Below are 57,671 nucleotides of genomic sequence, written 5' to 3' on the forward strand. Positions count from 1 at the left end.
CGCGGGCGGGGTGGGTTGTGCCGGGGCACGGCCCACTCCTCGTGTCCGGCGGGCGGGGGGGCGCGGGGGGGGGGGGGGGGGCCCGGGGCGGCCCGCCGCGCCCCCCCCCCCACGACCGTGTCGCGTCGCATCGACCGGCTCGAAAAGCAGTTGGGCATCCGGCTTTTCGACCGAGCATCGACGGGCTGGCAACTCACCGAGGCGGGTAAACGGCTGCTGCCGTACGCGAAGTCGGTGGAGTCGACGTTGCACGCCGCCATGGAGGCCACCCAGGAGGCCTCCGGTGGAGAGATCGCCGGCACCGCGCGGATCGTCACCCCGGACGGTTTCGGATCCTTCGTTCTCGTACCGGGTTTGGCGGATCTGCGGCGCGCACACCCCGGTCTCGCGGTCGAACTGGTCACCTCGACCACGCACGGTCTCATCGCCGCCAGGGACTACGACGTCGCCGTCACCCTGGAGGCCCCGTCGCCGCGTGCGGTCGACGTCGAGCGCCTCGCCGACTACCGACTGAAGCTATATGCGTCACGGGAGTATCTGGCCGGTGTGGCACCGCTGGAATCGACACAGGATCTCCGTCGCTGCACCCTGATCTGGTACGTCGACGCGTTCCTCGACGTCGAACCGCTGCGCGAGCTCTATTCGTTGTTCCCGCGCGTCGACGCGCAGATCCAGACCAACAACATCACCGGTCAATACCTCGCCGCCAGAAGCGGTCTGGGCATCGCACCGCTGCCGAGCTACATCGCCGAGGGGGACGAGAACCTGGTCGTCGTGCTTCCCGACGACTTCGTCGTCGAGCGCACGTACTGGCTGGTGGTGCCGCGCGAACTCGCCCGGCTCGCGCGGGTGCAGGCGGTCACCGGTCTACTTCGGGCGATCGCCGCACGGCATCCCGAACTGAGCCGCCCGGCCTAGCCGCCGCAGCGCGGGTTCGGACCCTTCATCGCCGCGACCCGCAGCACCGACTGGTCGACCCGCGGCATCGTCAGCTCGCCGGAGTCCAGCGCCTGCTCCAGCCGGTCGAGCACGGCGGGCACCTCGCCCGTCGACACCCACAGCGCGGTGTCGGCGCCGGCCTGCAGCGCGCGCAGCGCGGCGTCGGCCACCCCGTAGCGGTCGGTGATCGCCCGCATGCTGGAGATGTCGTCGGTGAACACCGGCCCGCCGAAGCCGGGACCGCCGTAGCCGCCCGACCGCAGCAGCTGGTACGCCGCCGGGCTCAGGCTCGCCGGATCGCTGCCGGTCAGCCCGGGTACCTCCATGTGGCCGACCATCACGCCGACCGGCGCCTGCGTGGTGAGCGTGCGGTACGGCACGAGGTCGGAGTTCTGCAGCTCGGACAGCGGCGGGGTGACGACGCCCTGGGTGTGTGAGTCGCCGGAGGCGCTGCCGTGGCCGGGGAAGTGTTTGAGCACCGGGAGCACCCCGGCGTCCCGCAGGCCGCGGGCATAGGCGCCGGCGTATTCGGTGACCGTCGCCGGGTCGTCCCCGAAAGACCGGTCACCGATGGCGGCGCTGGCCCCGGTGACGTCGACGACGGGGGCGAAGTCGATCGTGACGCCCAGTCCGCGCATCGCCCGGCCGCGCTCGAGCGCGATGCCGTACACCTGCTCGGGCGTGGAGCTCTGCGCCAGCGCACGCGCCGAGGGCTGGCTGCCGATCAGCGAGGACAGCCGCGACACCCGCCCGCCTTCCTCGTCGACGCTGACCGCCAGCGGCAGCGGCGCCGCGGCGGCCGCGATCTCGGCCAGCGGGGCGCCCATCATCGACAGGTCCGTCCAGCTGCCGATCATGATCCCGCCGACGTGGTGGGTGTCGACGACGGCGCGGGCGTCGTCGGCGCCGGTGACGCCGACCATCAGCAGCTGCGCCAGCTTGTCGCGCGTGGACATCTCCGACAGCACCGCCGCGCCCTGCCCGCACGCCGGGGCACCGGGCGCCAACGGCATGGGCGCCTTGAGCGGGACAGCGGGGGCGGTGACGGCGGGCGCCTGCGGCGCGGGTGGTTCGGCCGGTGCCGCGGCGGGCTCCTGCGCCGGTGCCGAGCATGCGAGCAGCATTCCCGACGTCGCGACCAGTGCGCACAGTCCTCGGGTCCAAGCCATGGGCCCTGACAGTAACCGCTCCGGCAGCGCAGGTCGATGTCCTAGGGTCAGGAGGGCAGCTGCGGAGAGGACGGTGACGGTGCGATGACCGCCGAGGAGATCGTGGTGATCGCCTACGACGGCACCGACAATTCCCGCCGCGCCGTGCACTACGCCGGCCGGTTCCTGTCGACGAGCCGCGCGGTCGTCTTGACCGTGTGGACCCCGGTGTTCCGCGCCTCCGAAGCCCCGCAGCTCGACCTCGACGGCCCGCCGGATCCGGAACCGGACGACGAAGAGGACATGGCCTACACCGACGCCCAGCGCACCAACGCCGAGGGCACCGCGCTCGCCCATCAGGCCGGCCTGACCGCCGAGCCGATGTGCGTACCGACCACCAGCACGGTGTGGAACACGATCATCGAGACCGCCGACACCCTCGACGCCGACCTGATCGTCACCGGAACCCGCGGTACGACCGGCCTCCGGTCGCTGTTGCAGTCCAGCGTCGCCGACCGGGTGCTCCGGCACGGGCACCGTCCGGTGCTCATCGTGCCCCCCGGCCGCTGAGCGGCCACATGCTAGTTTTGGCGCCATGGATCGGTTCATCGTCCCCGCCGCGGCCAGCATCGTCGTCGGCCTGCTGCTCGGGGCGGCGGCCGTGTTCGGGGTGACGCTGATGGTGCAGGAGGACACGAAGCCTCCGCTCCAAGCGGGCGATCCGGCGTCATCGGTGCTCAACAGGGTCGAGTACGGCGACCGGACCTGACCTGACCACGCCGCTGTCGCGGCGGTGGATGTGGGTGGCCGCCCTCGCGGCGCTCGTCCTGACTTTCGCCCAGTCGCCAGGACAGATCTCCCCCGATACCAAACTCGACCTCACCGCGAATCCGCTGCGGTTCCTCGCGCGTGCGGCGAACCTGTGGAACAGCGACCTGCCGTTCGGTCAGGCGCAGAATCAGGCCTACGGCTACCTCTTCCCCCACGGCACGTTCTTCCTCGCCGGTGATCTCCTCGGCATCCCGGGCTGGGTGACGCAGCGGCTGTGGTGGGCGCTGCTGCTGGTCCTCGGCTTCTGGGGGGTGGTGCGGGTCGCTGAGGCGCTCGGCCTCGGCAGCCCGGCGTCGCGGGTGATCGGCGCGCTCGCCTACGCGCTGTCCCCCCGGGTGCTGACCACGCTGGGCGCGCTGTCGTCGGAGACGCTGCCGATGATGCTCGCGCCGTGGGTGCTGCTGCCGGTGATCCTGGCGCTCCAGGGCCGGGGTTCGGTGCGCGTGCTGGCCGCCCGTTCGGCGGGGGCCATCGCCCTGATGGGCGCGGTCAACGCGGTGGCCACGCTGACCGGCTGTCTGGCCGCGGTGCTGTGGTGGGCCTGTCACCGGCCCAACCGGCTGTGGCTGCGGTTCACCGCCTGGTGGTTCGGGTGCGCCGCGCTCGCGGTGCTGTGGTGGGTCATCCCGCTGCTGCTGCTCGGCCGGATCAGCCCGCCATTCCTGGACTTCATCGAAGCCTCCGGTGTCACGACGCAGTGGATGTCGCTGACCGAGATGCTGCGCGGCACCGGCAGCTGGACCCCGTTCGTCGCCCCGACCGCGACGGCCGGGTCACCGCTGGTGACCGGGACGCTCGCGGTGCTGGCGACGACGTTGGTGGCCGCCGCCGGGCTGGCCGGGCTGGCACTGCGCTCGATGCCCGCGCGCGGCCGGTTGATCACCATGCTGTTGGTGGGGGTGGCGCTGCTGGCCGCCGGTTACGGGGGCGGGCTGGGGTCCCCGGTCGCCGCGGCGGTGCAGGCCTTCCTCGACGGGGACGGCACCCCGCTGCGCAACCTGCAGAAGCTCGACCCGGTGTTGCGGCTGCCGCTGGCGCTCGGCGTGATCCACCTGCTGGCCCACATCCCGCTGCCGGGCAGCGCACCGCGGCCGGTGTGGATCGACGCGTTCGCCCATCCCGAACGCGACCGGCGGGTGGCGGTCGGGATCGTCGTGCTGGCCGCGCTGCTCGCGGGCACGTCGCTGGCGTGGACGGGCCGACTGACCCCGCCGGGCGCGTTCACCGCGATCCCCGACTACTGGCACGAGACCGCGCAGTGGCTCGACGAACACAACACCGGCGAGCCGACGGCGGGGCGGGTGCTGGTGGCGCCCGGCGCGCCGTTCGCCACCCAGGTCTGGGGCAGCAGCCACGACGAACCGCTGCAGGTGCTCGGCTCCAGCCCATGGGGGGTGCGCGACTCCATCCCGCTGACCCCGCCGGAGACGATCCGCGCCCTCGACTCGGTGCAGCGCCTCTTCGCCGCCGGGCGACCCTCCGCCGGACTCGCGGACACCCTTGCGCGGCAGGGCATTTCGTACGTCGTGGTGCGCAACGACCTGGACCCCGAATCGTCGCGGTCGGCGCGACCGGTGTTGGTGCACCGCGCGATCGACGGCTCCCCCGGGTTGACCAGGGTCGCGCAGTTCGGTGACCCCGTCGGCGCGGGCACCCTCGACGGGTTCGTCTCCGACAGCGGGTTGCGCCCACGCTATCCCGCCGTCGAGATCTATCGCGTTGACACCCAACGGAATCCGTCGACGCCGTATCTGGTCGACGCGGGCGCGATGGCGCGCGTCGACGGTGCACCCGAGGCGTTGCTGCGGCTCGACGAACGCCGCCGCCTGCTCGACCAGCCGCCCCTGGGCCCGATGCTGCTCACCGCCGACGCCGAACGCGCCGGGCTGCCCGCACCGTTGGTCACCGTCACCGACACCCCCACCGCCCGGGAGACCGACTACGGCCGCGTCGACGACCACTCCTCGGCGATCCGCACCCCCGACGATCCGCGGCACACGTTCAACCGGGTGCCCGACTATCCGTCCGAGGGCGCCGACGTCGTCTACGGCCGGTGGAGCGGCGGACGGCTGTCGGTGTCGAGTTCGGCCGCCGATTCGACCGCACTGCCCAACGTCGCCCCGGCGACCGGACCGACGGCGGCGATCGACGCCGACTCCTCGACGAGCTGGGTGTCCAACGCGCTGCAGGCCGCGCTCGGGCAGTGGCTGCAGGTCGACTTCGACAAACCCGTCACCAACGCCACGATCACCATCACGCCGAGCGCGACCGCCGTCGGCGCGCAGGTGCGGCGGATGGAGGTGGCGACCGTCAACGGCACCGCCACGTTGCGGTTCGAGGAGGCCGGGAAACCGTTGACCGTCGCGCTGCCCTACGGCGAGACGCCGTGGGTGCGCATCACCGCGACCGGAACCGACGACGGTTCGGCCGGTGTGCAGTTCGGGATCACCGATCTGTCGGTGACCCAGTACGACGCCAACGGGTTCGCCACCCCGATCCAGCTGCGGCACACCGTCGACGTGCCCGGCCCGCCCGCGGGTTCGACGGTCGGGCTGTGGGACCTCGGCTCCGAACTGCTGGGCCGCCCCGGCTGCGTGGACAGTCCCGACGGCGTCAAGTGCGCGGCGGCGATGGCCCTGTCGCCGGAGGAGCCGGTGAACCTGAGCCGCACATTGACCGTGCCCGAGGCGACCTCGGTGGAGCCGACGGTGTGGGTGCGCGCGCGGCAGGGCCCCCGGCTGGCCGAGCTGATCCGCCAGCCCGGCACCACCGTCGTCTCCGGTGACGCCGACGCGATCGACGTGCTGGGATCGGCGTTCGCGGCGGGCGACGGGGACCCGCGCACCGCGTGGACCGCGCCCCAGCGGATCGTCGCGCACCGCACCCCGCCGACGCTGACGCTGACGCTGCCGGCCGCCACCGAAGTCGCCGCGCTGCGGATCACGCCGAGCCGGACCGAACCGCCCGCGCATCCGACGATGGTGGCGGTCGACCTCGGCAACGGTCCGCAGGCCCGTCGACTCGACCCGGACGGCGGTGCGCAGACCATCGACCTGGCCCCGCACCGCACCGACACGATCGCGGTATCGCTGCTGGACTGGAACGACATCATCGACCGCACCTCGCTGGGCTTCGACCAGCTCAAACCGCCCGGAGTCGCCGAGGTGACCGCGCTGGACCGGCGCGGCAACCCGATCGGCGCCCCCGACGCCGGGGAGAACCGGGCCCGCACCATCTCCGTCCCGTGCGGCGACGGGCCGATCATCGGTGTCGCCGGCCGGTTCCTGCAGACCTCGGTGGACACCACCGTCGGCGCCCTGCTCAACGGGGATCCGGTGCCCGCGCGGCCCTGCGAACCCGGCCCGCTCGACCTGCCCGCCGGTGAGCAGGAACTGCTCGTCAGCCCCGGCGCCACGTTCGTCGTCGACGGGGTGCAACTGGCCGCCCCCGCGGCATCCGACATCACCCCGGCCCCGACGTTCCCCGCCGACACCGGCACGTGGAGCCCGGACCGGCGCGAGGTGACGGTGCGGCCCGCCGAGCGGGACCGGGTGCTGGTGGTGCCGGAGAGCGTGAACCCCGGCTGGCGGGCGCACGGGCCGGACGGTCAGCCACTGACGTCCATCACGGTGAACGGCTGGCAGCAGGGCTGGGTGGTGCCCGCCGACGCCGACGGCACCGTCACGCTGACGTTCGCCTCCAACGCGCTCTACCGGACCGGGCTGATCGCTGGACTGGCGTTGCTACCGCTGCTGGCGCTGCTGGTCTGGCTGCCGGTCCGCCGCCGCCGCGACGACGACCCCGCCCGGCCGTGGCGGGTGCCCGCCTCGGTGGCCGCGGTGGGTGCGCTGGCCGTCGGGGCCGTGATCTCCGGGTGGGCGGGCGCGCTGGTGGTCGGCGCCGCACTCGGCACCCGATATCTGCTACGCGGGCGGCCGCGGCTCCTCGACCGGCTCACCCTCGGCATTACCGCGGGCGGGCTCACACTGGCCGGGTTCGTGCTGTCGCAGCACCCCTGGCGTTCGGTGGACGGTTACGTCGGCTTCGAACCCTGGGTGCAGTTCCTGGCACTGCTGTCGGTGGCGATGCTCGCCGCGTCGGCGGTCACGTTCACCGATCGGACCGCACCGCGATGAAGTGGCGCAGCGTCGACTCACCGTGCACGTACTTGCTCAGCTCCTGCTCGACCGCATGGTCCAGCCCGGTCTGACGGACCAGGTGCTGGCGCAGGTGCTCGTCCCACGACCGCACCACGAACAGTTCGACGAAGGTGTCGGCGGACTCCCCGCTGCGGAACAGCCCCCACTGCATGGCGCCGGTCCGCTGCCGGGACCGCCGCACGCGGTCCATGAGCGCGAGGAATCCGGGTTCGTCCTCCGGCGCCACCAGATAGGACTGCAGCACCACGACCGGCCCGTCCTGGGGATCGGGTTCGAAGACCAGCGCCGGCTCACCCCAGTGCGCCGACGGGGTGACGTCCAGGGTGCCGGTCAGCGGGTGCAGCGGCCACCACCAGACCGACACCGCGCACCCGAGCAGTAGCGCGGCACTGATCAGCAGCGCGGTGACCCCGCTGGTCGCGCCCGCGACGAGGCCCCACACCAGCGAACCGATGGCCTGACCGCCCATGAAGACCAGCTGGTAGACCGACAACCCGCGCGCCCGCACCCACGCGGGCAGGCTCAGCTGCATCGAGGCGTTCAGCGTCGACAGCGTCAACAGCCACGCCAGCCCACCCAGCACCAGCGCGGCCAGCACGACCGCCAGCACGTGCACCGTCGCCAGCACCGCGGTCGCCAGCGCGAACCCGAGCGCGGCGACCGTCAGCAGCTGGTTGTAGCCGAACCGGGCCTGCAGCCGCGACAGCACGACCGCGCCCAGCACCGCGCCCACCCCCAGCGCGCCGAGCAGCAGCCCGTATCCCGACGACGACAGGTTCAGCTGGTTGGCCGCGATCACCGCCAGCAGCCCCCACAGCGCACTGCCCGGCGCGATGAACAGCACCGTCCGCAGCAGGATGCGCCGGATCACCGGCGAACTGCGGATGAACCGGCCGCCCGCGCTCAGCGCGGACAGCGGCCGCTCGACGGGCATCATCGATTCGGCCGACGGCCGCCGCCACCACAGCAGCACCATGACGATGCCGATGAACGACAGCGCGTTGAGCGCGAACACCGTGGTGGGGCCGGACAGCGACACCAGGACGCCTGCGATCGCGGGGCCGATCGCCCGCGCCCCGTTCATGCTCATGCTGGTCAGCGCCGCGGCGGCCGGGATCTGTTCGCGGGGAACGAGTTCGGGTTGGATGGCCTGCCACGCCGGGGCCGTCAGCGCCTGCCCGCACCCGATCAGGAACAGCAGGAGCAGCAGCACCGTCGGGGTCGCGAGGCCGGTCCCGCTCAACAGGGCGAGCGCGGCGACCCCCGAGGCCATCGCCCCCTGGGTCGCGATCAGCAGCCTGCGCCGGTCGACCAGGTCGGCGAGCACCCCCGACGGCAGCGCCAACAACATGACCGGCAGGGTCGTCGCGGTCTGCACCAGCGGGACCAGCACCGCCGCACCCGGGTCGCCGACCAGCATCCACTGCGCACCCACGGTCTGCATCCACGTGCCGAGGTTCGACACGAACTGCGCGATCCACAGCGCCCGGTAGACCGGGGACTGCAGCGGCGCCCACGAGGACACCACGGGTCGTGGTTGCGATATCGCCATGCGGTGCGCCTCCCTGGATCGGGTAGCGGGTACCCACTGCGGCGGCCGGTAAGAGCCGCACCTGCTGGAATCAGCAAACACCGACAGGCCACGTGCCCGCAGCCCTAGCATCGGGCTTGTGCCACAGTTGAATACCGCAGCGGGTACCGTCGACACCGCGAACCTCGGGGTCACGCTCATGCACGAGCACGTGTTCATCCTGAGCACCGAGATCCTGCTCAACTATCCGGAGGCGTGGGGTGACGAGGTTGAGCGCGAGGCCGAAGCGATCGCCCGGCTCGACGAGCTGAAGTCGCGCGGGGTGGACACCATCGTCGACCTGACGGTGCTCGGACTGGGCCGCTACATCCCGCGCATCGCCCGCGTCGCGGCGGCCACCGACCTCAACATCGTCGTCGCGACGGGGTTGTACACCTACAACGACGTGCCGATGTTCTTCCACTTCACCGGCCCGGGCACCGCGTTGGGTGGACCCGAGATCATGGCGGAGATGTTCGTCCGCGACATCGAACACGGTATCGCCGACACGGGCGTGAAGGCCGCGATCCTCAAGTGCGCGACCGACGAACCCGGCGTCACCCCGGGAGTGGAGCGGGTGCTGCGCGCGGTCGCGCAGGCGCACCGGGAGACCGGGGTGCCGATCTCCACCCACACCCACGCCGCCAGCAGGCGCGGCCTCGAACAGCAGCGCGTCTTCGCCGAGGAGGGGGTCGACCTGTCGCGGGTGGTGATCGGACACTGCGGCGACACCACCGACCTCGACTACCTCGAGGAACTGATGGCGGCGGGCTCCTACATCGGCATGGACCGGTTCGGCCTCGACGCGTTCCTGTCGACCGAGGAGCGGGTCGCGACCGTCGCGGCGCTGTGCGAACGCGGCCACGCCGATCAGATGGTGCTCTCCCACGACGCGTCCTGCTACTTCGATTCGATCCCGGCGGAGACACAGGCGGCCGTGATGCCCAACTGGCACTACCTGCACATCCACAACGACGTGCTGCCCGCGCTGCGCGACCGCGGCGTCACCGAGGAGCAGATCACCACGATGCTCGTCGACAACCCGCGCCGCATCTTCGAACACACGGGCGGGTACTGACATGGTCGCCGGCGTCCCCCCGATCAGCACCCAGTTCTCCGCGCTGGCCGCCCGTGACCCCGATGCCCCCGCGGTCACCTGTGCCGGGCGCACCGTCACCCGCGGCGACCTCGACGCCGCGACCAACCGGCTGGCCCGCGCGTACGCCGAACTCGGTGTCCGACAGGGCGATTACGTGACGCTGCTGCTCCCCAACTCGATCGAGTGGGTGCAGGCGGTGATCGCGACGTGGAAACTCGGCGCCGTCCCGCAGCCGCTGTCGGCGCGGCTCCCCGACGCCGAACTGAGCGGGCTGCTGGCGCTGCGGCCACCGGCCCTGATCGTCGGACGTTCCGACCCCAACGGTGTATCACCCCATGTCGCACCGGAATTCGAACCGGACCCAGCGCTGTCGGACGACCCGCTGCCCGAGAGGGTCTCGCCGGTGTGGAAATCGATGGCCTCCGGCGGTAGTACCGGGCGGCCGAAGCTCATCGAAGCGGGCGGGGACAGCCGGGTGCCGTCGGCGATCGGCCTGCCGCTGGGCGCCGAGGACGGCGACGTGAACCTGATCTCGGTGCCGATGAGCCACAACACCGGGTTCACCACGTTCGCGATCGGGCTGCTGATGGGCCACCACCTGGTGCTCATGCCGCGCTTCGACCCACACGAATTCCTGTGTCTGGCAACCGAACACCGCGTCACGTTCCTGTTCACGGTGCCCACGATCATGCAGCGGCTGCTCCCGGTGTACCGCGCCGACCCGAACGCCTACGACCTGTCGTCGATCCGGCGGTTCTGGCACGTCGGCGCGCCGTGCCCGCCTGCGGTCAAGGAGGCGTGGATCGGCATCCTGGGCCCGCACGCGTTGTGGGAACTCTACGGCGGCACCGAGTTACAGGCGCTCACGTTCATCGACGGTGAGCAGTGGCTGGCCCACCGCGGATCGGTCGGCACCGTGGTGGCCGGGGAGATGACCGTCCTCGACGACGACGGCCACCCCTGCCCGCCCGGAGTCGTCGGCGAGATCTACATGCGCCGCTCCCCCGGTTCCGCACCCACCTACCGCTACATCGGCAGCACGGCCAAGAGCCGCGACGGCTGGGAATCCCTCGGCGATCTCGGCTATTTCGATGCGGACGGTTTCCTCTACCTCAACGACCGCCGCGTCGACATGTTCACCGTCGGTGGGCGCAACGTCTACCCCGCCGAGATCGAATCCGCGCTGTCGGCGCATCCGGAGGTGCTGTCGTGCCTCGTCGTCGGCGTCCCCGACGACGACCTCGGCCAGGTGCCCTACGCGCTCGTGCAACCGGCACCCGGGTCGGCGCTCGACGAGGCGGCGGTGACGGCGTTCGTCGCCGAGCGGTTGGCCGGCTACAAGGTGCCGCGCACCGTCGAGTTCAGCGACCATCCGCTGCGCGACGACGCGGGCAAGGCGCGCCGCTCGGCGGTGCGCGCCGAGATCATCGCGAGATCGGCTCGGGCACGTCGGTGACCGAGCTGTCCAGCGGCGGCGCCGTGCGCGCCGGTGTCGCGCGGCGGAACTCCCACCGCCGCAACGCCTCGCGGCACGGACTCTCCACCAGCGCGTAGCTGACCGCAGCCAGCGCGAAGCCGAACAGCAGCGTCAGCACGAGCACCAGCGGCATGTGCCCGTTGAACGCGAACTCGCCGACCATAGGGAACACCATGGCCAGCGCGGCGAGATGCCAGACGAACAGGCCGTAGGACCACCGGCCGAGCGTGACCATCACCCGGCTGCCCAGGATGCGGTGCGGGGTGTCCGGACGGTCGAGCACCAGCGGCGCCAGCAGCGCCCCCGCCACGACCGCACCCATCGCGGTCTTGAGGATGACCTGCCCGATGGTGCCCGGCTGCAGACCCTCACGCCCGGCCAGCGGGGACGCCGCGATCGCGAACGCCGCCACGGCGATCCCGGCCATCAGGAACCGGCGGCGCGCCAACCGGTGGGCCCATCCGACCGGCACCACGGTCAGCTCCGCGAGCACCATTCCTGCGGCGAACCACGAGAAGAAGGCGGGCGGCCAGTTCCACAGGTTGTGGCCGGAGTCGGCGTCCGAGGGGATGTACACCCAGAACAGGCTCACCACCGCCACGGCGATGATCACCGGGATGCGCGCCGTGACCGGTAGCCGTCGGGCCAACAACGCCAGCAGCGGCAGCGCCAGATAGAAGGTGACCTCGACCGAGAGGCTCCACATCTGGGTGAGCCCCGCGGTCAGCGTCAGCGGGACGTAGATCTGGGTGAGGGTCAGGTTCGCCAGCCACACCGTGAAGTCGGGTTCGGTGTCCGGGAACAGCGCCAGGATGATCACGACCGCGACGAGGTAGCCCGGCATGATGCGCACGATCCGGGACCGCAGGTAGTGCGCGGTGGGCGGTCGGTGGCGCAGGCGGTGCGCGGCGGCGGCGTGGCCCCGCCACAGCAGGAACCCCGACAGCGCGAAGAACACCGCGACCGCCAGATCGAAGCGGCCGAAGAACCGGCCGTCGGCGCCGCTGGTGTGTCCGGTCTGGAACGCGACGTGTGTGACGACGACGCCGATGGCCGCGCAGGCGCGCATGCCCTCGACGGCGGGCAGGAACGACCGCGTCCCGCCGATCTCCTCGGTGCTCGTCACGGCGACCAGTGTGCCAGCGCCGCAGGTGGGGTCCCCGGTTCCGTACTAAGTTCCGGCCTTAATGTCTGCTGTTAGGGTCAAACGGGTTTTGCCGTCCCGAGCCGAAGGAGGCACGGTTTGAACCGCGCAGTGGCGCTGCGGATCGCGGCGTGCGGACTCATGGGGCTCGGTGCTGCCCTGTTGATCGCCGCGCTGTTGCTGTCCACATATACCAAGGGGAAGATCTCCAAGGTTCCGCTCGACATCGACACGACGTTGGTCAGCGACGGGACGGGAACCGCCTTCGACCCGGCGTCGCTACTGGGCGAGCGGTTCGTCGTGGACCGTGACGTCCCGATCGCCTTCCAGCAGCAGATCAGTGTGGAGTCGCCGTCGAACGCCGACGTGGTGACCCTGCAGGTCGGCAGCACGCTGCGGCGGACCGACAAGCAGCAGGACAACGGCCTGCTGCTGGCGATGGTCGACACCGTGACGATGGACCGCAGCACCGCGATGGCGGTGTCCAGCGAGAGCAACCCCGGTGGCGCGGTCCAGAAGCCGCGGGCCATCGAGGACGAGCAGCCGCCGACGAACATCGCGCTGCCCCACGACGGGCTGACCTACCGCTTCCCGTTCGACACGGAGAAGAAGACCTACCCGCTGTTCGACCCCATCGCGCAGAAGGCCTACGACGCCAACTACGACGGTGAAGAGGACGTCAACGGGTTGACCACCTACAAGTTCACCCAGAACGTCGGCTACGACGCCGAGGGCGAACTGGTCGAACCGGTGAAGTACTCCTCGCTCTACGAGGACGACGCCGATGCGCAGGTCACCGCCCGCGCAGGGCTGTGGGGTATCGAGGGTGACCCCGAAGAGCCGATCACGATGAGCCGGTTCTACGCCGCCGAGCGCACGCTGTGGGTGGATCCGGTGTCGGGCACGATCGTCAAGGCCGACGAGCACGCCTACCACTACTACGCCCGCGACGCGCTGCGGCCCGAGGTGACCTTCGCCGACTACACGGTCACGACCACCGACGAGACGGTCGAAGCGCAGGTGGCCGACGCCCGCAGCGAGCGCGACCGGGTCGCGCTGTGGGGCCGGATCCTGCCGATCACGTTCACCGCGGTCGGACTTGTGCTGCTGGTCGGCGGCGCGCTGCTCGGCTCGTTCAGCCTCCGCGCGGAGTCCGCGCTGATCGATCCGGGTCTCGACGAGGCCGACCACGGCTTCTTCCAGCGCGACGACGCCGGTGAACCGGTGCCGGGCGCCGAGGCCAAGACCGAGAAGCTGCCCGCGCAGCGACCGACCGATCTACCACCCGACCGACCGGTCTGATCGCCCGCCACCTCCCGCCGGTCTACGCGCTGGCGCTGTCGCTGATCGTGACCGCGCCGCTGCTGCCACCCGGTTACCTGCTGCTGCGCGATGCGGTGTCGACGCCGCGGTCGTATCTGACCGATGCGGCGCTCGGGCTGTCCGAAGCCGCGCCCCGCGCGCTGCCTCAGGACTTCTTCATCGCGCTGGCGTCGCATGTCGTCGACGGCGGTGTGGTGGTCAAGGCGCTGCTGGTGGTTGGGCTGTGGCTGGCCGGGTGGGGTGCGGCGCGGCTGGTCGCGGTTGTATTGCCCGACGCCGGTGTGGCCGGTCAGTGCGTGGCCGTGACAGTCGCGGTGTGGAATCCGTATGTCGCCGAACGGCTGGTGCAGGGGCACTGGAGTCTGCTGGTCGGATACGGGTGCCTGCCGTGGGTCGCTCGTGCGGTACTGGGCTTGCGGGACGGTTCGGGGCGGTGGTGGCCGCTGCCGTTCTGGATCGCGGTGGCCGGGCTGACGCCGACGGGTCTGTTGTTGGCCGCGGTGGTGGCGCTGGTCTGTGTGTGCGCACCGGGCGGTGGGCGCCGGCTGCCAATGGTGGGGGTGGCGCTCGGGGCGTCGGTGGTGAGTGCGTTGCCGTGGCTGGTCGCGGCGGCGGTGTCGGGGTCACTGTCGGTGTCGCCGGCCGCGGGGTTGTCGGAGTTCGCGGCCAGGGCGGAGCCGGGCCTGGGGACGTTGGGCAGCCTGGCGGGGCTGGGCGGGATCTGGAACGCCGCGGCGGTGCCGGGTTCACGGACGACGGCGTTCGCGGTGGTGGCGACGCTGGTGCTGGTGGGCATCGTGGTTGCGGGCGGTTGGGTGGCGCGGCGACGCGCCGCGGCGGTCCCGCTGCTGATCCTCGCGGTGGTGGCGGTGGTGCTGCCCGCCCTGGCGGCGACGGGTCCGGGGCTGGCGATGCTCGAGTCGGCGGTGCGGGCGTTGCCGGGGCTGGGCGTGCTGCGCGACGGGCAGAAGTGGGTGGCGTTGGCGCTTCCGGGTTATGCGGTCGCGGCGGCCGGTGCGGTGCTGGTGGTGCGGCGGGTGTCGCCGGTGGCGACGGCGGCGGTGTGCTGCGCGGCGCTGATCGCGGTGCTGCCGGACCTGGCGTTCGGGGTGGGCGGGCAGGTGCGGTCGGTGCAGTATCCGCCCGCGTGGGCGCGGGCGGCGGCGACGATCAACGCCGATCCGCGGCCGGTGGCGGTGTTGCCGCCGGACAGCATGCGTGACTTCGATTGGGCGGGTTCGGCTCCGGTGCTCGATCCGTTGCCGCGCTGGGTACGCGCGGACGTGTTGAGCACGGGCGATCTGGTGATCGGTGGGACGACCGTTCCGGGTGAGGGCGTGCGCGCGCGGGCCGTGCAGGACATGGTGCTGCGCGGTGCGTCGGCGGACTCGTTGGCGGCTGCCGGTGTCGGGTGGGTGGTGGTCGAGGGCGGTGACGCGGCGCTCGGGCTGCCGGTCGCGTACCGCGATGAGTCGTTGACGGTGTACCGGGTCGGCGGGGATGCGCCCCGGTCGCCGCACCGGGGGTTGTTGATCGGGGCGCATGTGGCGTGGCTGGGGTTGTTGATCGGGGCGGCGGCCGTCGGGGTAATCGGCCGGGTGCGCCGGCGCTCCTGAGGCTGGGGTCGGCCGCGCCGCGCCGGCGGTCCGATTCGCGTAACGCTGTGGCGGTTTTTCGAGCCGTTTTCCGCCATGGCGTTACGCAAATGCCCGGTGCGCGCCGCTGGAGCCCGACCGATATCGCCGGCGATATCGAAACGCCCAAGCACATAGCGCCCGGGATTTGGGGCAGATGTGACAGTCGAGGTCAGACGACGCCGCTGACGAACCGCCCCCGCAGCATCGCCTCGAAGACCGACCGCATCGCCGAAGCGCTCTGCCGCCACGAGAACTCGACGCTGCGCGCCTGCGCTTTCGCCCCGAGCTCCTCCCGCAGTACATGGTCGCCGAGCAGCCGTTCCAGCGCCGAGACCAGCTCGACGCGGTCGTCCACCAGCAGCCCGGTCACCTCGTCGACGATCGAATCGGTCAACCCACCCGAGGAGCGGTAGCCGATCGTCGGCACCCCATGCTGACCCGCCTCCGTCACCGCGAGGCCCCAGCCCTCTTTGCGCGAAGGCAGGACATGCACCCAACTCCGTTGCAGCACACGATGTTTCGTCACGTCATCGACATGGCCGTGGAATGTCACCGCGTCCGAGATCCCCGCCAGCCGGGCGTGGTCGACGAGCTTCTGCTGCCACCACCCACCCCCGAGCACATCGAGGTGCAGATCTGGGACGGTCGTCCGCAGCGCGGCCACCGCATCCAACGCGTCCTCGATCTGCTTGTGCGGCACCAGCCGCGACAGCACCGCGATCCGCGGTGTCGCCGAACGCGGTTCGACCAACGTCGACGCCGGCGCCTCGTCCAGCCCGTTGCGCACCACCGCGATCCGCTCGGCGTCCACTCCGAGGTCCGTCAGATCCCGCGCCGACGGCAACGACACCGTCACGTACTGCGCGCCACGGTGCGCCCGCGGCGACACCGTCGACTCCACGAACCAGCCGAGCCGCCCGAGCAGCCGTCCGGCCACCGGCCACTGCTCCCGATGGCAGTGGTGCACCAGCACCGCCACCCGCCTGCCGTACACCAGCCGCGCCAGGAACGGCACCCCGTTCTGGGTGTCGACGACGACGTCGGGGCGCACTCCGCGCAGCGGACCGAGACCGATCCGCGCCAGGGCCATCGCCAGCAGCGCCCACGGATACACCGAGTACCGGCCGCCGCCGCGGCTGATGTGGACCCCGTCGACCACCGAGCGGCGCGCGGCCCCGTGGTAGCGGGCGGTCCGCAGCGTCACCCGCACCCCGGACGCGGCCAGCTGTTCACCGATCCGCTGGAGGTACATCTCGCTGCCGCCGCCTTGCGGATGCCCCGTGTCCCGCCAACACAGCAGCAGGACGGAACGAAGCGGGCGCGCAGACATCGCCCGCCAGCCTAACCGGCCTACCCGGCGGCGAACGCCTCGAGCTTTTGCGTGACGACGACGTCGTCCGGGTCGCCGTAGATCTTGCGGTCGCCGCTGCCGAAGTACTCGACGACCGGGCAGCTCGTCGCCGGTCCCTTGACCGTGCCCAGGCTCGTGACGAGCCGGCCCGATCTGGCCTCGTGCACCCGCAGCTCGTACTCCACGGCATAGCGGTCGACCTCGACGTCGCGGCCGTTGGATCGGAACTCACACGATCCCGACCGCACCTCGCTGCCCGGCTTCACCGCCAGACAGGCCACCAAGTTCACCGAGGTCGGCACTGGTGACGCGTTCTGGTCCAACTTCATGAGCGACATCTCATGCCACATCCCGGTTCCGCTCTCGGAGAACGTCACGAACGTGTAGGGCTTCCGGTAGGCGGCGGCGTTGGCGATCGAACCCCGTTCGCACACCGTCTCGAACTCCGAGGTGGTCTGCGCGACCTTGGCGTTGGCCGCCCGCTGCTCGTCGGTGACGGGCCCGGGGTCCTCCGAGACGGTCGTGGTGACGATCGCCACGAAGACCACGACGATGACGAGCGCGACGGCACCCGCGACCAGCCCGATGACGAGGTTGGTCTTCGACCCCCGCTTGGGCGGTGGTTGCGGCGGCCAGCCGGGCGGAGGTCCGGGCTGCCAGCCCGGTGGCGGTCCCGGCGGCGGCCAACCCGGCGGCATCGTCATGCACAGCATCCTATTTGCTGTCGACGACGGTCTCGTGCGGTGATTTCGGTCGGCTGCGTAGGGTCGATCCCGTGTCCGCCACCACGCTGTTCGCGCGACGGGCGACGCTGTCGCGGTCGCTGCGGTTGCTCAGCGAGTTCCGCTACGAGCAGTCCGATCCGGCCCGCTTCTACGGCGCGCTGGCCGACGACACCGCCGCCATGGTCGCCGACCTGTGGCGCGGCGCCACCGAACAGCCCGCCGACGGCCGCACGGTGCTCGACGTCGGCGGCGGTCCCGGCTTCTTCGCGCGAGCATTCGCCCACCGGGGACTGGAGTACATCGGCGTCGAACCGGATCCCCGCGAGGCGCACGCCGGAGCCGCTCGGGCGGCGACATCCAGCGGGAGTTCGGCGGCCACCGACCGCTCGGGCCGTTACGTCCGCGCCTCGGGCATGTCATTGCCATTTGCCGATGGCAGTGTCGACGTCTGCCTGTCGTCCAACGTCGCCGAACACGTGCCGCAGCCGTGGCGGCTCGGCAACGAGATGCTGCGCGTCACGCGTCCGGGTGGGCTCGTCGTCTTCTCCTACACGGTCTGGCTCGGCCCGTTCGGCGGCCACGAGATGGGCATGACCCACTACCTGGGGGGAGCCAGGGCCGCCGCGCGTTACACCCGCAGACACGGCCACCGCCCGAAGAACGACTACGGTGCGTCATTGTTCGCGGTCTCCGCCGGTGCGGGCCTGGACTGGGCCGCGAGTACCGGCGCCCTGATCGCCGCATTCCCCCGCTACCACCCGCGATGGGCGTGGTGGACCAACGCGGTCCCGGGTCTGCGCGAGTTCCTGGTGAGCAATCAGGTGCTCGTCCTGCGGCCCGGAACTGCAACAGGTTCTCGTTTGGGCGCGCAGTCGGTAATGTGACCCCCATGACACAGACCGTGCAGACAGCTCACAAGACGACGTGGGACAAGCTCTTCATCGGCGGCCAGTGGGTCCAGCCGTCGACCGACGACGTCATCGAGGTCTTCTCCCCCGCCACGGGCGAGAAGGTCGGTCAGGTGCCGCTCGCCGCGGAGGCCGACGTGAACGCGGCGTGCGCCGCCGCCCGCAAGGCGTTCGACGAGGGCCCGTGGCCGCAGAAGTCGCCCGAGGAGCGCGCCGCGGTCCTCGGCGCCGCGGTCAAGCTGATGGAGGAGCGCAACGCCGAGCTGAAGTACCTGCTCGCCGCCGAGACCGGTCAGCCCCAGACGATCGTCGACATCATGCAGTACGGCGCCGCGATGTCGGCGTTCACGTACTACGCGGGCGCGGCCGACAAGTTCGGATGGACCGAGATCCGCGACGGCATCTACGGCCAGACCCTGGTCAGCCGGGAACCGATCGGCGTCGTCGGCGCGATCACCGCGTGGAACGTCCCGTTCTTCCTGGCCGCCAACAAGTTGGGCCCCGCCCTGCTGGCCGGCTGCACCGTCGTCCTCAAACCCGCCGCGGAGACGCCGCTCTCGGTGTTCGCGATGGCGCAGATGTTCGCCGAGGCCGGGCTCCCCGAGGGTGTGCTGTCGATCGTGCCGGGCGGTCCGGAGACCGGGCGCGCGCTGACCGCCAGCCCGGAGATCGACAAGTACACGTTCACCGGCAGCTCCGCCGTCGGCAAGGAGATCGGCAAGCTGGCCGCCGAGAAGCTCAAGCCGTGCACGCTGGAACTGGGCGGTAAGTCCGCGGCGATCGTGCTGGAGGACGCCGACCTGGACTCCACGCTGCCGATGCTGGCGTTCTCCGGCGTGATGAACTCGGGCCAGGCGTGTGTCGCCCAGACCCGCATCCTCGCGCCGCGGTCGCGCTACGACGAGGTGGTGGAGAAGCTCGGCAACTTCGTCGCCGCGATGCCCGTCGGCACCCCGGACGATCCGAACGCCGCGATCGGCCCGCTGATCAGCGAGAAACAGCGCGAACGGGTCGAGAGCTACATCAAGAAGGGCATCGAGGAAGGCGCCCGCGTGGTCACCGGCGGCGGCCGCCCCGAGGGTCTCGACGGCGGCTGGTTCGTGCAGCCGACGGTGTTCGCCGACGTCGACAACTCGATGACGATCGCGCAGGAGGAGATCTTCGGGCCGGTCCTGGCGGTGATCCCCTACGACACCGAAGAGGATGCGGTCCGCATCGCCAACGACTCGGTCTACGGGCTGGCCGGCAGCGTGTGGACGACCGACAACAAGAAGGCGCTCGAGATCGCGTCGAAGATCCGCACGGGCACCTACGCGGTGAACATGTACGCCTTCGACCCGGGTGCGCCGTTCGGCGGGTACAAGAACTCCGGCATCGGCCGGGAGAACGGGCCCGAGGGCATCGAGCAGTACACGCAGGCCAAGAGCACGCTGCTGCCGTTCGGTTACACCCCGGAGTAGTACGACCCGACGAAAAAGGCTCCCACCGCTGGTGGGAGCCTTTTTTGCATCAGCTGCAAAGTTGGTGTGACGCTCGCCCCGGGGCCGCCGGGGCGGGCGCCGGAGATCATTATGCACATACCCATATTCGGATACAAAACATCGGTCGAATCGTGGCAGATTGTGCCACATTGCCACGTGTTCTATGCTCTATGTCATAGAGGAAGAGGCACGTCATGTGGTTGGTCGAAGTGAACATCGCCGGGCTCCGGTTCGACGTCCGCGTCGGTCCCCGACGGCGCCTCCGGATCCCACCGCGTGGTGTCGTCTGGCGACCGGCGCCACCGCGGCCGTCTCACGTCGCCTGACCGAATACCGATGACCCGAACCCCCACCAAGCGCGGATCCACGCGCACCAACATGCTCATCGGGGCCGCCGAGGTCCTGCGTGAACGCGGCGCCGCGGGCGTCACGATCGACGAAGTGCTCCAACGCAGCGGCGCCCCGCGCGGCAGCGTGTACTACCACTTCCCCGAGGGCCGCAACCAGATCGTCGCCGAAGCACTCGAGTACGCCGGCGAGTCCATCACGTCGCTGATCGACGAAGCCGCCACCAACGGCGGCCGCTACCTCGTCGACCACTTCGTCGACTTCTGGGACCGCGTGCTCGATGAGAGCGACTTCACCGCGGGCTGCCCGGTGGTCGCGGCGGCGATCGGGTCCTCCGAGGACGGCCCGCAATTGACTTCTGTGGCGGGCGCGATCTTCGGGCACTGGCGCGACGCGCTGACGCGGGCGTTCATCGTGGACGGGTGCGAGGAGAGCGAGGCCGCCTCGCTGGCGATCACGTGCATCGCCGCGCTCGAGGGCGCCGTCGTGCTGTGCCGCGCCACCCGCGACCTCGACCCGCTGCGCCAGGTCCACACCCAACTGGAATTCCTGCTCAAGTCGCGCGAGTTCATCCGCCGCAACGGCGTGCCCGCGGTGGGCAGCTGAGCGTCAGGCGATACGCCAACGCGCGCAGACGAATTCGCCGTTGACCGCGGATTCGGCCAGCCGCCACTCGGAGCGCAGCGGCAGCACCGGCGAACCTCCGCCGAGCGTGCACGGCGCGTAGCTGACGATCATCTCGTCGACCAGACCCGCAGCGACGAACTGCGCGGCCACCTGGCCGCCGCCGACCACCCACACGTCCTTGTCCTGCGCCGCGGCCACCAGCTGTGGGTGCAGGTCGGCCGCCTCACCGGCGAACGTGCGCACGGGATGCCCGTCGACGACGATGCCCGGCCGGTGGGTCATCACCCACGTCGGCTGGTGGTACATCCATTCGCCCGGTTGGTTTTTCACGATCCACTCGTAGGTGGCCGCCCCCATCACCAGGGCGCCGACGCTCTGCGCGAACGCGTCGTAGTGGAACGGGCCCTCGGGGTCGATGTCGCGGGTGACCAGCCAGTCCAGGCTGTCGGCCTCGTCGACGATGTAACCGTCCAGGCTCGACGCGGTGTAGTACACGGTCGCCACTCAATGCCTCCTCATCCAGTCCAACGGGTCGCCCTGCTCGGTCGGCACGCCCAGTTCGGCGAGCATGCGCCGAACCAGACCGCGCCGGTGCGCCGAGAACGTGAGAACGTGCGCGACGATCCCGTAGAGCTGGAACGACTCCGGCGGATCGCAGAGCGCATCGATGACGGTGTCCCCCATCCGGCCCGCCGCCGAGTAGTCTGAAACCATTGACGCCCAACGGTTTCCGATGTCGTCGTGGCGTACGGCGAGTTGTTCGGCAGTCAGTCCACGGTCGCGCGGCGGGAAGTCGCGGCCCTCGATGGTGGCCAGCCACACCTCCTTCGTCCACACCGACGACACGAGCACCGAGCCGACGCTGGGTTCGGGGCCGTCCCAGTGCAGCACCACCTGATCCGGCGCGAGCTCACGGCGCCACTGCTCGTCGTCGAGGAGGCGGGCGCGGTCGATGAGGTAGGCGGTGTCGGCGATGTCGTGGGCCACCATGAGCCTGGTCGAGTCGGGCGCCTTGTCGCTCCCGTCGCCGTCGAGCCACAGCGATTGCGGCGGATGGAAGTGCAGACCGTTGGGGGCGGGCACGCGGAACCCGACGTCCGCGGCACGCGACGGCGGGACCCCGAAGGTGCGGCGGAAGGCGCGGGAGAACACCTCGGGCGACGACCAGCCCTCGTCGGCGGCGACGGCCGAGACGGCCTCGCCGCGGCGCAGTCGCCAGGCGGCCCGTTCGAGCATGATGCGGCGGCGCAGCGCGGCGGGTGGCTCGCCGGTCAACCGGCGCACCTCGCGGGAGAAGTGGAACTCCGAGGCGAAGCTGCTGCGCGCCATGTCGCCCACTTCGACGTTCGCGTCGTCGACGACGGCGTCGAGAAGCTCCCGCAACCGATCTCGGTGCGCGGGCGGCGGGGCGGGCTCACTCACGGAATCGAGTATGGCGGTGACCCACCCACAGGGACATGACAATTCCTGCTGCGTGCCCGTCTCACTACACTCCACCGACAGTGAGCGATTTCGAGGCGCTGTGCGCCAACGACGATGATCTGGCGGCGCTGCGCGCATCCATCCGCGGGTTCCTGGCCGCCGATCGCGCGGAGTTCGGGTGGCGGCCTGCGGTGGACTGCTGGCTGGCGGCGTGGGATCCCGAGTTCAGCGTGCGGTTGGCGGCGGCGGGCTTCGTGGGGTTGACCATCCCGGTCGAGTACGGCGGACACGGCCGCGGCCACCTGCACCGGTATGTGGTGACCGAGGAGCTGCTGGCCCAGGGCGCCCCGGTCGCGGCGCACTGGATCGCGGACCGTCAGGTGGCGCCCGCGCTGCTGAGCTACGGCACCGAGGAGCAGCGGCGACGGCTGCTGCCGCGGATCGCCGAGGGCCGGCTGTACTCGGCGATCGGGATGAGCGAGCACGGGGCGGGTTCGGATCTCGCGGCGGTGACCACGCGGGCGACCCGGGTCGACGGCGGCTGGCGCATCGACGGGACGAAGGTGTGGACCAGCGGTGCGCACGTCGCCGATCAGGTAGTGGTGCTGGCCCGCACAGCGCCGCCCGATCCGGACCGCAGGCACGCCGGGTTCAGCCAGTTCATCGTTCGCACCGATGCGCCGGGGGTGACGATCGACCCGATCGTCCTGCTCAACGGCGAGCACCATTTCAACGAGGTGCTGTTCGACGGGGTGTTTGTCGACGACGCCGACGTGCTGGGCGAGATCGGGAACGGCTGGCATCAGGTGACGGCGGAACTGGGTTTCGAGCGCAGCGGCCCGGAGCGGATCCTGTCGACGGCGACGCTGGTCTTCGAGGCCGTGGCGGCGCTGGGCCGCGGCGAGGTCGACGACCGCACCGCAGCCGAGGTCGGTGACCTGATGGCCCGCATGGTGTCACTGCGCCAGCTGTCGATCTCGGTGGCACGCGAACTGACCGCGGGCCGCGACGCAAACACCCGGGCGGCGTTGGTGAAGGATCTGGGAACCCGCTTCGAGCAGGAGTCCGTCGAGATCGTCGCCGATCTGCTGGCCTATCTCGATGACGACGCGCCCGAGGCCGACCGACTGCGGGCTCTGCTGGCCACGGGCCGGATGCATTCGCCGTTGTTCACGTTGCGCGGCGGGACGAATGAGGTGTTGCGAGGCGTGGTGGCGCGCGGGCTGGGGGTGCGGTGAGCGACGAATTACGCCAACTGGTCGACGATCTGGCGCAACGGTCCTACGACGCCCTGATGGGGCGGCGCACCCGGCCCGAGACGTTCGACGCCGAACTGTGGCGCCACCTCGAGGAGACGGGGCTGAGCCGGCTCACTGCCGCCGAGGACGCCGGACCCGCGGTGTCGGCGATCGTGCTGGCCGGGCTCGCGCGCCGCAGCGCGGCGGTGCCCGTGGCGGAGACAGATCTGCTGGGCGCGTGGCTGGCCGGTGCGGCGGGACTGACGGTGCCCGCCGAGGGGCCGCTGACCGTGGCCACCTGCACCGCCGAACGCCGCGACGGCCGGATCGTCGGCCTGGCACGGCGGGTGCCGTGGCCGCGCGAGGCGACGATCATCGTCGCGGCACGAACCGGGGCGGACCTGTTCGTCACGGTCCTCGACGATCCGGTGATCACCGACGGCATGGATCTGGCGGGCGAACCCCGCGGTGACGTCGCGATCGACGTGGCCGAAAGCGCCTGCGTGGCAGTCGATCCGGCACTGGGTGACGAGCTGGTTCGCCGGGGCGCGTGGGCGCGGTGCGTGCAGACGATCGGCGCGTTCGACGCCGCTGCCGAGCTGACCGTCGCCCACACCACCGACCGGGTGCAATTCGGGCGGGCGCTGAGCAAGTTCCAGGCCGTCCAGCACGCGCTGGCCGCGATGGCCGGGGAGATCGAACGCGCCCGGGCGACCACCGACCTGGCGATCGCCGCGGCGGCCCAGTTCGGATTCGATTCTCCGACAACCGATCATGCGGTGACGGTGGCGAAGGTGACGGTCGGGCGGACGGTCGAACCGGTGACCACGATCGCCCACCAGCTGCACGGCGCCATCGGAGTGACGGCCGAGCATCCGCTGTGGTTGTCGACGATGCGGGCCCGCGGCTGGGTCGACGAGTTCGGCACCACCGCACACCACGCCCGGATCCTGGGCCGCCGCACGCTGGCGGCAGCCGATCCCTGGGACGTGGTGGTCGCCGGGCCGCGATCCCGTGCCCTCGAGCACGGTTGAGGTCGATACCCGAGCGGGTAACCCCATCGCACGCGTCTCGACGACCGGGACACCGAGCACCACCAGGGGTACATCATGAGCGTCGGCGACAAGGCGAGAAACAAGCTGCAACAGCTGCAGGGCAGGATGCGCGCGGCAACGGGCGAGGCCATGGGGGATCCGAACATGCGGGCCCGCGGCCGCGGTGATGAGCGGATCGCGCATCTCAAGGATGCCGGCGAGAAGGTCAAGGACGCCTTCCGCTCGCGGCGCAGGCCGCGCGGATACTGAGCCCGTAGGTGACGGACGAGACCGGCGCCGCCGGTGCGGTTCGCACCGCCACCAACAGCCAGGGTGCCCGGCTCGCGGCGCGGGTCGGGTACCTGATCAACGGTGTGCTGCACCTGCTGATCGCCTACATCATCTTTCGCATCGCGATCGGATCGGGACACGGCGACGCCGATCAGTCCGGTGCGCTGGCGACCCTCGCCGAGACGAGGGGCGGATTCATCGCGCTGTGGGGTGTCGCGATCGCGCTGGTCCCGCTGACGCTGTGGCGGCTGGCGGAGACGGTGCTGGGTCTGCACCCCACCGAGCATCACGACCCGAACCCCGATCCCGACGACTTTCTACTGGTCAACCGGCTCAAGGCGCTCGGGTTGGCGATCGTCTACGCCGCGGTGGCGTCGATGGCGGTGCAGTTCGCGCTCGGCAGCCGCAATTCGAGCGCCGAACGTAGCGTGGGCCTGAGCACCTGGCTGATGCGCACCCCGGAGGGTAAGGCGGTGCTGGCGGTGGCCGGGTTGGGCATCGTGGCCATCGGCGGCTATTTCGCGTTCAAGGGCGCCTCGCGGCGGTTCCGCGACGATCTGACGATTTCCGGGGGCCGCCTGCTCACCGTGCTCGGCGCGTGCGGACACGTCGCCGAGGGTCTGGTGCTCGCGGTTGCCGGTCTGCTGGTGGTCGTCGCGTCGGTACGGGCCGACCCGTCGAAGGCGACCGGGCTCGACGGGGCGGTCAAGACGCTGGGGCAGATGCCGTTCGGGTCGGTGCTGATCGCACTCGCAGCAGCGGGTTTCGCTGCCTACGGGTTGTACAGCTTCGCGCTGACCCGGTACGCGCGTATGTGACTCACTGCGGGGGAACGCTTTCGGGGGCCTGCCCGTCGGTCTCGGCACGGTGCGCTCCGGGCGACTCCGGCATTTCGTGCCGGCCGCCCGCCGAGCGACGCCGCAGTACCAGCACCACACCCGCGACCACCGCGACGCCGGTGACGATCAGCGTCGGCCACATCGCAAGTTGCGCCAGCCAGAGCCGTCGCTGCACCTTGAGGAGTCGCTGCTGGGCGTGCCGCACTCGAGTCACCGTTTCCATGCCGTCACTGTGCCCGCGTCCGGCGTGTGGAAAACCCCGTCAGCCTGCGTCGTCGATGGTGGTGGTGACCGCGACGAGCTGTGGTCGGGCCGGGGCCGAGGCGAAACCGAACGCCACCGGGGGCGACAGCGGACGCAGCGCACCCAGGTCGGTGCCGCGGTACCGACCCGCTGCCGAGACGATCAGCCTGCTGCGGCGCACCCCGTAGTACTCGCGGCGGCCGTTGCCTGCGGTGCCCGCGGTGTGCACACCCCGCACGAGCCGCGACGCCACCGGATCGATCGCTCGCAGCCACCGGGGTGCGGTGGCCAGCCGGGCGGGGACCAGCCGCAGCACCCGGTCCAGCGGTGCGGGGCCGCCGAGCCCGACGTCGAGGTCCAGCACCGCGGTACGCACGGTCAGCCTGTCCGGGTCGAGAGTCGCTGTGACGGGGCCGGTTTCGACGCGGTCGAAGTGGTAGGTGGATGCGACGAAGTCGGCGACCGCGTCGTCGGGCGCCAACAGCACACGCCGGCCGTCGGGTTGCTGCACCATCACGTCGGTGAAGGACCCGAACGGTGAGTCCTGCCAGTGGCCCACGACCAGGCGTACCCGGGCGGCGGTCCCCACACCGGCGATGTGGCCGGTGAAGACGTGTCTCAGCTGCCGGTCCACTGTGGGGGGCGTTTCTCGGCGAATGCGACCGCCCCCTCCCTGGCGTCCTTGCTGGCGAAGACCGGCATCAGGATCTTCATCTGCTCGGCGAACTGTTCTTCGGGGCTCCACCCGCGAGATTCGACGATGATGCGTTTCGTCGCGGCCACCGCGAGCGGGCCGTTGGCGGTGATCCGGCCTGCGAGTTCGAGCGCCGCATCCAGCGCGCCGCCCGGTTCGGCCAGCACGTTGACCAGGCCGAGTTCGTGGGCGCGTTCGGCGGTCAGGTTGTCCCCGGTCAGGGCCAGTTCCATCGCGATCGCATACGGGATGCGCTGCGGCAGCCGCAGCAGACCGCCGCCACCGGCGACCAGACCGCGTTTGACCTCAGGGATCCCGAACGCCGACTCGCGGGAGGCGACGATCAGGTCGGTGGCCAGCGCCAGTTCGGTGCCCCCGGCGAGCGCGTAGCCCTCGACCGCGGCGATCAGCGGTTTTGCCGGCGGGCGCTCGGTGAAGCCGAGGCCGCGGCCTTCGATGTCCACGCGCTCGCCGCGGGCGAACGCCTTGAGATCCATTCCGGCGCAGAAGCTGCCGCCGGCACCGGTGATGATGCCGACCGACAGTCCGGCGTCCCCGTCGAGGCGGTCCATCGCATCGGCGAGTCCGCGGCTGACCGCGGCGTCGACCGCGTTCTTGGCCTTGGGCCGGTTGATGGTGACGACCAGGATACGGTCCCGCTGCTCGACGAGGACGACGTCTTCGGTGCTGGCTTCGTTGCTCACGCGGGTGATGCTAACCCACGCGAACGCGGATCAGTCGTCGCTGCCTGCCTCGGACTTCTTCTTGTCGGCAGCGTTACCGTTGTCGGCACTGTTGTCGTTACCGTCTGCGCCGCTGTCGACTTTCTCGTCGTCCTTCTTGTCGGCCTTCGTGTCCGTGTCGTCGACGGCCTTCTTCGTGGTCCGGCTCAGCGTCGCGGTGTCGTCGCTGTCGGTGTCGGCGGTGACGTCGACGGTGGCCTCGGCGGTGCGCCCGGTGCTGATGCCGGGCCGACTGCCTGCGTAGCGGATGCCCACGTTGAACGCGCCGACGGTGTAGTCGCCGGTGTTGAAGAACCCGACGTTGCCGACCCCGGTGTTGCCGACGCCGAAGTTGAACTCCCCGGTGTTGAAGAACCCGACGTTGTAGGAGCCGGTGTTGCCCGCGCCGAAGTTCCGCTGCCCGCCGCGGTTGTCGAAGCCGACGTTGAAGTCGCCCTCGTTGTCGCCGCCGATGTTGAAGTCGCCGCGGTTGTCGTAGCCGATGTTGAAATCGCCGACGTTGCCGGTGCCGATGTTCGCGGTGCCGTCGTTGTCGCCGCCGATGTTGAAGTCACCGTCGTTGTTCACACCCGCGTTGAACAGGCCCTCGTTGCCGTATCCGAAGTTGGGGGTGCCGGTGAGCAGGCTGAGCTGGACGCCCGGACGGCCGGGCTCGGGATCGAGTCCGTCGACCTCCGGGAGCGCGATCTGCGCGGAGACCTCGGGTTCGGGCGCCGGCGCGAGCACGGCCGCCACCTCGACCGGGGCGCCCGCCGGGCGGGCCTGTACCGGCTGCGCCTCGACCCGCGGCACGATGCCGGCGACCGCAGCCGTCGGCGCGACGGCCACGTCGCGGGACGTCTCGGGCAGCGGGGTGTTGGACCCGCCGACGATCAGGCCCGCACTCGCGAGGGACACACCGGCGATGAGGTAGGAACGGGCGGAGACTTTCATTGTCACTCCTGGAGGAATGTGCAGAGCACGGGATTGGTGCCCGGTTGGTTCCCCGGCGGAATCTGCGCAAACGCAAGGAGTGCTTACGGGTCTCTTACGTGTTCATCAGGGTCGGCCGCGCGAGGGCGTCTGGTTGGCGACACCGTGGCGCAGCGGCGTATTCGCCTCGGCCGCAGTGGATTCCTGCACGGTCGAACCACGGGGAGTGGGCGTGACGCCCGGGGCGTTCGACGGATCGCCACCGGACGGCTCGGCCCCGCCGTGGAGTTCCTTCAGTCGCGCGTGCAGGATCTCGAGCACCGGGATGCGGTTGCCGTGGGCCTCTTCGTGGTCGAACAGCACCCGCAGCTGGGTCTCGTCGAGGGACCGGATCCGGTGCCGGAGATCCGACAGCGGGGTCTGGTCGTAGTCGGGCAGCGGGAGATCGTCGTGTTGAGCCATACGAGACGGGTGCCCGCCGCGGGGGTGCGGTAACCGCACGCGGTTGGGAAAGCGCCGGCACGCTGGGTACCATCGAAACTAGAACACGTTACATTTTGACACCCCGAGGGGGAGCCGTGCCGTCGTCGGACATCGCGAAGTGGGACCCCGCCTTCACCGAACGTGTCATGGGCGTGTTGCGGCCCCTCCTCAAGGCCTACCACCGCGCCGAGATGCGCGGCCTCGAACACTTCCCGGCCGCGGGCGGCGCGCTGGTGGTGTCCAACCACTCCGGTGGGCTGTTCGCGATGGACGTCCCCGTCTTCGCGTCGGGGTTCTATGAAGAGTTCGGCTACGACCGGCCGGTCTTCACGCTGTCGCACGACCTGCTGATGACCGGTCCGACCGCGGAGTTCTTCACCAAGACCGGGTTCATCCGCGCCAACCACGACAACGCCGACGAGGCGCTGCGCTCCGGCGGTGTGGTGATCGTGTTCCCGGGCGGCGACTACGACGTGTACCGGCCGACGCTGGCCGAGAGCAAGATCGATTTCGGCGGCCGCACCGGCTACGTGCGCGCGGCCATCAACGCCGGGGTGCCGCTGGTCCCGACGGTCTCGATCGGCGGCCAGGAGAGCCAGCTCTATCTCAGCCGCGGGGAATGGCTGGCCAAGACCATCCGCCTGGACAAGCTGCTGCGGGCCAAGATCCTGCCGATCTCGTTCGGGTTCCCGTTCGGCCTGTCGGCGGTGTTGCCGGTCAACTTGCCGCTGCCCACCAAGATCGTCACCCGGGTGCTCGAGCCCATCGACATCGTCGCCGAGTTCGGCGAGGACCCCGACGTCGACGAGGTGGACGCCCACGTGCGTCACGTCATGCAGCGTGCGCTCGACGAACTCGCCGCCGAACGCCGCTTCCCGGTACTGGGCTGAGCGTTTCGACCGTGGTCACGGCGGCTACTCCCGAGCGACTGGACCCCGAAGGAAGTTGGCGATTCACAAAGTGCCGGTAAAGTTCAAACCCAGACCGCTGCTCGCGACGAGCGCCGAACTGGTCAACGCCGCCAACGGCGTTGCACCGCTGGGGCGCAAGGGGTACCCGACGCTCCCGACGTTCGCGTTCGGCTGGCCCACCAGCGAGCTGGCGCCGCTGTACCTCGTCGGGTCCGTCCTCGACACCGTCCGTCGTGCCCTGCTGGGGCATTTCACGACGCGCACGGGCCGCGCCGCGCTGGTGCTCAAGGTGCTCACCTGGGCGCTGCTGGTGGTCATCCAACGCCGAAACGTCAAGGCCGAACCGTACTTCCAGGCCGGGCTGCGCGAGGCGCTCGGAGACGACTACAAGGCGGTGGCCGCGCAGTCCCAACCGGCGCGCCGCCACGGCGGGGTGTTCCGGACCGGTTGGTCGCGCAGGCGGTACGTGGAGAGCACCGTGCGGTACGGCCCGCACCGGGCCAACACCGCCGACATCTGGCGCCGCAGCGACCTGCCCCGCGACGGTCGCGCTCCCGTGCTGCTGCAGGTGCCCGGCGGGGCGTGGGCGATCGGGATGCGACGCCCGCAGGCGTATCCGCTGCTCAGCCACATGGCCGAACGCGGGTGGATCTGCGTGTCGATCGGCTACCGGATCAGCCCGCGCCACACCTGGCCCGCGCACATCGTCGACGTCAAACGAGCGCTGGCATGGATCCGCGAGAACATCGCCGACTACGGCGGCGACCCCGATTTCGTCGCGATCACCGGCGGTTCGGCCGGTGGTCACCTGACCGCGCTGGCCGCGCTCACCCCGAAAGAACCGCAGTGGCAGCCCGGTTTCGCCGACGCCGACACCTCCGTCAAGGCCGCGGTCCCGGTGTACGGGCGCTACGACTGGTTCTCCGGCGACGGCGACGGCCGACCGGAGTTCCTCGCGTTCCTGCAGAAGTTCGTGGTCAAGAAGCCGTTCCGCGGCAACCGCCGCGATTACCTCGACGCCTCCCCCATCACCAAGGTCCGGTCCGACGCGCCACCGTTCTTCGTCCTGCACGGCGCTGACGATTCGATCATCCCCGTGCAGGAGGGCCGCGACTTCGTCGAGGAGCTCCGCAAGGTGTCCACGTCTCCGGTGGCGTATTCGGAGATCCCGCACGCCCAGCACGCGTTCGACTTCTTCGGTTCACCGCGCGGGCATTACACCGCCGAGGCGATCGAACGGTTCCTGTCCTGGGTGCACGCCAAGGACAAGGGTCCCGCCGGCTAGGGCGCCATCGCGGTCTCGACCACCGTCAAGCCTTCGGAAAGCCCAGCGGCCGAACGGATCTCGACGAACGCCTCGACCATCGCGTCGGTCAGCTCGTGGGGGTCCTCGAGCGTGGCGCCGTCGGAGAGCACCGAGATGTTGAGCTGGTCGACGTAACTCCAGACGGTGATGTTCAGGCCGCTGCCCGTGGTGAGCGGTCCGACGGAGTAGATCTCGGTGACCAGCGCGCCGCCCACCCGGCCCCGTTCCCGCGGCCCCGGCACATTGGAGATCGGCAGGTTGAGCACCTTGTTCTGACCGTCCTTGTTGGCCAGCCAGCGGAACAGCGCCTCGGCCGGTGCGGGCGGGAAGTACGACGACCACCGGCTGACCAGTTCCGGCCCCATCAGGTGGTGGCTCTCCTTCGCCGATGCGGCGGCCTTGTGGCATTCCTGCACCCGCTCGAGCGGATCGGCGATGTGGACCGGGATGCACACCAGCACACCGGTGAAGTAGTTGCCGGAGATGCGCTCGGGGTTGAAGTCGAAGCTGACCGGCACCGATGCCAGGAGGGGGTGCTCGGCGTGACCGTCGTAGTGCAGCGCCAACTTTCGCAGCGCGCCGGCCGAGATCGCCAGCACCAGATCGTTGAGCGTCACGCCCAGATGCTTGGCGGTCTGCTTGATGTCGGCGAGCGCCAGGGTGGCCGTCGCGAACTTGCGCACCCCGTCGACCCGGTGGTTCATGAACGACGGCGGCGGGGTGAACGGCCGGGTCAGCTCCGGGGAGAGTTTGCGGTTGCTGCGCCGAACCCGTTGCAGCCCTTGGGCGGTGTAGCGCCAGTTGGCGGGCAGTTTGCCGATCTGGCGCAGGTGGTCGCGGAAGGCGGTGCGGACCAACTCACCGCGGCTGGGCGCAGGGTCGGTGGCGTACGAGTCCCGGTCGTGCTGGGGGCCCGGTTGCAGATCCATGCCGCGGGCCATGAGGTTCGCCGAGGCGATACCGTCGGCCAGCGCGTGGTGGATCTTGCCGAGGACGGCGATCTTGCCGTCGGCCAGGCCTTCGATGAAGTACATCTCCCACAGCGGCCTGCTGCGGTCCAGCGGGGTGCTGGCGATACGGCCGACCGCCTCGTCGAGTTCCCTACGGCCGCCGGGACTTTCGACCCGGTAGGGCCGGATGTGGTACTCGAGGTCGACCTCGCAGTTCTCCCGCCACATGGGGTGGTGGAACTTGAACGGGATGTCGACCAGCTCGTAGCGGAACGGGTCGAGTTTGTAGAGCCTGCCGTGGATGACCTGCCGGAACTCCTCGACACCGAACGTGCGGCCACCCAGATCGTCGAGCTGGATCACCGCCAGCTTGAGCGTGTGCATGTGCACGGTGGGCGTTTCGCTGTACAGCAGAAACGCATCCCAGCCGCTGAGCCGTTTCACCTCTGGCCTCCCTCGGTTCCGGAGGCGTCTATATAACCTCTCGCGCGCCGACCAGGCTACGGTTCTTGTGAATCTGCTTGAGGAACAGCCCTATCGCGGTGGCCATCGACCCGGTGCGGGCGCCGTCGATCATGTCGAATCCGTGTCCGGCGCCGGGCAGTTCCATGTAGCTGACCACCGACCGGGACCGCTCGCGGAGCTTCTCGACGAAGCTGCGGGCCTGCCAGACCGGGATCACACTGTCCCCGCTGCCGTGGATGACCAGGAAGGGCGGCGCCTCGGAGTGCACCTGCGCCATCGGCGAGGCCTTCCGGAACAGTTCGGGATGCCGGGAGATCTTGCGCTTGACCACGACGCGTTCGAGGAAGTCGACGAACCGGGCCCGCTCGGCGGTCGAGCGGTCCTCCCAGTCGTACCGGCCGTAGATGCCGACCACGGCGTCGACCGAGGTGTCCGACCCCTCGGGCAGGCCGCACTGCATCTCCGGATCGTTGATGGTCAAGCCGGCCAGCGCGGCGAGGTGCCCGCCGGCCGACGCGCCGGCGATGGCCACGAAGTTGCGGTCCCCGCCGAATTTGTCGACGTTGGCACGGGCCCACGCGATGGCGGTCTTGACGTCCTCGATGTGGGCGGGCCACGGATGATGCGGCGCGACCCGGTAGTCGATGGACAGGCAGACCCAGCCCATCTCGGCCAGGTGCGACATCAGCGCGTAGCCCTGCAGCATCCGGCTGCCGTGCACCCAGGCACCGCCGGGCACGAACAGCAGCACCGGGGCGGGTTCGGTCGGCAGCCGCTTCGGCCGCCACACGTCGAGCAGCTGCGAGGGCAGCGGACCGTAGCGGACCGAGGACTTGTGGACGTTGCGACGGTGTTCGAACGCCTTCCACAGCGGGGGCGCCTTCTCCGGTGCCGGCCACTCGATCGCCAGGTCGGCCGGGGGAACCACCCCCCGCAGCGCGCGGTCGGAGACCTCGTGGGTCAGATCGCGCTCCTTCTGGCGAACTTCGGCGTTACCCGGGTCGAACCAGGATTTCGCCGATGCCGAGAGCAGTTCGGGAATCTGCCGATAGCCCCACACGCCCATCGCCGCCAGCGCGCCGAGGGGTTCGAGGTGCTTGCCGACGACCGGTAGCGAAGCCGACGCCACACTCATCGCGAGCATGTGGTCAGCGGGCTTGGCGTTGAGCAACCACCTTGCGCGAGACCACATTGTCGGACCGGGGTACCGGGTGTCCGGTCGTACCGTCATGGCGCGACTGTACCCCCGGGGCGAATTCCCAAACGACAAGATCGCGAACTTGTCTACCCTTCGATTCGGGCGCATTTTTGTAACATCGCTCACACCCATGCTGACCGGCTCTTTTCATGTCGCTCCTCCGGAACGTCCGTCGACAAATCAAAGGAAATTGCTTGTGCGCAAATCCGCTTTGGCCATCACCGAAGACCACACGGCGCTCGCCGAGTCCGCTTTCGGACAGCTGGACCGGTCGGGATCGCGGGCGGCCGCCCGCGCCACGCTCGACGGCGCGCCGACGCACCCGTCGGACCTGTGGCGGGCCGCCGCCGACCTGGGGTGGCATGGCCTGGCGGTGTCCGAACGGTTCGGTGGGGCCGGTTTCGGGCTGTCGGAGTTGACGGTCGTGCTGGAGGCGCTGGGCCGTGACCTCACGCCGGGGCCGTTCCTGCCGTCGGTGGCCGCCGCCGCCGTCCTCGACCGGTGTGGTGGGGACGACGTCCGTGTCCGGGCGCTACCAGGGTTGGCCTGCGGTGACACCGTCGCCGCACTGGGGGTCGCCGGCACCCTGACGTTCGACGGCGGTGTGGTGAGCGGGGAATCTCCCGCGGTGCTCGGCGCACCGGACGCGGCGCTGCTGCTGCTCGTCGCGGGCGACGACGTCGTGGTGTTCGACGCGGCCGACCCCGGGGTGACGGTGACCCAGCTCGAGGGCGTCGACACGACCCGCAGCGTCGGGGCGGTCACCGTGCGGGGTGTGCGGGTGCCCGAGGACCGGGTGTTGCCGGGTGCGGCGCGGCAGGCCGAGACGGTGTGGCGCATCCTCGGGGCGGCCGAGGCGGCAGGCGTCGGCTGGGCGTGTCTGGACATGGCGGTCGAGTACGCGAAGGTGCGCGAGCAGTTCGGCCGCACCATCGGCACGTTCCAGGCGGTCAAACACCACGCGGCCAACATGCTCGTCGACGCCGAGCAGACCACCGCGGCGGTGTGGGACGCCGCCCGCGCCGACGACCTCGACAGCGCGTGGTTCCCCGCCGCGGTCGCGGCCTCGCACGCCATCCGTTCCGCGGTTTTCCTGGCGCAGAACAACATTCAGCTACACGGCGGCATCGCGTTCACGTGGGAGCACGACGCGCATCTGTATCTGCGGCGGGCACGGTCACTGGCAGCAATGCTCGGTGGCCGCACCGATCCGCTGGTCGACATCGTCGACGCCCAGCGCACAGGCCGGGCCCGCGGTGCGACGTTCGCGCTCCCCGACGAGGCCGACGTGTACCGCACCGCGGCGCGGGAGGCCGCCGCCCGGTGGCAGGAGTTGCCCGCCGAGCGACGCCGCGACTTCCTCGTCGACTCGGGGTATCTCGTCCCGCACTGGCCGAAGCCCTGGGGTCGGGCGGCCGGACCGCTGGAGCAACTCGTGATCGAGGAGGAGTTCCGCGACGTCGACATCCCCGACATGGGGATCACCGGCTGGGTGACACTGACGATCGCCCAGGCCGGCACCGATGAACAGCGCGAACGGTGGGTGGAGCCGGTGCTGCGCGGGGAGGTGATGTGGTGCCAGCTGTTCTCCGAACCCGGCGCGGGATCCGATGCGGCCGCCGTGCGCACCGCGGCCAAACGGGTCGAGGGCGGCTGGCGGATAACCGGTCAGAAGGTGTGGACGAGCCTGGCGCACACGTGCCAGTGGGGGCTGGCGACGGTGCGCACCGATCCCGACGCACCCAAGCACGCCGGCGTGACGATGATGGCGATCGACATGTCGGCCGAAGGGGTGACGGTGAACCCGTTGCGCGGGCTCACCGGTGACTCGCATTTCAACGAGGTGTTCTTCGATGACGTCTTCGTCCCGGACGCCGATGTGGTGGGCGACGTCAACCGCGGCTGGCTGGTCGCGCGCGCCACCCTGGGCAACGAGCGGATCTCGATCGGCGGGGGCTCGGGTGCGCCGACGGGGTTCTCGGCCGACGAGATGATCGCCCTGCTCGACAGCGCCCCGCCGGACGTGGCCGCGGCCCACGTGCGACGGGCCGGGGCGGTCCTCGCCGAGGCGCATACGCTGCGGCTGCTCAACCTGCGTCGCGCCAGCCGGGCCATCGCCGGGGCGGAGCCGGGCCCCGAGGGCAACGTCACCAAGCTGCTGGTCGCCGAACAGTGTCAGCGGCAGACCGAACTGGGCATGGACCTGGCCGGGGCCGCCGCCGTGACCGGGGGCATGCCGACGCTGACCCGGGCGTATCTCGGCAACCGGGCAATGACGATCGCGGGCGGCACCTCGGAGATCACGCGCAACACGATCGCCGAGCGGATCCTGGGACTGCCGCGCGACCCGCTGCTGAAGTGACCCCCCTCTTCGTTGACTCTGCGTACAGGGCGTGAAAGTGCGAGTGGGCAACGCCGTGGACGCAAAGTCAACGTTGGGGGATGCTTGCGTCGGGTATTACTGATCAGATGCCGAACACGAGCACCGCCGAATTCCACCCGGACCTGCGCAAGGCCGCCCGCTACATGCCGCGTCAGGTCGTCACGCCGGTGACGCTGCCGATCATCCGGATGGTCACCCGGCTGGCGGGTAAGCAGAAGCCACGCGACGTCGAGGAGCTCACGCTCAACTCCGGGGTGCGGGTGCGGCTGTTCCGCCCGGCGGGGGTGCCGGTGCCCGCGCCCGCGCTGCTGTGGATCCACGGCGGCGGCTACGTCATCGGCACCGCGGCCCAGGACGACGAGCTGTGCCGGCGGTTCAGCCGGGAACTCGGGATCACCGTCGCCTCAGTGGATTACCGGCTCGCACCCGAACATCCCTACCCCACGCCGGTGGAGGACTGCTACGCCGCGCTGACGTGGTTGGCCGCGCTGCCGTCGGTGGATGCCGACCGGGTGGCGATCGGCGGTGCGAGTGCCGGCGGCGGGCTGGCGGCGTCGCTGGCGCTGCTCACCCGCGACCGCGCTGAAATCGACCCGGTGGCACAGCTTTTGGTGTATCCGATGGTCGATGACCGCACCGTCGAGCGGCGCGATCTGGACAATCCGGGCCACCGGCTGTGGAATCAGGCCAGCAATCGCTTCGGCTGGTCGGCCTACCTCGGCGACGCCGACCCCGACGAGGCGGTGCCTGCCCGCCGAAAGGATCTCGCCGGCCTGCCGCCGGCGTGGGTCGGGGTCGGCACCCTGGACCTGTTCCACGACGAGGACCTGGCGTACGCCGAGCGACTCGAGGCCGCCGGCGTGCCGTGCCGGGTCGAGGTGGTCCAGGGCGCCTTCCACGGATTCGATGGAGTCCTGCCGAAGGCGGACGTGTCGCGGGCATTCTTCCGAAGCCAGTGCGACACCCTCCGGCAGGCCTTCACCGACGAGTTGGTCGCCGACCGCTAGTCGCGGACTTCGCTGTCCTCGTAGACGATTCGGCCGATCATCTCGTAGCGCCGGGCGTCGCGGAACTTGAAGTACGTAGCGAGCGCCGCGCCGACAACGAACACGGTCACCACGATCCACGGCGTCATCTTGAACAGCAGCGTGCCCGAGGCGGTTCCGGCCGCCGACTCCTTGTGCTCCCACAGCAGGTACACGACGTAGAGCATGCCGAGGCCACCGAGCAGCGGTGCCAGGAACGTCTTGAACCAGTGCGCGCTCGACGGATGATTCTTGTGGAAGTGGAAGTAGGCGATCACCGAGAACGCGCACAGCGACTGCACGATCATGATGGCCATGGTGCCCAGGATCGCCAGCAGCGTGTACATGTGCACGTAGGGGTCCATCCCCGCGGCGAAGAACGCCAGCACCAGCACGAGCGCGATACCGCTCTGCACGAACGACGCGATGTACGGCGACCCGTGCTTGTGGTGGGTGGCGCCCAGGGTCTTCTGCAGACCCGTCGACAGGCCCTCACGCCCGAGGGCGTAGAGGTAACGCGACGCGCAGTTGTGGAAGGCCATACCGCAGGCGAACGAACCGGTGACGAGCAGGATGTTGAAGAGCGTGATCGCCCAGCTGCCGTAAGTGTCACGAACAGGGCCGAAGAAGATCTCCGACGACGTGTCCGCATCCTGCGCGAGTTCCAGCGACTTCTGCGGACCCGTGCCCGCGATCGCCATCCACGACACGAACACGTAGAACAGACCCACACCCAGCACCGCGATCATCGTGGCACGCGGGATGATTCGCTTCGGATCCTTGGACTCCTCGCCGTACATCGCGGTCGATTCGAAACCGACCCACGACCAGAAGGCGAAGAACAGACCGAGGCCGGCGCTGGCACCGGCGATCGCGGCCGGGGTGAACGCGCCGATCGGGTTCAGCGTCTCGGAGACGGCGAAGCCTTCGGGGCCGCCGCCCTTGACCAGGACGGCCAGCGCCCCGAGGGCGAGCATGACGATCTCGGTGATCAGGAAGACGCCGAGCACCTTGGCGGTGAGGTTGACGTCGAAGTAGGTCAGGATCGCGTTGAGCGCCAACATCAGCAGGGCCGGGAGCAGCCAGTGGATGTCGATGCCGAACTGCGAGGACATGAAGTTCTTGAAGAAGAACGCGAAGATGCCGATCAGCGACGCCTCGAACACGATGTAGGCCATCGTGATGAGCAGGCCGCTGGCCATTCCGACGACGCGGCCCAGCCCGTGCGAGATGTAGCCGTAGAAGGCACCGGTCGCGGTGATGTGCTTGGCCATGGTCGCGTAACCGATCGCGAACAGGCCGAGCACGATGGTCGCGACGAGGTAGCCGGCCGGAGCGTGGGAACCGTTTCCGAAGCCGACGGCGATCGGAACGTTGCCTACCATTGCGGTGATCGGCGCGGCGGTGGCTACCGCCATGAAGATCACGCCGATGGTGCCCACGGCGTTGCGCTTGAGGCGCTGGACGCTTTGAGCTGGGGTTTTCTCTGGGGTTACGGCTTGATCCGCCATATACGGGATGCCTTCCATGCTTGCCAAGGGGAGGCCTGTGTGGCCTGAACCACATCGGGACCGCTACGTATATTGGCACTACCAATAGGTCCTCGCAATAGGAACCTTGAACCATTGACATAAATGGTTGCGACCTTTTACGGTTGGCGGCGTGTACGACTACGGCACGTTCTCGTTCGAGTCCAAGACTCAGGTGCTGGACCGGGCGAAGGCGTTCTGGAATCCGGACAAGACCCAGTTCTGGACCGACGCCGGCGTCGATCTGGTCATCGACCGCAGGGAGGACTACTTCCTGTGGGACATGGGCGGTCGCCGGCTCATCGACATGCACCTCAACGGCGGCACCTACAACCTCGGCCACCGCAATCCCGAGGTGATGCAAGCGGTTTCGCAGGGCATGGAGATCTTCGACGTCGGTAACCACCACTTCCCGTCGGTGGCCCGCACCGCGCTCGCCCAGCGGCTGGTGGAGACCGCGCCCGACTCGATCAGCAAGGTGGCGTTCGGATCCGGCGGCGGTGAGGCGATCGACATCGCGCTCAAGAGCGCCCGCCACGCCACCGGCCGCCGCAAGATCGTCTCGATCATCAAGGCCTACCACGGCCACACCGGCTTGGCCGTCGCGACCGGCGACGAGCGGTTCGCCAAACTCTTCCTCTCCGACCGGCCCGACGAGTTCATCCAGGTGCCGTTCGGTGACGTCGCGGCGATGGAGCAGGCGCTGTCGGGCAACGACGTCGCCGCGGTCATCATGGAGACGATCCCTGCGACGTACGGATTCCCGCTTCCCCCACCGGGTTACCTCGAGGCGGTCTACGCGCTGACCCAGAAATACGGGTCGCTCTACATCGCCGACGAGGTGCAGACCGGGCTGATGCGCACCGGGGAGCTGTGGGCCATCACCAAACACGGCATCGATCCGGACATCCTGGTCACCGGCAAGGGACTGTCCGGCGGCGTCTACCCGATCACCGCCGCACTGCTCGGCGAGCGGGCCGCCCAATGGCTCGACCAGGACGGCTTCGCCCACATCTCCACCTTCGGCGGCGCCGAATTGGGTTGTGTCGCAGCGATCAAGACCCTCGAGATCACCACCCGGCCCGAGGTGCGGTCGATGGTGCACTACATCGCCGACATCTTCGACACCGGACTGCGCCGCATCCAGGCCGACTACCCGGACTGGTTCATCGGCATCCGGCAGAACGGTGTGGTGATCGGGTTGGAGTTCGACCACCCCGAAGGCGCCAAGTTCGTGATGCGCGAGCTCTACGAGAACGGGGTGTGGGCGATCTTCTCCACGCTCGATCCCCGTGTGCTGCAGTTCAAACCGGGTCTGCTGCTCGGTCGCGATCTGTGTGAGGACGTGCTGGACCGACTGGAGGTCGCGGTGGGCCGGGCGATGACCACGGCAAGGAAGGGACGACGGGCATGAGCGAGTTTCCCTCCGCCGGCCACATGCTCGAACGCGCCCGCTGGGCGGCCCGTGCTTACGCCGACTACGACCAGGCCGCCGTCGAGGCGATCACGACCGCGGTGGCCGACGCCGCCTACGGCGCCGCCGAACGGTTCGCCGCCGACGCCGTCGCCGAGACCGGGATGGGTGTGGTCGCCGACAAGGTGGTCAAGAACCAGGCCTGCTCGCGCGGCATCCTCGACTACTACCGCGGCCAGGACTTCGTCTCCCCGCGGGTCGACGCGGTCAACAAGATCGTCGAGATCCCCCGCCCCGCCGGCGTCGTCCTCGCCCTGACCCCGACCACCAACCCCGTCTCGACGGTGTACTTCAAGGTGTTGCTCGCGCTCATGACGCGCAATGCCGTTGTGGTGGCGCCCCATCCGCGGGCCAAGCGGTGCTCGGCCGAGGCCGCGCAGCTGCTCGCCGAGGCCGCCGTGGCCGCCGGTGCACCCGACGGCATCGTGCAGGTCGTCGAGGAACCGTCGATCCCGCTCGTCGAGGCGTTGATGGCCGACGAACGCACCGACGTCATCGTCGCCACCGGCGGCACCGGCGTGGTGCGCGCGGCCTACTCCTCGGGCACCCCTGCACTCGGGGTCGGCCCCGGCAACGTGCCCGTCCTCGTCGACGCCAGCGCCGACGTCACCGCGGCCGCCAAACGCATCGTCGACAGCAAGGCGTTCGACAACTCGGTGCTGTGCACCAACGAATCGGTGCTGATCGCCGAGGAGTCGATCGCCGACTCGCTGCGCTCGGCCCTGACCCGGGCAGGCGCCCACATCCTCGACGCGGACGCCACCGACCGCCTGCGTGCGTACATGTTCGCCGACGGCCACCTCAACACCGACGTCGTCGGCCGGGACGCGGCGTGGATCGCCGCGCAGGCCGGAATCCGGGTGACACCGAAGACCCGCGTGCTCGTCGCACCGTTCGACCAGGTGATCAGCGAGGAGATGCTCGCTCACGAGAAGCTCTCCCCCGTCATCGGTATGACCACCGTGCCCGACGCGTCGCGCGGTGTCCGCGCCGCCCGCGCGGTGGTGCGGATCGGCGGCGCAGGCCACTCCGCCGCCATCCACAGCGAAAACCCGGCCGCCATCACCGAATTCGCCACCCAGGTCCCGGTGCTGCGGGTGTCGGTCAACGTCGGCAACAGCACCGGCAGCTCTGGGCTGGAGACCAACCTGGCGCCGTCGATGACGATCGGCACCGGATTCGTCGGCCGAAGCTCCATCGGCGAGAACCTGCGCCCCGACAACCTCATGAACTGGGCTCGCATCGCCTACAACAGCGCGCCCGGGGTGGCCATGCCGAACTTCGCGGGCCTCGACCCGTGGCGCTCACCGGCGGGCCCGGTGCCCGAATATCCCCGGGCCTCCAACGATCGCGACACCCCGGCCGTCCCGGCGCCTCGTGGCGCCGCACCGGCCCGCCGCCCGGCAGACCCGAGCATCGAGGCGCTACGGGCCGAACTGCGGGCGCTGGTCGTCGAAGAACTCGCACAACTGATCAAGAGGTAGTCGTGGCTGAACTGCGTTCCTTCATCTTCATCGACCGGCTCCAGCCGCAGACGATGTCCTACCTGGGCACCTGGATCAAGGGTGCGCTGCCGCGGGCCGACATGGCCGCCCAGATCATCGAGGTGGCCCCCGGCCTCGACATCGAGGGCATCACCGACGTCGCCCTCAAGCATGCCGAGGTCAAGGCCGGAATCCTGGTCGTCGAGCGCCAATTCGGCTACCTGGAGTTCCACGGCGAGACCGGCGCCGTCAAGGCCGCCGCCGACGCCGCACTCGAATCCCTCGACCAGGACGCCGGTTCGGCGGTCCGCCCGACGATCCTGGCCTCGCGGATCATCTCCAGCATCGACCACCAGCACGCATTCCTGATCAACCGCAACAAGATCGGGTCCATGGTGCTGGCCGGCGAATCGCTGTTCGTGCTCGAGGTCGCACCCGCGTCGTACGCGATCCTGGCGACCAATGAGGCCGAGAAGGCCGCCGACATCAAGGTCGTCGACTTCCGGATGATCGGCGCGACGGGGCGGGTCTACCTGTCCGGCACCGAGGCCGACATCCGCCAGGCCGCCGAGGCGGCGCAGGACGCCCTCGCCCGGAGCACCACGTGAGCATCGACCGCGCCGAATTACGCGCCATGGTCCGCGAGGTCGTCCGCGACGCGGTCAAGGACCTCGCAGCGAAAAACGGTGCGCCCGCGCCGAAACCGGCCCCCGCTGCCCCACCTCCCCCGGCACCGGTGCAGACGGTGGCCGACCAGTTCGGCGTCACGCCGAGCGGTCCGCTGGCCGCCGACACCAAACACCGCGCGGAATCGGTGCGGCTGACCAACGACCGTGAACTCGACGCGTTCGTCCGCGGTCTGCTCAAGCTCTTCGAGAACCCGAAGAGCCGAGCCGACATCAAGGCCGGCCGGCTGACGTTCCGGCTCGCGGGGACCGCGGCAGGCGGCAAGGGGCAGACCCAGCGCATCGACAGCGGGGCGGTCACCGAACGGCACATCGCCGACATCGCGGCCACGGGCGCCTCGCTGGTGCTCGGCCCGCGTGCGGTGCTCACCCCGTTGGCACGTGAGAAAGCCAGGGCCCTCGGGGTGTCGATCGAGAAGGAGAAGCGCAGATGATCGCCGCGACCGTGACCGGAAACGTGTGGTCGACCCGCCGCATCGACGGCATCCCGGCAGGCGCCTTCCTCGAAGTCGAGGTCGACGGTTCCAGCAGTCGGATGATCGCCTTCGACGTGCTCGGCACCGGCATCGGCGAACGGGTCCTCATCGCCCAGGGTTCGGTGGCCGCCAACTGGTTCACCGGCACCCCACCGCCCGTCGACGCCCTGATCATCGGATCGATCGACGCCCCAAGCAACCCGAGTTAGCCAACAGATAGAGGAGAAAACAATGCCCAGCAACGCAATCGGTCTCATCGAGACCAAGGGCTACGTGGCGGCGCTGGCCGCGGCCGACGCCATGGTGAAGGCCGCCAACGTCACCATCACCGATCGTCAGCAGGTCGGCGACGGCCTCGTCGCGGTCATCGTCACCGGCGAGGTGGGTGCGGTCAAGGCCGCCACCGAGGCGGGCGCCGAAGCCGCGTCCCAGGTCGGTGAACTCGTCAGCGTGCACGTCATCCCGCGGCCGCACAGCGAACTCGGCGCGCACTTCGCCGTCTCCGCACAATAGTCTTCTCGTCGTAATCGCACTCGCAAGGAAGTGACGGCCATGCCCGCGACAGCATCGGAGACGCGCACCGACATCCGCGTCTACCTGCTGGTGGAGGATCTGCAACGGCAGTTCGCCGCCTACCTCGGAACGCCCACCCGCGCCAGGGGATACCCGCCGTACGAAGGTGAGCACGCGCTCATCGTCGAGGTGTCCCCGGCGCTGGCGATCGAGCGGGTGATCGACCTGGCGTTGCGCGAGGTGCCCGGGATCCAGCCCGGAATCCTCTACGTGGAGCGGCAGTTCGGCGTTCTCGAGATCCACTCGGCGAGCCTGTCGGACGTGCGTCGCGCCGGCGAGGCGATCCTCACCGGCACCGGCAACAAGGCCAGTGACCAGTTGCGGCCCCGGGTGCTCTACCACGACATCATCGAAGACATCACCGACCAGCACGCGGTCATCCTCAACCGCAACCGGCAGGCGTCGATGATCCTGCCGGGCCAGTCGCTGTTGGTGTACGAGATGACCCCGGCGCTGTTCGCCGCCGTCGCCGCCAACGAGGCGGAGCGCGCCGCACCGGGACTGACCGTGGTCGACGTGCAGATGATCGGCGCGGCGGGCCGGCTCTACATCGGTGGCTCGGTCGCCGATGTGACGACCGCACGCGACCGCATCACCTCCGTCCTCGCCGCGATCGAAGGACGCGATCACTGATGGGTGAGGTGATCGCCGACGACATCGAGGTCGCCGAGCGGGCACTGGCCGACTACGACCTACCCGCGAATTCGTCGCTGCGGCTGCTGAACCTGTCGGAGAACGCGACCTACCTCGTCGAGTGCGAGGACGACGACAAGAGCTGCTCGATCCTGCGGGTGCACCGGCAGAACTACCACCGGCCCCACGAGATCGAATCCGAACTGGACTGGCTCGAGGCGCTGCGCCGCGACAGCGACGTCACGGTGCCCGTGGTGCTGCCCACCCGCGACGGCCGCCGTGTGGTCACCGTGGACCACAACGGCACCGAACGCCACGTGGTGCACTTCGGCATGGTCGGCGGCGCCGAACCCGACGAGGGGTCGGTCACCCTCGACGACTTCCGCACCCTCGGCGCGATCACCGCTGCGCTGCACGAACATTCGCGCTCGTGGACCCGTCCCGCCGGGTTCGGCCGGTTCTCCTGGAACTGGAAGCACTGCCTGGGCGATGAACCCCGTTGGGGCCGTTGGCAGGACGCCTCCGGCGTCGGCCCGCAGGAGACCGAACTCCTCGGCCGCGCCCAGGACCTGCTGCACCGGCGGCTGGTCGAGTACGGCGACGGACCGGACCGCTACGGCCTGATCCACGCCGACCTGCGGCTGGCCAACCTGCTCGTGGACCCGCCCACCATCACCGTCATCGACTTCGACGACTGCGGATTCGGGTGGTTCTTCTACGATTTCGGGACCGCGGTGTCGTTCATCGAGGACGATCCGGCGCTGCCCGAATGGCAGGCATCGTGGGTGGAGGGCTACCGCAGCCGCGGCACCATGACCGCCGCCGACGAGGACATGCTCGCATCGTTCGTGTTCCTGCGGCGGCTACTGCTGCTGGCGTGGATGGGCACCCACAGCCACTCCAAGGAATCCCAGACCAAGGCGATCAGCTACGCCGCGGGCAGTTGTGCTCTCGCCGAACGCTATCTGAGCTCCAACGGCCAGCGACTGGCCTGACACCCACCCCTCGACCAGCAAGGACACATATGTTCACCTCACTGCAGGGCCGTTCCGCGATCGTCACCGGCGGCAGCAAGGGCATCGGACGAGGCATCGCCGAGGTCTTCGCGAACGCCGGCGTCGACGTGCTCATCACCGGGCGCAACCAGGCCGACATCGACACCACGGTCCGTGATCTGGCCGGCGCGGAGGGCACGGTCAGCGGGCTGGCCGCCGCCGTCGCCGACCCGGCCGACTGTCGCCGCGTCGTCGACGCCGCCGTCGAACGGCACGGTGGACTCGACATCGTCTGCGCCAATGCCGGGATCTTCCCGTCGGGCCGGCTCGAGGAACTCACCCCCGACGACATCGAGCAGGTGCTGTCGGTGAACTTCAAGGGCACTGTCTACATCGTGCAGGCTGCGCTCCCCGCGCTGGCGGCCAGCGGACACGGCCGCGTCATCGTCACTTCGTCGATCACCGGACCGGTCACCGGGTACCCGGGCTGGTCGCACTACGGGGCGAGCAAGTCGGCGCAGCTGGGCTTCATCCGCACGGCGGCAATGGAGTTGGCGCCCAAGCGGATCACCATCAACGCCGTGCTGCCGGGCAACATCATCACCGAGGGCCTCATCGACATGGGTGAGGACTACATGAACCAGATGGCCGCGGCGGTGCCCGCGGGCCGGCTGGGCAGCGTCGCCGACATCGGCAACGCGGCGCTGTTCTTCGCCACCGACGAGGCGGCCTACATCACCGGTCAGAGCCTGATCGTCGACGGCGGGCAGATTCTGCCCGAATCCCATCAGGCGCTCGCCGAGTTGTGAGCACGCCGGCCGAGGGTCGGCCGGTAGAATTGGTTCTACCAAAACACCTCGACGGGGGAGGTCACCAGGTGCCGACGCACAGCGAAGAGTTGCGGCGCCGGCTGGTGGCCGACATCAACGCCGGCGCCCCCGGCACCAAACTCGGCAGCGAACGCGACCTCGCCGAGCGGTACGGCACCAGCAGGTCGAGTCTGCGGCAGGTCCTCGCCGCGCTCGAGGAGGCCGGCATGGTGCACCGGGTGATCGGCCGGGCCGGCGGCATCTTCGTCAGCCACGGGCAGGTGGAACGCAACCTCGCCGACGTCGTCGGGGTGCCCGCGTTCCTGGCCAACCAGGGCTACGTCGCGGGCACCCGGGTGTTGTCGACCAAGATCGCCCCGGTCGACGAGGCCACCCAGGCGGCGCTGCGGCTGCAGCCCAGCGACTTCGTCGTCGAGATCCAGCGGCTGCGCCTGGCCGACGGGTCCCCGATCTCGCTGGAGTTGGCCCAGTTCCCCGCCGAGGCGTTCCCCGGCCTGCTGGAACAGCAGCTCGGTGGATCGATCTACGAGGTCCTCGAGGACCGCTACGGCCTGGTGCCGGGCCGCGCCGACGAGCGCATCGAAGCGGTCAGCGCCACCAGCACCGAGGCATCGCTGCTCGGGGTGAAACCGAAATCCGCGCTGCTGCTGATCACCCGCATCACCTACGACCGCGACGGCGTGCCGTGCGAGTTCTCCCGTGACCTGTTCCGCGGCGACCGCATCTACCTCGCCGTCACCGCGCAGGGCCGCGGCATCGGCAAGCAGCTCGGCAAGGGCCCCGACGCCAAGAACGCCTCGGTCACCCTGCAGAGTCAGCTCGCGGTCTGACCGGTCCGCCGATTGGCGCACCGCGTCCCCACCGACCGTCGTATCGTCGGGCAGATGGAGGGCTCCGCGCTGCGGGGCCGAAGTGCTCGACGAGGAGCGTCACCGTGACCATCAACGCCGAAACTCAGGCCACATCAACGTTCGACGAGCAGGTCGCCGAGACCCAGCGATATTTCGACGATCCCCGGTTCAAGGACATCACCCGGCTCTACACGGCGCGGCAGGTGGTCGAGCAGCGCGGCACCATCCCGGTCGACTACACCGTCGCGCGTGAGGCGGCGACCGCGTTCTACCCGCGACTGCGCGAACTGTTCGCCGAGGGCAAGAGCATCACCACCTTCGGACCGTATTCGCCCGGGCAGGCCGTCACGATGAAACGCGTCGGCATCGAGGGCATCTACCTCGGCGGCTGGGCGACGTCGGCCAAGGGGTCCAAGGACGAGGATCCGGGGCCCGACCTCGCCAGCTATCCGCTGAGCCAGGTGCCCGACGAGGCGGCGGGCCTGGTGCGCGCCCTGCTCACCGCCGACCGCAACCAGCAGTACCTGCGACTGCGCATGGACGAGGCCCAACGTGCCAGCACACCGGTGTACGACTTCCGGCCGTTCATCATCGCCGACGCCGACACCGGTCACGGCGGTGATCCACACGTGCGCAACCTGATTCGTCGTTTCGTCGAGGCGGGAGTGCCCGGGTACCACATCGAGGACCAGCGCCCCGGCACCAAGAAGTGCGGCCATCAGGGCGGAAAGGTCCTGGTGCCGTCCGACGAACAGATCAAACGCCTCAACACCGCCCGCTTCCAGCTCGACATCATGGGCGTGCCGGGCATCATCGTCGCGCGCACCGACGCCGAGGCGGCCAACCTGATCGACAGCCGCGCCGACGAGCGCGACCAGCCGTTCCTGCTGGGCGCGACGAACCTGTCGGTCCCCTCGTACAAGTCATGCTTCCTGGCGATGATGCGCAGCTTCTACGACGCGGGGGTGACCGCACTCAACGGCCACCTCATGTATTGGCTGCCCGACGGCGAGTACGAGACCGCGCGGGCGTGGCTGGAACGCAACGGCATCGCCGAGGTGATCGCCAAGGCCGCCGAACAGTGGCGGGCCGACGGGGACCCCAGCAACGACGCCCTCTACGACGACGTGGAGAACCAGTTCGTGGCCGCGTGGGAGGAGGACGCCGGCCTCAAGACCTACGCCGAGGCAGTCGCCGCGCGCCTCGAATTCGCCGAGAGCGACGGTGAGGCGTACCCGATGGGTGTCGACGAGTGGCAGGAGTTCGCCAAGCGGGCCTCGCTCTACACCGCGGGCAAGAAGGCCTCAGAACTCGGTGTCGACGTCGCCTGGGACTGTGAGCTGGCCAAGACGCCCGAGGGGTATTACCAACTGCGCGGCGGGATTCCGTACGCGATCGCCAAACAGTTGGCGGCCGCGCCGTTCGCCGACATCCTGTGGATGGAGACCAAGACCGCCGACCTCGCCGACGCCCGCGAGTTCGCCGAGGCCATCCACGCCGAATTCCCCGACAAGATGCTGGCCTACAACCTGTCGCCGTCGTTCAACTGGGACACCACCGGGATGAGTGACGACGAGATGCGGGCGTTTCCCGAGGAACTCGGCAAGATGGGGTTCGTCTTCAACTTCATCACCTACGGTGGTCACCAGGTCGACGGGGTCGCCTCCGAGGAGTTCGCGACCGCGCTGCGCCAGGACGGGATGCTCGCGCTGGCCCGGCTGCAGCGCAAGATGCGGCTGGTCGAATCGCCCTACCGGACACCGCAGACGCTCGTCGGCGGGCCGCGCAGCGACGCGGCGCTGCTGGCCTCGTCCGGACGCACCGCCACCACCAAGGCGATGGGCAAGGGCTCGACCCAGCATCAGCACCTGGTGCAGACCGAGGTGCCGAAGAAGCTGCTCGAGGACTGGCTCGCGCTGTGGAGTGAGCACTATCAGCTCGGGGAGAAACTGCGGGTGCAGCTGCGGCCGCGGCGGGCCGGCGGGGAGGTGCTCGAACTCGGCATCTACGGCGAACGCGACGGCGGTGAGGAGAAGCTGGCCGATGTGCTCGTCGACCCGATCAAGGACCGGCACGGCCGCAGCATCCTGACGGTGCGCGATCAGAACACCTACGCCGAGAAGCTGCGCCAGAAGCGGCTGATGACGTTGATCCATCTGTGGCTGGTGCACCGGTTCAAGGCCGACGCGGTGTACTACGTGACGCCGACCGAGGACAACGTCTATCAGACCGAGAAGATGAAGTCGCACGGCATCTTCAGCGATGTGCACAAGGACGTCGGCGAGATCATCGTCGCCGACGTCAACCAGGCGCGGATCCAGGAGCTACTGGCCTCCGACCGCGAAGCGCTCGGGCGGCTGATCCGCAAGGAGGACTGAGCCGGGGTCACCCGATCGGCGGATACCGCGTGCCGCGACGCCCGGCTACAGTTCGCCTCCATGAGATCGGTTATGGCGCAAGTCGACTGGTGACGCCCGCCCGGGTGTTTCATCCGCCGCCCGGTTGGCCGGTCGAACCCGGCTTCACCCCTGGCCCGGATTGGGTGCCAGATCCGTCGTGGCCGCCTGCGCCGGACCGGTGGCAGTTCTGGGTCGGCACCGACAGGCGCGGCCCATCGGTCGCCGCAGTGCTGGCGGCGATCGGGATGACGGGACTTCTGGTCGCGACGCTGATCGGTGTCGTCACGAGTAGGACGACCGGCGCGGAGCCTCCGGAGGTGAAGATCTCCAATCCCGTCGTCGAGCACGGCTCCTCATCGACCGGCGTCGCACCCGGGTGGCCGCCGTACTCACCGGAGCCGTTCCTGGATTTCGAAGCCTGGCAGGCCTTCGGAGCGGCGAACGCGGAGTTCAATGACAACGGGCGCACAGCCGTGCTGGACACACACGACACCACGGAGACAGGACACACCACGTGGTCGGGCCTCATCAGCACCCGCACGACCGCGTGCGCGGTCCGCATCGTGGGTCGGGTCCGCGACCTGACCCACGACGCCGGGCAGGCAGGAGGATTCGCCATCGGTCTCGGTGAGCTCGCGCCGGACGCCCTAACGCACGCCGCGCTGACCGGTTCGGCCGTCCAGTACGACTTCCGCGCCGGGGGCTTCCAGGCTGCGGTCTATCCCGCCGGTACCGTCCACGGCATCGGACCCGACGTCCTGAACGAAGGCTGGCACGACGTCGACGTGACGATCGACAGCCGCTCCCACACCCTGGTCGTCGACGGAACCCCGACCCTGCACACCGCCACTGGTGGAGGGTGCGGCCGTCCGTTCACCCGCGTCTGGGCAGGTGCCACGGAGTTCGCCGATTTCACGGTCACGCCGCTCTGACGTCGACGATCGAAGAGGGCAGGTTGCACCGCCGTACCGAAGCATTTCGCAGGACCGCGACGGCGAACCTCCCCAAGGTGAAGTTCTACTTCACAGAATGGCGCGCTGTGCATCTTTCCCTGCTTCCCGACGCCCCCGTGCCGACACGGTAGTGCGCCATGCCGACCGCTAACGTTCGGAACCGGGTGACTCTCAGACCAGCTCGCCCGCGATGACCGTCGACCGCACCCGCTCGCCGTCGAGGTCGGCCAGCACGTCCTCGGGTGCGCCGTCGAGCACGCAGAGGTCGCCGGGCTCGCCGGGCAGGATGTTCCTGGGCGACGACGGGTCGTCGGGGCGCCCGAGGAAGAGCCCGAGCGCCGTTGCAGCGTCGACGGTTTCGTGTTCGCCCAGGACGGCGCCGCTGGGGGTGCGGCGGTGCACGGCGGCCCGCATCGCCGCCCACGGATCGCCATCGCCGAACGGGGTGTCGGTCGAGAACGCGAGCGGCACACCGGCCGCCAGCAGCGTTGCGACGCGCCATAATTCGTGATGCTCGCCGGCCGGGACGTCGGTCCGGTACTGATCGCCGCGTTCGGCGACGAAGTTGGGCTGGGTCACCACCGTCACGCGCAGGGCGGCCAGATCGTCGACGGTGTCGTCGGGGACCATTGCGGCGTGTTCGATCCGGTCTCGCGGATGGACGCCGGCGCAGCGCAGCGCGGCGATGGTGACGACGAGTTGCGCGGCGGTCACACAGTGCAGCGCCACCGGTACGCCCTGCCGGTGCCGGTCGTCGATCCAGGCCGTCAGCTCGTCGAGATCCAGTGTGTCGTCGTGCAGGATGCGCTTCCCCGGCGCGAGGATGTGCACGCGCTGCACGATCTGCGACGTGTCGAGAGCGTCGAGATCCGGTGTGGCATCGGTCAATCCGGTGACACCCAGTTTCGCGAGATCGCTGCTGAGCCGGTGCAGCGGTACGGGGCGACGGTCGAGCTCGGCCGACCATTGCGCGTCGGCGCTGCGCACCCGCCCGTCGGGATGCCCGGACAGCCCGAGCCGCGCCAGTGCCGCCGAGTTGAGCGTCCACAGCACCCCGCTGCGGTGCTGCACCCGCACCGGCACATCGGGGCGCACCGCGTCGAGCAGCGTCCGGTCCAGCGGGCCGGCGACCGCCTCGTGATAGCCGACTGCGCGGACCCACCCGTCCTCGTCCGGTTCGGCACTCCGCAGCACGCGGGTCAGACCGTCGCGGTCACCCGCCTCGCTCGGGCCGACGCGCGCCGAATCGGCCGCGGCCGCGGCGGCGTGCAGGTGGACGTGGTGGTCGTGCAGGCCGGGGATCACGGTGGCGCCCGCGGCGTCGAGCACCGCCTCGTGTGGTTCCGGCGCGAGACGGTCGGCGACCTCGCGGATGCGCTCGGCGGTCCGGATGTCGACGCGACGGCCGTCAAGCAACGTCCCCCGCTGAATCAGCATGCGGCCGAACGCTCTTCGATCAGCCGATACACCGCGGCGGTGTCGGCTCCCAGCCCGGATGCGGGAGCGCCGGGCCGCGGCCGCCGGCACGGCACGTCGACGCTGCCGGCGGGCACCGCCGCATTGGTGGCCGCGACGGCGGCCATCGAGAGTTCGACCAGTTCGCCGCCCCCGCGCCCCAGGGATGCGACCACCGCGTGCGCGGCTTCCAGACCGGTGAGCGGATCGGCGATCGCATCGCCGACGAACACCGGTTCGTCGGTGGAGCCACCGACCAGACCGCCCGCCACGGCGGCGTCGTCGCCGAACGCCACCCAGTCGGCGCACTCCCCCGTCGTGCCGTATCCGGTGATCCGCACCCAGACCCGGCCGTCGCGCGCGGGAGCCGCGTCGGGCCCCAGGCCCCGCCGCACCAGCGCGGCGGGGCGGGAGCCTTCGATGACGACGTCGGCGACCGCGAGGAGCGCCCGCAGTTCTGCACTGTCCAAACCTACTGCCATACAGAGTTTTCCGGCGTTCATCCAGTCGAAGAACTCGGTCGATCCGCCGCGGGTGCCGTCCGGCCGGGCCGGGCTCTCCACCTTGACCACGGTCGCGCCTGCGCGGGCGAGCAGCCTGCCGAGCAGCGGTCCGGCCCACATCGACGCCAGTTCGACCACCACCAGATCGCGCCAGGGCCGCGGCGGGGCGGCGGCGCCGATCCGGCTGACGGCGGGCGGTGCGGGGGCGGTCTCGCCGAGCACGGCGGCGGGCATGCCGAGCAGGCGGGCGCGTGCGACGGCGGCGGCGGCCTCCTGGCTGCGGGCCCACGCGGCGATCGCCGGCCAGGGATCCTCGACGGCGTCGACCTCGAGCAGGGCGGGCACCGCGGCGAGGTCGTCGGCGCGGGAGAGCGTGAGCGCGCACCAGCGGTCCCGCGCTCTCAGTAACCGGGTCGCGCCGCCCGCCGAAACCTGGTCCGGTACCGGCAGATCGAGCAGCGCGGCGCGTCCGGTCAGCAGCTCGGGGACGTCGACGTCGACGGGCAGCGCCGCTGCGGTGCGCGCGGCGCGGTCGAGCACCGCTGCCGGGATCGCGAACGCAGACACGCCCCCATTGTGGCCCGCGGTCAGAACTGCAGGGCGGTGAACCTCCAGTCGAGCACCTGCCGGTCCTCGTCGGCGCCGGCGGCGTAGACCAGCGAGCGCAGCTGCAGCACGCCACCCCGCCCGTCGGGTAACGGCGTCGCGGCATCGACGTGCAGTTCGCTGTAGAGGGTGTCGCCCTCGTGCACCGGTCCGGTGTGGTCGCACGACTCCCACGCCAGCACCGTGACGAGATCCGGCAGCAACCGGGTCACCTGCGCCAGCGCGAGACCGATCGTGTGCCCGCCGTACACCAGCCGACGCCCGCCTCCGATACGTAAATCATGGTGGGTGGCGGCGATGTTCAGGGTCAGCCGGGCGAGCTCGGGGGCGCTGCTGACCACGTCGGCGGTGCTGTGCAGCACCGTACCTGCCACTGCGGGGTCGAAGGACGACGACGGCACCCGGCCGCGGTAGGCCTCGGCATCCCAACCGGCGGTCGGGTCGGGTGTGGGCGTCTCGGCGCCGATGGTCGACAGATCGTCGGCGTGGCCGGTGTCGGGGGCGCCGTCGCGCAGCGGCAGCATCGCGCAGCGGTGGAAGTCGAGTACCAGGCGGCCGAGCTGGTCGACGGTCGTCATCCGCAGCGCCGCCAGCCCGGTCCTGGCGCGCCCGGGTTTGGCCGAGTTCTGCTTCAACCCGACCACCTCGGTGCGGGTGAACAGGCTGTCGCCGATGACGGGATACCGGTGGAACGCCAGGCCGCGGTAGAACAGGTTGGCCTTGACTCGCTGCGTCACCAGCGTCGACTGGCCGATCGCGACATCGCAGACGAGCGCCGGATGGGCCAGCGCGCCGGGCGCCCCCGTCACCGCCGCGGCGAGTTCCGCGTCGAGCGCCAACCGCAGCCGGTCCCCCAGGATCGACTGATGCACGGCGGCCGCGCCCGCGGTCAGCGTCATCGTCGGCGCGGAGTCGAACACCTGCCCGTGCGCGAGGTCGTCGAAATAGGGACCACCGGCGATATGGCCGTACAAAGTCACAGCCGCACATGCTGGCAGCGGACTGGTGAGTGTGTCAATGAGTGAAGAAGAGACCCTGCTCGTCGAGACGGTCCGCACGTTCGTGGACCGCGACGTCAAGCCGACATGGCGACCAAGCTGACCGCCGACCGCCAGCTCACGCTCTATGCCGCCGAACGCTACGACAGCGGTGAGCGCGCCGACATGGAGGCCGGGATGGCGAAGCTGTTCGCCTCCGAGGTCGCGATGGAGATCGCGCTCAACACGGTCCGCATCCACGGCGGTTACGGCTACTCATGCGAGTTCGACGTCGAGCGGTACTTCCGCGACGCCCCGCTGATGATCGTCGGCGAGGGCACCAACGAGATCCAGCGCAACGTGATCGCCGCGAGATGAAGCGATTTCGGTGTACCTGGTTGCGGTGAGCGCAACCAACGACACCGAAATCACTCAGTCGACCGCGGCGGTGGCGGCGATACTGCCGAGGAGTTTGAGCGCATCGGCACTCGGGCCGGCCGGCTCGGCGTCGTAGACCACGAGTTCCTGTCCCGGCGCGGACCGCACGTCGAAGGTCTGCATGGTCAGTTCGAGCACACCGACCTGCGGATGACGGAAAATCTTGCTCGCCAACGATTTCCCGCGCGCCTCGTGACGTTCCCACAGTTCACGGAACTCGACGCTGGTGTTCAGCAGTTCGGCGAGTACCGCCTGCACCCGCGAATCCGTCGGTGCGGCAGCGTGATTGAGCCGAAAGCCCGCGACGGCGTTCGCGGCGATCTCGGCCCAGTCGATGTAGAACTCGCGGGCGCGCGGTTCACCGAACGTCAGCAGCATCAGATTCCCACCCGCACCGAAGTCACCGAACAGCGCCTCGGCCAACGGGTTCGCCGCGAGCACGTCGTAGGCCCGGTTGTAGACGAGGGCGGGGTTGTCCGGCCAGGTCGCCATCAGTCGCAGCAGCGCCGGGTCGACGCGATCCGGTGCCGCCGACGCCTGCAGGCGTGGCGCCAGCCCGGCGAGCCGGAACAGGTGCCGGTGGCCGTCGTGGTCCAGGCGCAACGCGCCCGCCAGCGCATCGAGCACCGCGGCCGACGGTGACCGTTCCCGGCCCTGTTCGAGACGCACGTAGTAGTCGACGCTCAACCCGGCCAGCCAGGCGACCTCCTCGCGGCGCAGACCGGGCACCCGGCGGAGCCCGGTCGACACCAGCCCGGCGTCGGCGGGCTGTACCTGGGCCCGCCGGGCGCGCAGGAAGTCGCCGAGTTCGGACATACGCCCACGATATGTGCGCGGCGGCGCGGGTGCCTGGGTGCGCTGCACCCAGGAACCCGGCGTCCTGGTAGCGCGGTCGCGTCCGCCCCAGGCTGGGGACATGACTGAATCGAAGATCATCCTCGTCACCGGCGCGAGCAGCGGTATCGGCGCCGCCGCCGCCGTCCACCTCGCCCGTGCCGGCCACCACGTCGTGGCGGGTGCCCGCCGCGAGGACCGGCTGCGCGAACTCCTCGACAGCGCGGGCGACCTCGGCACGGGCACCCTGTCGGTGCGCCGCCTCGACGTCACCGACCGCGCCGACATGACCGCGTTCGTCGACGACGCGGTGGCCGCCCACGGCCGCGTCGACGTCATCGTCAACAATGCCGGCATCATGCCGCTGTCCCGGCTGGACGCCCTGCTGGTGGACCAGTGGGACGCGATGATCGACGTCAACGTCCGCGGCCTGCTGCACGGCATCGCCGCGGCGCTCCCCCACTTTCAGCGCCTGGGCGGCGGGCATTTCGTCACCGTCGCGTCGATCGGGGCGCACGAGGTGGTGCCGACGGCCGCCGTCTACAGCGCCACCAAGTTCGCCGCATGGGCGATCACAGAAGGTCTGCGCCAGGAGTCCGACCCGTCGATCCGGGTGACGACGGTGTCACCCGGCGTGGTCGAATCCGAACTCGCCGACACCATCACCGATCCGACCGCGGCCGCCGCCATGACGGAGTACCGCGCCGCGGCGATCCCACCCGAGGCGATCGCCCGTGCCGTGGCCTACGCGGTCGACGAGTCGCCCGAGGTGGACGTCAACGAGGTGATCGTGCGGCCCGCACGGCAACGCTGACTGCTGCTGCGATTTCGGTGCAGTTGGTTGCGCTCAGCGCAACCAAAGACACCGAAATCACTCGACGGCGTCGACCAATCCCCACCGCACGGCGGTCGTCGCGTCCAGCGTGCGACCCGACAGCACCAGATACCCGGTGCGCCAACGACCGATCCGGCGGGTGATGCTGACGGTGCCGCCTGCGCCGGGGATGAGCCCGAGACCCAGTTCGGGCAGCCCGAACACCGCATCGGGTGCGCTGACGATCCACCCGCAGTACGCCGCCATCTCGAGCCCGCTGCCCAGCACCTGACCGTGCACCCGCGCCCGGCAGCGGGCACCGAGCCGCGCGGTCAGTTCGTCGAGCGCGAGGGCGGGGCTGTGCCGGGTGCGCGCGAGGTGTGCGGTGGCGGGGTCGTCGAAGCTGCCGAATTCGGCGAGATCGCCTCCGCTGCAGAAGGATCGGCCCGCGCCGGTCAGCACGACCTCGTTGATCGAGGGATCGAGCCGGGCGACCTCGAGGGCCTCGAGCAGGGCCGCGCGGGCGTCGGTGGAGAATGCGTTGTGCCGCTGCGGACGATTGAACTCGACGTGCAGGATGTCGCCGATCCTGCTGGCGCGCACCGGTTCCGGCAGCACAGGGACGGTCGCGGGCCCGCGTTCGGCGAGCCAGCGCGCGAACTCCGGGCCGGACTGCAGCGTGGAGTACGCCAGGGATTCGGTCACCACACCGGCGCGGGTGGGCGCGCCGGGGTGGAACGCGCGCAGTACGTCGTCGCAGACCGCCGCGGCCTGCGGCCACCGAGCGCACCGGTCCTTCAGTTCGTCGAGCGTGCGCGACACCGAGTCGACGGTGACCACCCGCAGGTCGTCGTTCGGCGCCTCGGTGAGCGTGAACGCCGCGGCGTCGCTGGGGGTGTCGACACCGACGACGATGCCCGCCGGCAGCTCGACGGTGCCCACGCTACGAGTACTTCTCGATGAGCTCCTGCTTGTAGAGCTTGCCGGTGTCGGTGCGCGGCAGCTGCGGCTCGAACGAGATCGACCGCGGACACTTGTAATGCGCCAGTCGATCTCGCAGCCAGGACAGCAGTTCGTCGGCGAAGGCTTCGGTGGCGTCGGCCGGATCGACGGTCTGCACGACGGCCTTCACGCGCTGCCCCATCTCGTCGTCGGGCACCCCGAACACCGCGGCGTCCATCACCTTCGGATGGGTGACCAACATGTTCTCGGCCTCCTGCGGGTAGATGTTCACCCCGCCGGAGATGATCATGTGGTGACGGCGATCGGTGAGGTAGAGGAAGCCCTCCTCGTCGAGATAACCGATGTCCCCCACGGTCTTCCAGCCCTTCGGATGCCGTGAGGAGGCCGTCTTCTCCGGATCGTTGAGATACTCGAAGTCGTAGCCGCCCTCGAAGTAGATCTCACCGGCTTGGCCGGGCGGCAGCTCCTCACCGTCTTCGCCGACGATGTGCAGCACACCGGTCAGCGGCCTGCCGACCGAACCCGGGTGGGTCAACCAGTCTTCGGCGGTGATCAGCGTCGAACCGTGCGCCTCGGAAGAGGCGTAGTACTCGTCGACGATCGGGCCCCACCAGTCGATCATCTGCTTCTTGATCTCCACCGGGCACGGGGCGGCCGCGTGCATGACCCGCTGCAGGCTCGACACGTCGTACGAATTGCGCACCGAATCCGGCAGTTTCAGCATCCGAGTGAACATCACCGGGACGAATTGACCGTGCGTGACGCGGTGTTTGGCGATCGCGTCCAGACAGCCCTCGGCGTCGAACTTCTCCAATACAACCGTGGTGATGCCGCCGGCCTGCGTCTGCATCGACCACACCGACGGTGCGGTGTGGTACAGCGGGGCGGGGCTGAGGTACACGGCGTCGGGGTGCATCCAGAACTCCACGAGCATCGCCATCATGCCGGGCACTTCCGACGGCGGCAGGTGCGGCAGCTCGCGTTTGATGCCCTTCGGGCGGCCGGTCGTGCCCGACGAGTACTGCAGCAGGTCGCCGTCGATCTCATCGGCGATGGGGGTGTCCGGTTTGTCGGCGACGCAGTCGGGGTAACGCTGCCAGCCGTCGAGCTCGCCGTCGGCGATCAGCCGCAGCGCGGGCAGACCGCCGGGCAGTTCGGCCGCCAGACCCGCGAGGGTGTCGACGAGCTTGGCGGAACCGACGATCGCCTTGGCGCCGCTGTTGTCGACGATGTAGGCGACCTCGGCCGCGGTGAGGTGGGTGTTGATCGGCACGTAGTACAGGCCGCTGCGCC

General features: G+C 69.9%; 53 protein-coding genes and 1 pseudogene (1 of these 54 running past the window's edge). 33 read left to right on the forward strand and 21 right to left on the reverse strand.

Annotated features, from left to right (window positions below):
• Positions 1-15 precede the first annotated feature (15 nt).
• Positions 16-918 (forward strand): LysR family transcriptional regulator, encoded by a 903-nt coding sequence (locus AU194_RS20900; protein WP_082698763.1) that lies wholly within the window; start codon positions 16-18, stop codon positions 916-918.
• Here AU194_RS20900 and AU194_RS20905 read toward each other — a convergent pair.
• Positions 915-2,108: a glycoside hydrolase family 3 N-terminal domain-containing protein gene (locus tag AU194_RS20905; protein WP_197417692.1), complete on the reverse strand. Its 1,194-nt coding sequence runs from the start codon at positions 2,106-2,108 to the stop codon at positions 915-917. The two genes, AU194_RS20900 and AU194_RS20905, sit on opposite strands and share 4 nt — an antisense overlap.
• A gap of 84 nt (positions 2,109-2,192) precedes the next feature.
• On the opposite strand from AU194_RS20905, the gene AU194_RS20910 reads away from it, so the two are divergent.
• From AU194_RS20910 to AU194_RS20915, 3 genes are read left to right on the forward strand one after another with little or no spacing between them, the layout of a single operon-like run.
• On the forward strand, positions 2,193-2,657 hold the full coding sequence (locus tag AU194_RS20910) for a universal stress protein (RefSeq protein WP_059091184.1): 465 nt from the start codon (positions 2,193-2,195) through the stop codon (positions 2,655-2,657).
• Between the two features lie 25 nt (positions 2,658-2,682).
• A complete protein-coding gene (locus AU194_RS31360) occupies positions 2,683-2,856 on the forward strand; it encodes a DUF2613 domain-containing protein (RefSeq protein ID WP_082698761.1) in 174 nt (57 codons plus the stop codon).
• A 28-nt stretch (positions 2,857-2,884) separates the two neighbouring features.
• Positions 2,885-7,054 carry an alpha-(1->3)-arabinofuranosyltransferase gene (locus AU194_RS20915; protein ID WP_059091185.1) on the forward strand — a complete coding sequence of 1,390 codons (4,170 nt, stop codon included), beginning with the start codon at positions 2,885-2,887 and terminating at the stop codon, positions 7,052-7,054.
• Here AU194_RS20915 and AU194_RS20920 read toward each other — a convergent pair.
• Positions 7,029-8,630 (reverse strand): MFS transporter, encoded by a 1,602-nt coding sequence (locus tag AU194_RS20920; RefSeq protein WP_059091186.1) that lies wholly within the window; start codon positions 8,628-8,630, stop codon positions 7,029-7,031. The two genes, AU194_RS20915 and AU194_RS20920, sit on opposite strands and share 26 nt — an antisense overlap.
• A gap of 118 nt (positions 8,631-8,748) precedes the next feature.
• Between AU194_RS20920 and AU194_RS20925 the strand changes: the two genes are divergently transcribed.
• Together AU194_RS20925 and AU194_RS20930 are read left to right on the forward strand one after the other, a co-directional pair.
• Entirely contained in the window at positions 8,749-9,726 is a 978-nt protein-coding gene (locus AU194_RS20925; RefSeq protein WP_059091187.1) for a phosphotriesterase, read from the forward strand.
• A gap of 1 nt (position 9,727) precedes the next feature.
• Positions 9,728-11,203, forward strand: coding sequence for an AMP-binding protein (locus AU194_RS20930; RefSeq protein ID WP_059091188.1), 1,476 nt, complete (start codon positions 9,728-9,730; stop codon positions 11,201-11,203).
• On the opposite strand, the gene AU194_RS20935 is transcribed toward AU194_RS20930, so the two are convergent.
• A complete protein-coding gene (locus AU194_RS20935; RefSeq protein ID WP_231743517.1) occupies positions 11,172-12,293 on the reverse strand; it encodes an acyltransferase in 1,122 nt (373 codons plus the stop codon). The two genes, AU194_RS20930 and AU194_RS20935, sit on opposite strands and share 32 nt — an antisense overlap.
• A 174-nt stretch (positions 12,294-12,467) precedes the next feature.
• On the opposite strand from AU194_RS20935, the gene AU194_RS20940 reads away from it, so the two are divergent.
• The gene (locus tag AU194_RS20940) at positions 12,468-13,670 is read left to right on the forward strand and encodes a DUF3068 domain-containing protein (RefSeq protein WP_059091190.1); all 1,203 of its coding nucleotides are present in this window, start codon (positions 12,468-12,470) and stop codon (positions 13,668-13,670) included.
• Between the two features lie 47 nt (positions 13,671-13,717).
• On the forward strand, positions 13,718-15,307 hold the full coding sequence (locus AU194_RS20945; RefSeq protein ID WP_059091191.1) for a hypothetical protein: 1,590 nt from the start codon (positions 13,718-13,720) through the stop codon (positions 15,305-15,307).
• A gap of 190 nt (positions 15,308-15,497) precedes the next feature.
• Here AU194_RS20945 and AU194_RS20950 read toward each other — a convergent pair whose 3' ends face one another.
• Both AU194_RS20950 and AU194_RS20955 read right to left on the reverse strand, forming a co-directional pair.
• Positions 15,498-16,658: a glycosyltransferase family 4 protein gene (locus tag AU194_RS20950; RefSeq protein ID WP_059091192.1), complete on the reverse strand. Its 1,161-nt coding sequence runs from the start codon at positions 16,656-16,658 to the stop codon at positions 15,498-15,500.
• A gap of 20 nt (positions 16,659-16,678) precedes the next feature.
• Complete coding sequence (locus AU194_RS20955) at positions 16,679-17,383, reverse strand: hypothetical protein (RefSeq protein WP_157576357.1); 705 nt, start codon at positions 17,381-17,383, stop codon at positions 16,679-16,681.
• A gap of 71 nt (positions 17,384-17,454) precedes the next feature.
• Between AU194_RS20955 and AU194_RS20960 the strand changes: the two genes are divergently transcribed.
• From AU194_RS20960 to AU194_RS20970, 3 genes are all read left to right on the forward strand, one after another.
• Positions 17,455-18,288, forward strand: coding sequence for a class I SAM-dependent methyltransferase (locus AU194_RS20960; protein WP_059091236.1), 834 nt, complete (start codon positions 17,455-17,457; stop codon positions 18,286-18,288).
• Between the two features lie 5 nt (positions 18,289-18,293).
• On the forward strand, positions 18,294-19,772 hold the full coding sequence (locus AU194_RS20965) for an aldehyde dehydrogenase (protein ID WP_059091194.1): 1,479 nt from the start codon (positions 18,294-18,296) through the stop codon (positions 19,770-19,772).
• Between the two features lie 357 nt (positions 19,773-20,129).
• Positions 20,130-20,747 carry a TetR/AcrR family transcriptional regulator gene (locus AU194_RS20970; RefSeq protein ID WP_197417693.1) on the forward strand — a complete coding sequence of 206 codons (618 nt, stop codon included), beginning with the start codon at positions 20,130-20,132 and terminating at the stop codon, positions 20,745-20,747.
• Between the two features lie 3 nt (positions 20,748-20,750).
• Here AU194_RS20970 and AU194_RS20975 read toward each other — a convergent pair whose 3' ends face one another.
• Positions 20,751-21,272 carry a dihydrofolate reductase family protein gene (locus AU194_RS20975; protein WP_059091195.1) on the reverse strand — a complete coding sequence of 174 codons (522 nt, stop codon included), beginning with the start codon at positions 21,270-21,272 and terminating at the stop codon, positions 20,751-20,753.
• Positions 21,273-22,190: a helix-turn-helix transcriptional regulator gene (locus AU194_RS20980; RefSeq protein ID WP_059091196.1), complete on the reverse strand. Its 918-nt coding sequence runs from the start codon at positions 22,188-22,190 to the stop codon at positions 21,273-21,275.
• An 80-nt stretch (positions 22,191-22,270) separates the two neighbouring features.
• Here AU194_RS20980 and AU194_RS20985 point away from each other — a divergent pair, with 80 nt between their 5' ends.
• The 4 genes from AU194_RS20985 (at position 22,271) to AU194_RS21000 (ending at position 25,571) form a co-directional block, all read left to right on the forward strand.
• Positions 22,271-23,428, forward strand: coding sequence for an acyl-CoA dehydrogenase family protein (locus AU194_RS20985; RefSeq protein WP_059091197.1), 1,158 nt, complete (start codon positions 22,271-22,273; stop codon positions 23,426-23,428).
• A complete protein-coding gene (locus AU194_RS20990; protein WP_059091198.1) occupies positions 23,425-24,462 on the forward strand; it encodes an acyl-CoA dehydrogenase family protein in 1,038 nt (345 codons plus the stop codon). The genes AU194_RS20985 and AU194_RS20990 overlap by 4 nt, the downstream gene beginning before the upstream one ends.
• Before the next feature lie 75 nt (positions 24,463-24,537).
• Positions 24,538-24,732 (forward strand): CsbD family protein, encoded by a 195-nt coding sequence (locus AU194_RS20995; protein ID WP_059091199.1) that lies wholly within the window; start codon positions 24,538-24,540, stop codon positions 24,730-24,732.
• An 8-nt stretch (positions 24,733-24,740) separates the two neighbouring features.
• On the forward strand, positions 24,741-25,571 hold the full coding sequence (locus tag AU194_RS21000; RefSeq protein WP_059091200.1) for a DUF1206 domain-containing protein: 831 nt from the start codon (positions 24,741-24,743) through the stop codon (positions 25,569-25,571).
• 1 nt (position 25,572) lies between these two features.
• Here AU194_RS21000 and AU194_RS21005 read toward each other — a convergent pair whose 3' ends face one another.
• From AU194_RS21005 to AU194_RS21025, 5 genes are all read right to left on the reverse strand, one after another.
• A complete protein-coding gene (locus AU194_RS21005) occupies positions 25,573-25,815 on the reverse strand; it encodes a hypothetical protein (protein WP_059091201.1) in 243 nt (80 codons plus the stop codon).
• Between the two features lie 39 nt (positions 25,816-25,854).
• Entirely contained in the window at positions 25,855-26,469 is a 615-nt protein-coding gene (locus tag AU194_RS21010) for a hypothetical protein (RefSeq protein ID WP_231743514.1), read from the reverse strand.
• Positions 26,454-27,233: a crotonase/enoyl-CoA hydratase family protein gene (locus AU194_RS21015; RefSeq protein ID WP_369804182.1), complete on the reverse strand. Its 780-nt coding sequence runs from the start codon at positions 27,231-27,233 to the stop codon at positions 26,454-26,456. Before AU194_RS21015 ends, AU194_RS21010 begins: the two co-directional genes overlap by 16 nt.
• Positions 27,234-27,263: 30 nt before the next feature.
• Positions 27,264-28,205, reverse strand: coding sequence for a hypothetical protein (locus tag AU194_RS21020; RefSeq protein WP_059091203.1), 942 nt, complete (start codon positions 28,203-28,205; stop codon positions 27,264-27,266).
• Between the two features lie 105 nt (positions 28,206-28,310).
• The gene (locus AU194_RS21025; protein ID WP_059091204.1) at positions 28,311-28,646 is read right to left on the reverse strand and encodes a hypothetical protein; all 336 of its coding nucleotides are present in this window, start codon (positions 28,644-28,646) and stop codon (positions 28,311-28,313) included.
• A 167-nt stretch (positions 28,647-28,813) separates the two neighbouring features.
• Between AU194_RS21025 and AU194_RS21030 the strand changes: the two genes are divergently transcribed.
• Positions 28,814-29,557: a lysophospholipid acyltransferase family protein gene (locus AU194_RS21030; protein WP_059091239.1), complete on the forward strand. Its 744-nt coding sequence runs from the start codon at positions 28,814-28,816 to the stop codon at positions 29,555-29,557.
• A 70-nt stretch (positions 29,558-29,627) separates the two neighbouring features.
• On the forward strand, positions 29,628-30,863 hold the full coding sequence (locus AU194_RS21035; RefSeq protein WP_059091205.1) for an alpha/beta hydrolase: 1,236 nt from the start codon (positions 29,628-29,630) through the stop codon (positions 30,861-30,863).
• On the opposite strand, the gene AU194_RS21040 is transcribed toward AU194_RS21035, so the two are convergent.
• Together AU194_RS21040 and AU194_RS21045 are read right to left on the reverse strand one after the other, a co-directional pair.
• Positions 30,860-32,278 (reverse strand): wax ester/triacylglycerol synthase family O-acyltransferase, encoded by a 1,419-nt coding sequence (locus AU194_RS21040; RefSeq protein WP_059091206.1) that lies wholly within the window; start codon positions 32,276-32,278, stop codon positions 30,860-30,862. The two genes, AU194_RS21035 and AU194_RS21040, sit on opposite strands and share 4 nt — an antisense overlap.
• A gap of 28 nt (positions 32,279-32,306) precedes the next feature.
• Positions 32,307-33,530: an alpha/beta hydrolase gene (locus tag AU194_RS21045; RefSeq protein WP_059091207.1), complete on the reverse strand. Its 1,224-nt coding sequence runs from the start codon at positions 33,528-33,530 to the stop codon at positions 32,307-32,309.
• Between the two features lie 163 nt (positions 33,531-33,693).
• On the opposite strand from AU194_RS21045, the gene AU194_RS21050 reads away from it, so the two are divergent.
• Positions 33,694-35,859 (forward strand): acyl-CoA dehydrogenase, encoded by a 2,166-nt coding sequence (locus AU194_RS21050; RefSeq protein ID WP_059091208.1) that lies wholly within the window; start codon positions 33,694-33,696, stop codon positions 35,857-35,859.
• 107 nt (positions 35,860-35,966) lie between these two features.
• Positions 35,967-36,887, forward strand: coding sequence for an alpha/beta hydrolase (locus AU194_RS21055; protein WP_059091209.1), 921 nt, complete (start codon positions 35,967-35,969; stop codon positions 36,885-36,887).
• Here AU194_RS21055 and AU194_RS21060 read toward each other — a convergent pair.
• Complete coding sequence (locus tag AU194_RS21060) at positions 36,884-38,416, reverse strand: APC family permease (protein ID WP_059091210.1); 1,533 nt, start codon at positions 38,414-38,416, stop codon at positions 36,884-36,886. The two genes, AU194_RS21055 and AU194_RS21060, sit on opposite strands and share 4 nt — an antisense overlap.
• 151 nt (positions 38,417-38,567) lie before the next feature.
• On the opposite strand from AU194_RS21060, the gene AU194_RS21065 reads away from it, so the two are divergent.
• The 12 genes from AU194_RS21065 to AU194_RS21120 all read left to right on the forward strand — a co-directional run bounded on the left by AU194_RS21065 (position 38,568) and on the right by AU194_RS21120 (position 49,767).
• Entirely contained in the window at positions 38,568-39,848 is a 1,281-nt protein-coding gene (locus AU194_RS21065; RefSeq protein WP_059091211.1) for an aspartate aminotransferase family protein, read from the forward strand.
• Positions 39,845-41,392 carry an aldehyde dehydrogenase family protein gene (locus tag AU194_RS21070; RefSeq protein WP_059091212.1) on the forward strand — a complete coding sequence of 516 codons (1,548 nt, stop codon included), beginning with the start codon at positions 39,845-39,847 and terminating at the stop codon, positions 41,390-41,392. Before AU194_RS21065 ends, AU194_RS21070 begins: the two co-directional genes overlap by 4 nt.
• Before the next feature lie 2 nt (positions 41,393-41,394).
• Positions 41,395-42,000 carry a BMC domain-containing protein gene (locus tag AU194_RS21075; protein WP_059091213.1) on the forward strand — a complete coding sequence of 202 codons (606 nt, stop codon included), beginning with the start codon at positions 41,395-41,397 and terminating at the stop codon, positions 41,998-42,000.
• Positions 41,997-42,512, forward strand: coding sequence for a hypothetical protein (locus AU194_RS21080; RefSeq protein ID WP_231743515.1), 516 nt, complete (start codon positions 41,997-41,999; stop codon positions 42,510-42,512). Before AU194_RS21075 ends, AU194_RS21080 begins: the two co-directional genes overlap by 4 nt.
• Positions 42,509-42,763, forward strand: coding sequence for a EutN/CcmL family microcompartment protein (locus AU194_RS21085; RefSeq protein WP_059091215.1), 255 nt, complete (start codon positions 42,509-42,511; stop codon positions 42,761-42,763). Before AU194_RS21080 ends, AU194_RS21085 begins: the two co-directional genes overlap by 4 nt.
• Before the next feature lie 22 nt (positions 42,764-42,785).
• A complete protein-coding gene (locus tag AU194_RS21090; protein WP_059091216.1) occupies positions 42,786-43,067 on the forward strand; it encodes a BMC domain-containing protein in 282 nt (93 codons plus the stop codon).
• A gap of 39 nt (positions 43,068-43,106) precedes the next feature.
• Positions 43,107-43,760 carry a hypothetical protein gene (locus AU194_RS21095; RefSeq protein WP_059091217.1) on the forward strand — a complete coding sequence of 218 codons (654 nt, stop codon included), beginning with the start codon at positions 43,107-43,109 and terminating at the stop codon, positions 43,758-43,760.
• Entirely contained in the window at positions 43,760-44,755 is a 996-nt protein-coding gene (locus tag AU194_RS21100; protein ID WP_059091218.1) for a phosphotransferase enzyme family protein, read from the forward strand. The genes AU194_RS21095 and AU194_RS21100 overlap by 1 nt, the downstream gene beginning before the upstream one ends.
• A 29-nt stretch (positions 44,756-44,784) precedes the next feature.
• On the forward strand, positions 44,785-45,564 hold the full coding sequence (gene fabG / locus AU194_RS21105; protein WP_059091219.1) for a 3-oxoacyl-ACP reductase FabG: 780 nt from the start codon (positions 44,785-44,787) through the stop codon (positions 45,562-45,564).
• A 68-nt stretch (positions 45,565-45,632) separates the two neighbouring features.
• Positions 45,633-46,415 carry a GntR family transcriptional regulator gene (locus AU194_RS21110; RefSeq protein ID WP_059091220.1) on the forward strand — a complete coding sequence of 261 codons (783 nt, stop codon included), beginning with the start codon at positions 45,633-45,635 and terminating at the stop codon, positions 46,413-46,415.
• Between the two features lie 104 nt (positions 46,416-46,519).
• Entirely contained in the window at positions 46,520-48,814 is a 2,295-nt protein-coding gene (aceA, locus tag AU194_RS21115; protein ID WP_059091221.1) for an isocitrate lyase ICL2, read from the forward strand.
• An 89-nt stretch (positions 48,815-48,903) separates the two neighbouring features.
• Positions 48,904-49,767, forward strand: coding sequence for a hypothetical protein (locus AU194_RS21120; protein WP_059091222.1), 864 nt, complete (start codon positions 48,904-48,906; stop codon positions 49,765-49,767).
• A gap of 192 nt (positions 49,768-49,959) precedes the next feature.
• On the opposite strand, the gene AU194_RS21125 is transcribed toward AU194_RS21120, so the two are convergent.
• From AU194_RS21125 to AU194_RS21135, 3 genes are read right to left on the reverse strand one after another with little or no spacing between them, the layout of a single operon-like run.
• The gene (locus AU194_RS21125; protein ID WP_059091223.1) at positions 49,960-51,225 is read right to left on the reverse strand and encodes an amidohydrolase family protein; all 1,266 of its coding nucleotides are present in this window, start codon (positions 51,223-51,225) and stop codon (positions 49,960-49,962) included.
• Positions 51,219-52,313, reverse strand: a complete 1,095-nt coding sequence (locus AU194_RS21130) for a CoA transferase (protein WP_059091224.1) — start codon at positions 52,311-52,313, stop codon at positions 51,219-51,221. The genes AU194_RS21125 and AU194_RS21130 overlap by 7 nt, the downstream gene beginning before the upstream one ends.
• A gap of 20 nt (positions 52,314-52,333) precedes the next feature.
• Positions 52,334-53,332, reverse strand: a complete 999-nt coding sequence (locus AU194_RS21135; RefSeq protein ID WP_059091225.1) for a hypothetical protein — start codon at positions 53,330-53,332, stop codon at positions 52,334-52,336.
• 99 nt (positions 53,333-53,431) lie between these two features.
• Between AU194_RS21135 and AU194_RS21140 the strand changes: the two are divergent.
• Positions 53,432-53,707 (forward strand): annotated as a pseudogene (locus AU194_RS21140) (acyl-CoA dehydrogenase family protein); the annotation flags it as partial.
• Between the two features lie 54 nt (positions 53,708-53,761).
• Here the strand turns inward: AU194_RS21140 and AU194_RS21145 are convergent.
• Positions 53,762-54,583, reverse strand: coding sequence for a helix-turn-helix domain-containing protein (locus AU194_RS21145; protein ID WP_197417695.1), 822 nt, complete (start codon positions 54,581-54,583; stop codon positions 53,762-53,764).
• Positions 54,584-54,683: 100 nt separating this feature from the next.
• Between AU194_RS21145 and AU194_RS21150 the strand changes: the two genes are divergently transcribed.
• Entirely contained in the window at positions 54,684-55,415 is a 732-nt protein-coding gene (locus AU194_RS21150; protein WP_059091228.1) for an SDR family oxidoreductase, read from the forward strand.
• A 57-nt stretch (positions 55,416-55,472) separates the two neighbouring features.
• Here AU194_RS21150 and AU194_RS21155 read toward each other — a convergent pair whose 3' ends face one another.
• Positions 55,473-56,357: an enoyl-CoA hydratase/isomerase family protein gene (locus AU194_RS21155; protein ID WP_059091229.1), complete on the reverse strand. Its 885-nt coding sequence runs from the start codon at positions 56,355-56,357 to the stop codon at positions 55,473-55,475.
• Between the two features lies 1 nt (position 56,358).
• Positions 56,359-57,671, reverse strand: the 3' portion of a protein-coding gene (gene fadD4, locus AU194_RS21160) for a fatty-acid--CoA ligase FadD4 (protein WP_059091230.1). It continues 208 nt past the right edge of the window; 1,313 of the gene's 1,521 nt are visible here — the last part of the coding sequence; the start codon falls outside the window, past its right edge — the gene reads right to left on this strand; the stop codon is at positions 56,359-56,361.

It is taken from the genome of Mycobacterium sp. GA-2829, assembly GCF_001499965.1.
Lineage (GTDB): Bacteria > Actinomycetota > Actinomycetes > Mycobacteriales > Mycobacteriaceae > Mycobacterium.

Coding starts and splice junctions, on each gene's coding strand:
- AU194_RS21020 (WP_059091203.1), bottom strand. CDS start 28,205: ATGAAAGTCTCCGCCCGTTCCTACCTCATCGCCGGTGTGTCCCTCGCG.
- AU194_RS21005 (WP_059091201.1), bottom strand. CDS start 25,815: ATGGAAACGGTGACTCGAGTGCGGCACGCCCAGCAGCGACTCCTCAAG.
- AU194_RS31360 (WP_082698761.1), top strand. CDS start 2,683: ATGGATCGGTTCATCGTCCCCGCCGCGGCCAGCATCGTCGTCGGCCTG.
- AU194_RS20935 (WP_231743517.1), bottom strand. CDS start 12,293: ATGCGCGCCTGCGCGGCCATCGGCGTCGTCGTCACACACGTCGCGTTC.
- AU194_RS21030 (WP_059091239.1), top strand. CDS start 28,814: ATGGGCGTGTTGCGGCCCCTCCTCAAGGCCTACCACCGCGCCGAGATG.
- AU194_RS20930 (WP_059091188.1), top strand. CDS start 9,728: ATGGTCGCCGGCGTCCCCCCGATCAGCACCCAGTTCTCCGCGCTGGCC.
- AU194_RS20905 (WP_197417692.1), bottom strand. CDS start 2,108: ATGGCTTGGACCCGAGGACTGTGCGCACTGGTCGCGACGTCGGGAATG.
- AU194_RS20965 (WP_059091194.1), top strand. CDS start 18,294: ATGACACAGACCGTGCAGACAGCTCACAAGACGACGTGGGACAAGCTC.
- AU194_RS21025 (WP_059091204.1), bottom strand. CDS start 28,646: ATGGCTCAACACGACGATCTCCCGCTGCCCGACTACGACCAGACCCCG.
- AU194_RS21085 (WP_059091215.1), top strand. CDS start 42,509: ATGATCGCCGCGACCGTGACCGGAAACGTGTGGTCGACCCGCCGCATC.
- AU194_RS20920 (WP_059091186.1), bottom strand. CDS start 8,630: ATGGCGATATCGCAACCACGACCCGTGGTGTCCTCGTGGGCGCCGCTG.
- AU194_RS20995 (WP_059091199.1), top strand. CDS start 24,538: ATGAGCGTCGGCGACAAGGCGAGAAACAAGCTGCAACAGCTGCAGGGC.
- AU194_RS21060 (WP_059091210.1), bottom strand. CDS start 38,416: ATGGCGGATCAAGCCGTAACCCCAGAGAAAACCCCAGCTCAAAGCGTC.
- AU194_RS21045 (WP_059091207.1), bottom strand. CDS start 33,530: ATGACGGTACGACCGGACACCCGGTACCCCGGTCCGACAATGTGGTCT.
- AU194_RS21125 (WP_059091223.1), bottom strand. CDS start 51,225: ATGCTGATTCAGCGGGGGACGTTGCTTGACGGCCGTCGCGTCGACATC.
- fabG (WP_059091219.1), top strand. CDS start 44,785: ATGTTCACCTCACTGCAGGGCCGTTCCGCGATCGTCACCGGCGGCAGC.
- AU194_RS20950 (WP_059091192.1), bottom strand. CDS start 16,658: ATGTCTGCGCGCCCGCTTCGTTCCGTCCTGCTGCTGTGTTGGCGGGAC.
- AU194_RS20970 (WP_197417693.1), top strand. CDS start 20,130: ATGACCCGAACCCCCACCAAGCGCGGATCCACGCGCACCAACATGCTC.
- AU194_RS21055 (WP_059091209.1), top strand. CDS start 35,967: ATGCCGAACACGAGCACCGCCGAATTCCACCCGGACCTGCGCAAGGCC.
- AU194_RS21150 (WP_059091228.1), top strand. CDS start 54,684: ATGACTGAATCGAAGATCATCCTCGTCACCGGCGCGAGCAGCGGTATC.
- AU194_RS21090 (WP_059091216.1), top strand. CDS start 42,786: ATGCCCAGCAACGCAATCGGTCTCATCGAGACCAAGGGCTACGTGGCG.
- AU194_RS21070 (WP_059091212.1), top strand. CDS start 39,845: ATGAGCGAGTTTCCCTCCGCCGGCCACATGCTCGAACGCGCCCGCTGG.
- AU194_RS20955 (WP_157576357.1), bottom strand. CDS start 17,383: ATGACGATGCCGCCGGGTTGGCCGCCGCCGGGACCGCCACCGGGCTGG.
- AU194_RS21145 (WP_197417695.1), bottom strand. CDS start 54,583: ATGTCCGAACTCGGCGACTTCCTGCGCGCCCGGCGGGCCCAGGTACAG.
- AU194_RS21095 (WP_059091217.1), top strand. CDS start 43,107: ATGCCCGCGACAGCATCGGAGACGCGCACCGACATCCGCGTCTACCTG.
- AU194_RS20910 (WP_059091184.1), top strand. CDS start 2,193: ATGACCGCCGAGGAGATCGTGGTGATCGCCTACGACGGCACCGACAAT.
- AU194_RS20915 (WP_059091185.1), top strand. CDS start 2,885: ATGTGGGTGGCCGCCCTCGCGGCGCTCGTCCTGACTTTCGCCCAGTCG.
- AU194_RS21100 (WP_059091218.1), top strand. CDS start 43,760: ATGGGTGAGGTGATCGCCGACGACATCGAGGTCGCCGAGCGGGCACTG.